General features: G+C 71.4%; 38 protein-coding genes. 10 read left to right on the forward strand and 28 right to left on the reverse strand.

The genetic code is table 11. The features are described 5' to 3' along the window. Positions 1 to 290, reverse strand: a 290-nt coding sequence (locus VFC33_06675) for a hypothetical protein (protein ID HZR12921.1), incomplete at its 3' end; no start/stop codon positions are given. A 91-nt stretch (positions 291 to 381) separates the two neighbouring features. On the opposite strand from VFC33_06675, the gene VFC33_06680 reads away from it, so the two are divergent. Beyond that, a complete protein-coding gene (locus tag VFC33_06680; GenBank protein HZR12922.1) occupies positions 382 to 762 on the forward strand; it encodes an ATP-binding protein in 381 nt (126 codons plus the stop codon). Positions 763 to 907: 145 nt separating this feature from the next. Further along, positions 908 to 1450: a hypothetical protein gene (locus VFC33_06685; protein HZR12923.1), complete on the forward strand. Its 543-nt coding sequence runs from the start codon at positions 908 to 910 to the stop codon at positions 1448 to 1450. A gap of 69 nt (positions 1451 to 1519) precedes the next feature. On the opposite strand, the gene VFC33_06690 is transcribed toward VFC33_06685, so the two are convergent. The 8 genes from VFC33_06690 to VFC33_06725 form a co-directional block, all read right to left on the reverse strand. Continuing rightward, positions 1520 to 2692 (reverse strand): hypothetical protein, encoded by a 1173-nt coding sequence (locus VFC33_06690; protein HZR12924.1) that lies wholly within the window; start codon positions 2690 to 2692, stop codon positions 1520 to 1522. A gap of 172 nt (positions 2693 to 2864) precedes the next feature. Continuing rightward, positions 2865 to 3758 (reverse strand): Rieske 2Fe-2S domain-containing protein, encoded by an 894-nt coding sequence (locus VFC33_06695; protein ID HZR12925.1) that lies wholly within the window; start codon positions 3756 to 3758, stop codon positions 2865 to 2867. Between the two features lie 88 nt (positions 3759 to 3846). Beyond that, positions 3847 to 5487 (reverse strand): GMC family oxidoreductase, encoded by a 1641-nt coding sequence (locus VFC33_06700; protein ID HZR12926.1) that lies wholly within the window; start codon positions 5485 to 5487, stop codon positions 3847 to 3849. Then, on the reverse strand, positions 5487 to 6242 hold the full coding sequence (locus tag VFC33_06705; GenBank protein HZR12927.1) for a gluconate 2-dehydrogenase subunit 3 family protein: 756 nt from the start codon (positions 6240 to 6242) through the stop codon (positions 5487 to 5489). The genes VFC33_06700 and VFC33_06705 overlap by 1 nt, the downstream gene beginning before the upstream one ends. Beyond that, entirely contained in the window at positions 6239 to 6709 is a 471-nt protein-coding gene (locus VFC33_06710; GenBank protein ID HZR12928.1) for a hypothetical protein, read from the reverse strand. The genes VFC33_06705 and VFC33_06710 overlap by 4 nt, the downstream gene beginning before the upstream one ends. Further along, positions 6706 to 9648, reverse strand: a complete 2943-nt coding sequence (locus VFC33_06715) for an FAD-binding and (Fe-S)-binding domain-containing protein (GenBank protein ID HZR12929.1) — start codon at positions 9646 to 9648, stop codon at positions 6706 to 6708. The genes VFC33_06710 and VFC33_06715 overlap by 4 nt, the downstream gene beginning before the upstream one ends. Next, entirely contained in the window at positions 9645 to 10748 is a 1104-nt protein-coding gene (locus VFC33_06720) for an enolase C-terminal domain-like protein (protein HZR12930.1), read from the reverse strand. The genes VFC33_06715 and VFC33_06720 overlap by 4 nt, the downstream gene beginning before the upstream one ends. 14 nt (positions 10749 to 10762) lie before the next feature. Continuing rightward, entirely contained in the window at positions 10763 to 12547 is a 1785-nt protein-coding gene (locus tag VFC33_06725) for a thiamine pyrophosphate-requiring protein (protein HZR12931.1), read from the reverse strand. Positions 12548 to 12927: 380 nt separating this feature from the next. Between VFC33_06725 and VFC33_06730 the strand changes: the two genes are divergently transcribed. After that, positions 12928 to 13581, forward strand: coding sequence for a VC0807 family protein (locus VFC33_06730; protein ID HZR12932.1), 654 nt, complete (start codon positions 12928 to 12930; stop codon positions 13579 to 13581). Between the two features lie 19 nt (positions 13582 to 13600). Further along, positions 13601 to 14371, forward strand: coding sequence for an alpha/beta fold hydrolase (locus VFC33_06735; protein ID HZR12933.1), 771 nt, complete (start codon positions 13601 to 13603; stop codon positions 14369 to 14371). 63 nt (positions 14372 to 14434) lie between these two features. On the opposite strand, the gene VFC33_06740 is transcribed toward VFC33_06735, so the two are convergent. The 6 genes from VFC33_06740 to VFC33_06765 form a co-directional block, all read right to left on the reverse strand. Continuing rightward, the gene (locus tag VFC33_06740) at positions 14435 to 15259 is read right to left on the reverse strand and encodes a DegV family protein (GenBank protein HZR12934.1); all 825 of its coding nucleotides are present in this window, start codon (positions 15257 to 15259) and stop codon (positions 14435 to 14437) included. Then, positions 15256 to 16038 (reverse strand): glycerol-3-phosphate acyltransferase, encoded by a 783-nt coding sequence (locus tag VFC33_06745; GenBank protein ID HZR12935.1) that lies wholly within the window; start codon positions 16036 to 16038, stop codon positions 15256 to 15258. Before VFC33_06745 ends, VFC33_06740 begins: the two co-directional genes overlap by 4 nt. Positions 16039 to 16105: 67 nt before the next feature. Continuing rightward, the gene (locus VFC33_06750) at positions 16106 to 17854 is read right to left on the reverse strand and encodes a hypothetical protein (GenBank protein ID HZR12936.1); all 1749 of its coding nucleotides are present in this window, start codon (positions 17852 to 17854) and stop codon (positions 16106 to 16108) included. Positions 17855 to 17942: 88 nt separating this feature from the next. Then, positions 17943 to 18752, reverse strand: a complete 810-nt coding sequence (locus VFC33_06755) for a family 1 encapsulin nanocompartment shell protein (protein HZR12937.1) — start codon at positions 18750 to 18752, stop codon at positions 17943 to 17945. Continuing rightward, the gene (locus VFC33_06760) at positions 18749 to 19141 is read right to left on the reverse strand and encodes an encapsulin-associated ferritin-like protein (GenBank protein HZR12938.1); all 393 of its coding nucleotides are present in this window, start codon (positions 19139 to 19141) and stop codon (positions 18749 to 18751) included. Before VFC33_06760 ends, VFC33_06755 begins: the two co-directional genes overlap by 4 nt. Before the next feature lie 130 nt (positions 19142 to 19271). After that, a complete protein-coding gene (locus VFC33_06765; protein ID HZR12939.1) occupies positions 19272 to 20759 on the reverse strand; it encodes an MFS transporter in 1488 nt (495 codons plus the stop codon). Between the two features lie 138 nt (positions 20760 to 20897). On the opposite strand from VFC33_06765, the gene VFC33_06770 reads away from it, so the two are divergent. Next, a complete protein-coding gene (locus tag VFC33_06770) occupies positions 20898 to 21134 on the forward strand; it encodes a DUF6457 domain-containing protein (protein ID HZR12940.1) in 237 nt (78 codons plus the stop codon). A 114-nt stretch (positions 21135 to 21248) separates the two neighbouring features. Beyond that, positions 21249 to 22520 (forward strand): MFS transporter, encoded by a 1272-nt coding sequence (locus VFC33_06775; GenBank protein HZR12941.1) that lies wholly within the window; start codon positions 21249 to 21251, stop codon positions 22518 to 22520. A gap of 79 nt (positions 22521 to 22599) precedes the next feature. Here the strand turns inward: VFC33_06775 and VFC33_06780 are convergent, their stop codons facing one another. From VFC33_06780 to VFC33_06820, 9 genes are read right to left on the reverse strand one after another with little or no spacing between them, the layout of a single operon-like run. Beyond that, positions 22600 to 24168: a cytochrome b N-terminal domain-containing protein gene (locus VFC33_06780; protein ID HZR12942.1), complete on the reverse strand. Its 1569-nt coding sequence runs from the start codon at positions 24166 to 24168 to the stop codon at positions 22600 to 22602. A gap of 4 nt (positions 24169 to 24172) precedes the next feature. Next, positions 24173 to 24577, reverse strand: a complete 405-nt coding sequence (locus VFC33_06785; GenBank protein HZR12943.1) for a c-type cytochrome — start codon at positions 24575 to 24577, stop codon at positions 24173 to 24175. Beyond that, complete coding sequence (locus VFC33_06790; protein ID HZR12944.1) at positions 24574 to 25398, reverse strand: cytochrome c oxidase assembly protein; 825 nt, start codon at positions 25396 to 25398, stop codon at positions 24574 to 24576. Before VFC33_06790 ends, VFC33_06785 begins: the two co-directional genes overlap by 4 nt. Next, positions 25398 to 25772, reverse strand: coding sequence for a hypothetical protein (locus VFC33_06795; protein HZR12945.1), 375 nt, complete (start codon positions 25770 to 25772; stop codon positions 25398 to 25400). The genes VFC33_06790 and VFC33_06795 overlap by 1 nt, the downstream gene beginning before the upstream one ends. Positions 25773 to 25786: 14 nt before the next feature. Beyond that, positions 25787 to 26434, reverse strand: coding sequence for a cytochrome c oxidase subunit 3 (locus VFC33_06800; GenBank protein HZR12946.1), 648 nt, complete (start codon positions 26432 to 26434; stop codon positions 25787 to 25789). Continuing rightward, positions 26431 to 28347 carry a cytochrome c oxidase subunit I gene (gene ctaD / locus VFC33_06805; protein HZR12947.1) on the reverse strand — a complete coding sequence of 639 codons (1917 nt, stop codon included), beginning with the start codon at positions 28345 to 28347 and terminating at the stop codon, positions 26431 to 26433. The genes VFC33_06800 and ctaD overlap by 4 nt, the downstream gene beginning before the upstream one ends. A 7-nt stretch (positions 28348 to 28354) precedes the next feature. Beyond that, complete coding sequence (gene coxB / locus VFC33_06810; protein HZR12948.1) at positions 28355 to 29359, reverse strand: cytochrome c oxidase subunit II; 1005 nt, start codon at positions 29357 to 29359, stop codon at positions 28355 to 28357. Beyond that, a complete protein-coding gene (locus VFC33_06815; GenBank protein HZR12949.1) occupies positions 29356 to 30264 on the reverse strand; it encodes a Rieske 2Fe-2S domain-containing protein in 909 nt (302 codons plus the stop codon). The genes coxB and VFC33_06815 overlap by 4 nt, the downstream gene beginning before the upstream one ends. Beyond that, a complete protein-coding gene (locus tag VFC33_06820) occupies positions 30261 to 31031 on the reverse strand; it encodes a c-type cytochrome (GenBank protein ID HZR12950.1) in 771 nt (256 codons plus the stop codon). Before VFC33_06820 ends, VFC33_06815 begins: the two co-directional genes overlap by 4 nt. A gap of 133 nt (positions 31032 to 31164) precedes the next feature. On the opposite strand from VFC33_06820, the gene VFC33_06825 reads away from it, so the two are divergent. Genes VFC33_06825 through VFC33_06835 form a run of 3 tightly spaced genes read left to right on the forward strand, consistent with a single transcriptional unit; the run spans position 31165 to position 35074 of the window. Beyond that, positions 31165 to 31974, forward strand: a complete 810-nt coding sequence (locus tag VFC33_06825) for an enoyl-CoA hydratase-related protein (GenBank protein ID HZR12951.1) — start codon at positions 31165 to 31167, stop codon at positions 31972 to 31974. Then, positions 31971 to 32648 carry an HAD family hydrolase gene (locus VFC33_06830; protein HZR12952.1) on the forward strand — a complete coding sequence of 226 codons (678 nt, stop codon included), beginning with the start codon at positions 31971 to 31973 and terminating at the stop codon, positions 32646 to 32648. Before VFC33_06825 ends, VFC33_06830 begins: the two co-directional genes overlap by 4 nt. A 59-nt stretch (positions 32649 to 32707) precedes the next feature. Continuing rightward, the gene (locus VFC33_06835) at positions 32708 to 35074 is read left to right on the forward strand and encodes a hypothetical protein (protein ID HZR12953.1); all 2367 of its coding nucleotides are present in this window, start codon (positions 32708 to 32710) and stop codon (positions 35072 to 35074) included. Positions 35075 to 35147: 73 nt separating this feature from the next. On the opposite strand, the gene VFC33_06840 is transcribed toward VFC33_06835, so the two are convergent. Together VFC33_06840 and VFC33_06845 are read right to left on the reverse strand one after the other, a co-directional pair. Next, the gene (locus VFC33_06840) at positions 35148 to 36749 is read right to left on the reverse strand and encodes an ABC-F family ATP-binding cassette domain-containing protein (GenBank protein HZR12954.1); all 1602 of its coding nucleotides are present in this window, start codon (positions 36747 to 36749) and stop codon (positions 35148 to 35150) included. 50 nt (positions 36750 to 36799) lie between these two features. Beyond that, on the reverse strand, positions 36800 to 37153 hold the full coding sequence (locus tag VFC33_06845; GenBank protein ID HZR12955.1) for a hypothetical protein: 354 nt from the start codon (positions 37151 to 37153) through the stop codon (positions 36800 to 36802). Between the two features lie 128 nt (positions 37154 to 37281). On the opposite strand from VFC33_06845, the gene VFC33_06850 reads away from it, so the two are divergent. Then, positions 37282 to 38505 (forward strand): acyl-CoA dehydrogenase family protein, encoded by a 1224-nt coding sequence (locus VFC33_06850; GenBank protein ID HZR12956.1) that lies wholly within the window; start codon positions 37282 to 37284, stop codon positions 38503 to 38505. Between the two features lie 150 nt (positions 38506 to 38655). Here VFC33_06850 and VFC33_06855 read toward each other — a convergent pair whose 3' ends face one another. Both VFC33_06855 and VFC33_06860 read right to left on the reverse strand, forming a co-directional pair. Beyond that, complete coding sequence (locus tag VFC33_06855) at positions 38656 to 39897, reverse strand: cytochrome P450 (GenBank protein HZR12957.1); 1242 nt, start codon at positions 39895 to 39897, stop codon at positions 38656 to 38658. A gap of 171 nt (positions 39898 to 40068) precedes the next feature. Continuing rightward, positions 40069 to 41163 (reverse strand): hypothetical protein (locus VFC33_06860; protein ID HZR12958.1); only part of this gene is annotated, 1095 nt, incomplete at its 5' end.

Genomic DNA, 41163 nt, shown 5'->3' on the forward strand with positions numbered 1-41163 from the left:
TCGACGGCGCGTGTCCGACCGATCGAGCGGATCGACTCGCGGGACCCGATCGACAGGACCGAACGCAGCGACCCGATCGACAGGGCCGACGCGCGCGATCCGATCGAGAGCATGGAGCCCGCGGAGCCGATGGCGAGGATCGATCCGGCGGACCCGATCGACAGGATGGACCCCGCGGACCCGATCGACAGGATCGATCCCGCGGACCCGATCGAGCGGATCGAGCCGACCGACGTCGAGGCGGTCACCTCGTCGTCGCGCGGCTCGTGGTCGACGTCGCCTGCTGCCATCGCGCCATGTTGACGCGCGACGTGTGTCACGCGCGGTGGTGACGCACGCGTCGACGTGTCCCCGTACGAGCGGGTGGGTACGTCGTGCGCCGTGGCGATCGTCGCGCACCCTCCATCAGCCGGCGACGCACGGACGTACCGGCCCGACCGGTCGAGTGCCCGGGCCGCGCGGGAGTTCGTGCGTGAGACGTTGGCCGCGCGTGGCGCGCACGACGATCGGGTCGCGGAGATCCTGGTCGCCGAGCTCGTCGGCAACGCGATCCGTCACGCTCGCACCGAGTTCGAGGTGCGCGTCATGACGGCGCCCGACCACGTGCGCGTCGAGGTCGAGGACGCCGACCGCGACTCGGACCCGATCCTCGTCGACGCGCGCGAGCGGCCCGGATTCGGCCTCCGTCTCGTCGACGGCATGGCGCAGCGCTGGGGCGTCGACCGCCACGACCGCAGCAAGGTGGTCTGGTTCGAGCTCTGACGCGCCCGAGCGTCACGTCGTGTCGGGTGTCCTCCCGGCGGGTACAGGTCCGCACGAGAGTGCAAGCGCGGTGCCACGACGGACGAGGGCCGAGATGTACGGGGTTCTCACACGGACATGGTGGTTGGTCCTGCTCCGAGGGGCGGTGGCCGTCGCGCTCGGCGCCGTGCTCCTCACGCAGCGCTCGATGACGGTCGCGCTCGTCGCGGTCGCGTTCGGCGGCTTCGCGGTGCTCGACGGGACGGTCGCCGCCGCGGTGGCCGTGAGCGCGGCGGGGCACGACACCTGGCCGTTGCGGCTCGACGCGGCGACCGGACTCGCGGCCGGGCTGGTCGCCCTCGCGTGGCCCGGGATCGGCGCGTTGTCGCTCCTGGCGCTGGTCGTGGCCTGGGGCGCGGTCCGGGGCGGCGCCGAGGCGTGGGAGGCGTGGGGCCTCCACCGCCAGTGCCCGAACGAGCTGTCGTTGCTCGGCGCCGCCGTCGCCGTGCTGTCGGGTGCTGCCGTCGTCGCCGCGCACTCCGCCCAGGGAACGGTGGTCGTCACGCACGCCATGGGCGCCGCGGTCGTGGCCGCGGGCGGCCTCCTCGTCGTGCTGGCCGGCCGTCTGTGGCACTGGGTCCGGGTCAGCCATCGCATCGAGACGATGGTGCTCGGAACGCAGCCGGCTCGCCGCCAACGCGCCGCCTGATCGGGAACGGCGGCGACGACGCGCGTGGGGACGCGCGCCGACGCGCGCGCGTCCCCCGTCGTGCCGTGCTCAGTGGAGCAGGTTCAGCGTGTTCGTCGCGTCGTCGACGTAGAGCACGCCGCGCTCACCGGGCGTGCGCGTCACACCGAACAGCGCGCCCGCGCCGGGCGGGCTCCCCGACGAGTCGAGCAGCTTCGTCGCGACCTGCCTGCCGTGAGGAGTGGTCTCGACGATGTTCCCGTCGCCGCCGTTCACCGTCAGGATGTGACCGTCGGGTGCGAGCGTCATGCCGAGCGGTGCGTTGAGCGCGCCGCCCTGCGAGACGGTCCGACCGCCGTTCATCGCGGCGGTGTCGCGGTCGGTCGCGTCGGCGACCGCCGCGATCCGGTTGGACGCGGTGTCGGCCACGAACAACGTGCCGCCCTCGCCCAGCGCCACGCCGGTCGGGCCGACGACGAGCGCAGCCGGGTCGGTGTGCTCGGCGAACCCGCGTGCGATGACGCGCTCGGACTCGACGCGCGGCATCCGTCCGTGGTCGACGTCGACGTCGATGCGCACGACCGTCCCGCCGTTCACCGTCGCGCCGTTCGCAGCGACCGTCCCGTTGAGCACGTTCGTGACGAACAGCTGCGCGTTGTCACCCTCGACACGCGACGTCATGTCCCACGGGCCGTTGATCGGCCCGCCCGACCACGTCTCGGCGACGTGACCGAACCGGTCGAGCACGAGCAGGCAACCCGCCTTCGCGGTCGCCGCGGTGCCGTCGGTCGTGGGAAGGCTGCCGACGACGACCCACCCACCGGGCAGCACGGTGAGCGCGGTCGTGAGCCCGACACCGCCCGGGCACGGGCCCGGCAGCTTCGACGCGTCGATCTGCGCGAACAGCTGCTGCGTACCGTGCCGGTCGAGCTCGACGATCGTGGTTCCGGTGCCCTGCTGGTTCGCGCTGTCGTTGAAGTTGCTCACCAGCCCGTCGCCCGCCACGAGACGGCCGGTCGTCTCGGGCACGACGACGAGCCCGTACGGGTTCACGTCACCGTTGGCGGGCACGGTCGAGCCCACCGTGGTCGTGTTCGGGAAGCGGTCGATGAAGGCGTTCGTCGCCGCGCCGGCGGGGGCGACGGTTGCGAGCGCGGTCACCGCGGTCGCGGCGAGCGCGACTGCGCCGCCGAGCAGTCGTCGTCGCGTGCGTGCAGGCGGTGCACCGCGGGCGCGGTCGCGCCGCGTGCGGAAGCTGGTCATCGGCGTTCCTTTCTCGCAGCTGAGCGAGTCGCTCCGGTCCTGGGCTCGGGCAGCACACCGCGCCGGCCGCGCACCCCTCCGCAGATCCGCAGAGCGGTGCCACGAGCGCCACACCGGGGCGTAGTTACGAGCGCGGGCCGGATCGGGATTGGCGCCGCGGAACGCCGTTGCGTCAGACGACGGTCAGGTCGACGCCACGCTCCTCACGCGCGCGCAGCCGTACCTGGACCTTCCCGTCCGTCACACGCGTCTCGTACGCGCACTGCGGCGTCACGGCCGGGCCGCGCGCGATCGACCCGTCACCGAGCCGGAACCGGCTGCCGTGCCACGGACACTGGATGACGTTGCCCTCGACCTTGCCCTCGCCGAGCGGTCCGCCGGCGTGCGAGCACGTCGCCGAGAGCGCGTACACGTTCGTCCCGCGGCGCACGAGCACGACGGACGCTCCGTCGACGGTCGCGGTGTGCGGGTGCTCGTCCACGAGCTCGTCCATCGCGACCGCGTCGTGCCAGTCGCCCGGGTCGAGCGGGCCCTGCTCGACGTCGACACCGGCGCGCATGTTGTAGACGAGGTGGCCGCCGAGGTAGCCGCCCGCGACGACCGCGCCGAGCGCGAGCGCGCTGAACATCCGTCCGCGCAGCCCGTGACCCTTGCCGCGCGCGCGCCACGACAACAGCTGCAGTGTCAGACCGGTCGCGTTGACGAGCGCGTGGGTGGTCGCGATCCGCTGCTCGCCACCGTAGGTGTCCTCCCAGTCGGACAGGCCGGCGGCCGCGGTCGGGAGCGCGGCGAGGATCCCGATGCCGACGAGACGGCGCGCGGCCTTGCTCGAGTGCCGCCCGCCGAAGACGTCGAGGAACGCCGCGCTCGCCCACGCGCCGATCGGGACGTCCGTGAGGAGCGGGTGCAGGCGGTGGCCGAGCCATGTGCCCGAGAGCGCGCTCTTCGTCGTGTCCGAGCGCGTGAGGGGCCCCGCGGCCGCCTGCAGCGCCTTGCCCGCCGAGTCGAGCGCGGGCGTGTTCTCGATCCGGTGCAACGTCTCCCGCAGCGAGTCGGTCACGCTCACGAGGTCTCCCTTCGCAGCCTGTTCCAGAGCCGGACGCGAGCTTCCAGCAGATCGACGCCGCGCGCCATTCCGTCCGCGATCGCCGTGCTCACGGGGCGCGCATCCTGTCGGCCGCGCGCGCGGCGAGCGCCATGATCGTGAGCGCCGGGTTCGCGCTGCCCTGGGTCGGGAAGACGCTGCCGTCGGTGATGTAGAGGTTGGGGATCGCGAACGAGCGAAGGTCGCCGTCGACGACGCCCTCGCGCTCGGTCGCGGCCATCCGGCAGCCGCCGACGAGGTGCGCGTACCGCTGGATCGTGATCGCCTCCGCCGCGCCCGCGCCGTGATGGATGTCCTCCATCACGTGCGTGGCGGCCTCGATCAGCTGGTGGTCGTTCTCGCCCATCGTGTAGTCGAACTTCGCGACGGGCAGGCCGTGGCGGTCGCGCTCGTCCGCGAGCGTGACGCTGTTCTCGTAGCGGGGGAGGAGCTCGCAGAGCGCGCCGAAGACCGACCAGTGCACGTAGTCGCGCATGTACTCCCGCAGGACCTCGCCCCAGTACCCCTGTGCGGCCACGTGCTCGGCCCACACGATCGGCAGCGGCGAGACGCACTGGATCGAGAACCCACGCTTGTACGGCTTGGTCGGGTCGGTCTCGTAGAACTGCTCGGTCGACACCTCGGGCGGCGGCGCCTTGTACTGGCGGATCTCCTCGTCGTAGCGACCGGCGGTCTGCGGCGCGCCCTGCACCATCAGGTACCGCCCGACGTAGCCGTGGTCGTTGCACAACCCGTCGGGGAACAACGAGCACGCGCTGTTGAGCAACAGGCGCGGCGTCTCGATGGAGTAGCCCGCGACCGCGACGACCTTCGCGCGCTGACGGTGCTCCACGCCGTCGTGGAAGTACTCCACGCCCGTGGCGCGGCCGCGCGCGTCGACGAGCACACGCGACACCATGCAGCTGGGGCGGATCTCCGCGCCGTGCGCGAGCGCGTCGGGCACGTGCGTGATGAGCGGCGACGCCTTCGCGTTGACCTTGCAACCCTGGAGGCAGAACCCGCGGTAGATGCAGTGGCCGCGGTGGCCGAAGCGGCCGTTCGAGATCGCGACCGGTCCGACGCGCACCTCGATGCCCGCCTTCCCTGCACCGCGCAGGAACGCCATGCCGTTGCCGCCGATCGTGTGCGGTGACTGCGGGTAGCGGTGCGGCTTGCCCCACGGCCAGTACTCGCCCGCGACGGGGAGCTCGGCCTCGATGTCCTCGTAGTAGGGCTCGACGTCCTCGTAGGCGATCGGCCAGTCCTGTCCGACGCCGTCGAGCGAGTAGGTGCGGAAGTCGGAGGGGTGCAACCGCGGCGTGTAGCCCGCGAAGTGGACCATCGAGCCGCCGACGCCACGCCCCGAGTTGTTGTTGCCGAGCTTGACGGGGTCGCCGCCGCCGATGACGCGCGGCTCGGTCCAGTAGATGTGGTGCGAGCCGTGCTCGTCGCTCACCCAGTCGCGGTCGGGGTCCCACCACGGCCCCGCGTCGAAGACGACGACCTTCCACCCCTTGCGCGCGAGCCGTTGCGCGAGCGTGCCGCCGCCCGCGCCGCACCCGACGATCACGACGTCGACCTCCTCGTCGAGGTCGTACGTACACATGTCACGGCGCAGCGCGTGGTTCGTGTGCACGTCGCCCTCCGCGGGCAGCAACCACGCCGACTCGTTGCGCTCGCGGACGCGTGCCTCGGAGCCGAACCGTCGCATCACGCGTCCTCGTGGACGTCGCGCCCACCGCGGCCTTCGTCGAACTCGTTGTCGGGCAGCGTCCCCGACGGTCCCGGGCTCCCGGACCGGTGCGCGTCCTGCGCGGCCTTCACGCGCTGCGCCCACGGCACCGGGTCGTGCGCGTCGCGCTCGGGGACCTCCCACGGCTCGCGCTTGTCGATCCCGAGGTTCTTGTAGCCCCGCGGGTACGCGGGGCCGCCGAACCCGATCTCGTTCCACGACCACGGGTGTGAGTAGAACGCGGTCAGCGCGTAGCGCACCCACAGCTCGAACACGTGCTTGGCGGGCAGGCCGTGCCAGTCGCCCTTCATGTTCTGGATCGACTCGATGATCGCCTTCTGGTAGTTGGCGTCGAGCTCGCAGAAGCGCTTGCCGTGGACGAGGTCCGACTCCTTGTCGAGCGCCGCGAGCGACTGCTTCCACGCGTCCCAGTCCTCGGGCATGTCCTCGTGACGCCAACCGTCGCCGACGTGGTTCGCGAGGCGCGCGTCCACCATCTCGAGCACCGGGATGCGGGGCTCGGCGTCCTGCGACAGCAGGCGGTCGAGCAGCGCGCGTGCGGCGGCCTCCTCGCGCACGTCGAAGAACGACACCGCGGGCACGGGACCGAGGCGCGCGAGCACGACGCCCTTCGTCTCGTCGTCCCAGCGGTGCACCTCGCGCAGGACGTCGTAGCCGTCGAAGCGGCCGCGCCCGCCGGGCGTGGGACCCGTGTCGCCGCGCTTCGTCGTCACGTTCTGCGGAAGCGCTCGCGGCGGAGGATCGCGGCGACGAGGCCCATCCCCCCGACGAGCGACACGAGCAACGGCGCGAACAGCGGCGGCCCCATCTCCGCGTTGTAGCGCGCGAGACGCCACCCGCCGGGCCGCTGCGCGATCCCGCGGAGGTGGAGGTACTGGCCCTGCAAGCTGTTGGCCAGGACGACCGCCGATGCGATCGGCAACGCCGTCTTCGCCATCCGCTTGCTGAACACGCCGGCGACGCCCGCGGCCGCGGCCGCCGGCGTGATCACGACCGGCCACCACATCATCTTGTTGCCGAAGCTGGCGCGGTCGTGCTCGAGCCAGATCTCGCCCGCGGTGACCAGCGCGCCGACGGCGGTGAGTCCCGACAGCGTGCGCTCGAACCGCCCGTGCTCCACGTTGCGGATGAGCTCCTCGAGCGTGTGCTCGGTCTTCCTCCGTGTGCGCAGCAGCATCATCGTGTCTGGGGTACCCGGCTTCCCGTTGGTCCAACCGACGGCAGACCGGCGCGCAGCAGCTGCGCGAGGTGCAGCGCCTGCCTCCCGGTGCCGTCCGCGATCTGCGTCCGGCAGCTGAAGCCGTCGGCGAGGACGACCGTCTCCGCGCTGGCGTCACGCACCGCCGGGAACAGCGCGCGTTCGCCGCACGCGATCGAGACGTCGTACTTCGCCGCCTCGAACCCGAACGAGCCCGCCAACCCGCAGCACCCGGCGTCGGGTGCGGTCACGGCGGCCTCGGCGCGCGCGAGCACACGCCGTTGCGCGCCCGCGTCCAGCACGGCGTGCTGGTGGCAGTGCGTCTGCACGAGGACCGGACGGTCGACGCGCGGCACGTCCCAACGCGGCGCGTAGCGGTCGAGCAGCTCGTCGAGCGTGACCGTCTGCCGCGCGAGTCGCTGCGCGTCGCGGTCGTGTGGGAACAGCCCCAGCAGCTCGTCGCGGAACGACGCGCAGCAGCTCGGCTCGGGCACGACGACGGGCAGCCCGGCCTCGATCTCGGCCCGCAGCGTGCGCAGGACCTGGCGGAACAGGTGCTTGGCGGTCGTGAGCATCCCGTAGTCGAACAGCGGCCGACCGCAGCAGAGGACCCGGTGTGGGATCGTCACCTCGAAGCCGGCGGCCTCGGCGACGTCGACCGTCGCCCGTCCGACGTCGGGCTCGAGGAAGTTCGTGAACGTGTCGGGGAAGAGGACGACGGGCGGCATGCCCGCGTTGCGGCGCGGTCGTCGCGCGAACCAGTCCCGGAAGGTCTCGCGCGCGAACCGCGGCGCGGGGCGCCGCGTCGTGAGCCCGGCGGCGCGCTTCAGCACCGACGAGATGCCGGGCGCGTGGAGCGCCCCGTTCGCGATGCCGGGCATCTTCGACGCCAGACGCGCGTGGTACATGACGAGACCCATCGCGTACGCAGGCCGCGGCCGGAGCCGGCCCTTGTAGTAGTGCGCGAGGAACTCCGCCTTGTACGTCGCCATGTCGACGTTGACGGGGCAGTCGGCCTTGCAGCCCTTGCACGCGAGGCACAGGTCGAGCGCATCGCGCACCGCGTCGCTCCGCCAGCCGTCGCCGACCACCTCGCCGTCGAGCATCTCGAACAGCAGCCGCGCGCGGCCGCGGGTCGAGTGCTCCTCCTCGCGGGTCACCATGTAGCTGGGGCACATCGTCCCGCCGTCGCCCCGGCGGCACTTGCCGACGCCGACGCAGCGGTTCGCGGCCTGCTCGAACGCGCCCGAGTCGTCGGGGAACCGGAAGATCGTTGCGGGCGTCGCCGGTGCGTACGACGTTCCGAGGCGGAGGTTCTCGGTCGTGCCGAACGCGCGCACGGGGTCGACGACCTTCCCCGGGTTCATGCGGTCGTCGGGGTCCCAGATCGCCTTGAACCGGCGGAACGCGTCGACGAGGTCGCCGCCGAACATCTTCTCGAGCAGCGGTCCGCGCTGCTGCCCGTCGCCGTGCTCACCCGACAGCGACCCGCCCATCGACACGACGAGCTCCGCGGCGTCCTCGAGGAACGCGTCGTAGGCGTCGACCCCGGTCTTGGTCACGAGGTCGAAGTCGATGCGCGTGTGCACGCATCCCTGACCGAAGTGGCCGTAGAGCGCGACGTCGTAGCCGTGCCGCGCGCACAGCGAGCGGAACGAGCGCAGGTACTCGCCGATCCGCTCGGGGGGCACGGCGGCGTCCTCCCATCCCGGCCACGTGCGGGGGTGACCCGGTACGAGCGCCGTCGCGCCGAGCCCCGATTCCCGGACCTCCCACACCTTCTGCTCCTGCGCAGGGTCGTCGAAGAACGCGACGTCGGGCGCGTCCGCGACGCGGCCGATCTCGTCCATGAACGTCTTCGCCTGCGCGTCGGCGTCGTCCTGCGACTCGGCACCGAACTCCACGAGCAGGAACGCGTTGCCTTCGGGGAGCAGCGGGATGTCGTCGGTCCGCAACCCTTTCTGGCGCAGGAACTGGACGAGCCGGTCGTCGAAGCCCTCGAGGCCGATCGGCCCGTGCTCGAGGATCATCGGCACGTGGTCGCCGGCCGCGCCCGCATCCGGGTAGCCGAGCACGACGAGCGCGCGCTTCGCCCGCGCCGGCACGAGGCGCAACGTCGCGCCGAGCACCGTGACGCAGGTGCCCTCGCTGCCGACGAGCGCGCGTGCGACGTTGAAGCCGCGTTCGGGGAGCAGCTCGTCGAGGTTGTAGCCCGACACCCGCCGGGGGATGTCGGGATAGCGGGCCCGGATCGCGTCCGCGTGGCGGTCGCGCAGCGCGCGCAGCGCGCCGTAGATCTCGCCCCGCCGGCCGCCGCCCGCGACGATGCGCTCGATCTCCTCGTCGCTCGTGGGGCCGACGGTCAGGCGCGTGCCGTCGTAGAGCAGGACGTCGAGCGACTCGACGTTGTCGGCGGTGCGGCCGGCCATGAGCGAGTGCGTGCCGCACGAGTCGTTGCCGATCATGCCGCCGAGCGTGCAGCGGTTGTGCGTCGCGGGGTCCGGCCCGAACGTGAGGTCGTGCTCGCCCGCCCGCCGGCGCAGGTTGTCGAGCACGCAACCCGGCTCGACGCGCGCGGTCCCTTCGACGGGGTCGATCTCGACGACGCGATGCAGGTACTTCGACCAGTCGACGATCACCGCGACGTTGGTCGTCTGCCCTGCGAGGCTCGTGCCGCCACCGCGGTGCGTGATCGGCGCGCCGTGCTCGCGACACGTCGCGACGGCCGCGACGGCGTCGTCGACGTCACGCGGCACGACGACACCGATGGGCGGCTGCCGGAAGTTCGACGAGTCCGTCGAGTACGCGCCGCGACTGCCGGCGTCGAAGCGGACCTCGCCGCGCACGCGCTCGGTGAGCGCGCGCGCCAACGACTCGACGTCCACGCCCTCCGCGTTGGGGTGCGCGTTGTACCTGTTCACGCGGCCCACCGCTGCGCATCGGCGTGCTTCAGCTCGAGGCCGAGGCCCGGGCGGCTGCGGTCGGGGCGCAGGAACCCGCCCGGCTCGGGCTCGAGCACACCGTCGAACAGCATCGACTCGATGCGGACGTGGTCGTGGAAGTACTCGAGGTGGCGGAGGTGCCAGATCGCCGTGCACGCGTGCGCGGAGACCTGCGGCGCGCAGTGCGCGGAGAGGTCCATCGTGCGCGCGTCACAGAGCGCGCCGACGCGCAGGAACGGCGTGATGCCGCCGCAACGCGTCACGTCGGCCTGGAGGCAGTCGACGGCGCCGGCGTCGAGCATCTGCTGGAAGTAGGGGAGCGTGTAGCCGTACTCGCCGGCCGCGATGTCGAGGCCGGGCGGTCCCGCGTCGCGCAGGAGGTGCAGGCCCTCGAGGTCGTCCGACGAGACTGGCTCCTCGAACCACGTCACGCCGGCGTCCGCGTAACGGACCGCCCACGCGAGCGCCTGCTTGCGGCTGAGCGCGCCGTTGGCGTCGACGAACAGCTGTGTGCGCGGCCCGATCGCGTCGAGCGCGACGCGGAGGCGCTCGCCGTCGTGGTCGGGATGGCGTCCGACCTTCATCTTCACGCGCGGGATGCCGGCGTCGACCCAGCCGCGCAGCTGATCCGCGAGCTGCTCCATCGAGTAGGACGTGAAGCCGCCGCTGCCGTAGATCGGCGTGACCTCGTGGCACGCGTCGAGCGCGACGACGAGCGGCACGTCGAGCAAGCGGGCCTTGAGATCCCACAGCGCGACGTCGACCGCTGAGATCGCGTTCGCGACGACACCCGAGCCGCCGAGGTTGCGGATCGCCTCGCGCATCGCGGACCAGCAGGCGCCGACGTCCAGCGCGTCGCGGTGCGTGACGACGTCGGCGAGCTTGCCGTGGACGACGTCGCCTGCCGCCGCGGCCGCGTACGTGTAGCCGAGCCCGGTCCTGCCGCCGGCGTGGGCCTCGACGACCACGATCGTCGTCGAGTCCCACGCCAGCGTCCCGTCCGACTCCGGCGAGTCGGTGGGAATCGTGTAGCAGTGGACGTCGAGCCCCTCGATCGGGACCGCGTCCGACGCGCGCACCCCGGCCACGTCCGTCAGTGCGGCAGGAAGTCCTGCGCCTTCTCCATGAAGCCTCGTTTGATGATGTCGCGCGTGTCGGGGTCACCGTTGATGAGCGCGGTGATCATCTTGCGCGACTGCTCCCAGGTCGCGTGGGGCGGGATCGGCGGGATGTTCGGGTCGGTCACGGCGTCGATCACGACGGGCCGGTCGGACGCGAACGCCTCGTCGAGCACCGACGCGATCTGGTTCGGCTCGTCGATCCGCAGCCCGCGCAGCCCGATCTGCTCCGCGAACCTCGAGAAGCTGACGTCCGGCAGCTGCTGTGACGCGTCGTACTTCGGGTCACCCGACTCCGCGCGCATCTCCCAGGTCACCTGGTTGAGGTCACCGTTGCAGAGCACGAGCACGATGAGCCGCGGGTCGGTCCAGTCCCGCCAGTACTTGGCGATCGTCGCGAGCTCGGCCATGCCGTTCATCTGCATCGCGCCGTCACCCACGCAGGCGAGCGCGGGACGCTGTGGGTGAGCGAACTTCGCGCCGATCGCGTACGGGACGCCCGGGCCCATCGTCGCGAGCGTCCCCGACAGCGAGCCGCGCATGTCGCCGCGCAGCTTCAGGTCGCGCGCGTACCAGTTCGCGGACGAGCCCGAGTCCGACGCGATGATGACGTCGTCGGGCAGGCGCGGCGACAGCTCCCAGTAGACGCGTTGCGGGTTGACTGGCTTCGCGTCCACCATGGCGCGCGCCTCGACGACCTCCCACCAACGCGCGATGCCGGACTTGATGTCCTCCTGCCACGAGCGGTCGCTCTTGCGCTCGAGCATCGGCACGAGGCGTCGCAACGTCGCGCGCGCGTCGCCGACGAGGTTGACCTCCATCGGGTAGCGGATCCCGATCATCTTCGGGTCGATGTCGATCTGCACGCCGCGCGCCTGCCCGAAGTCGGGAAGGAACTGGCTGTAGGGGAAGCTCGACCCGACCATCAACAGCGTGTCGCAGCCCATCATCATCTCGTAGCTCGGGCGCGTCCCGAGCAACCCGATCGATCCGGTGACGATCGGGTTGTCGTCGGGCAGCACGTCCTTTCCGAGCAACGCCTTCGCGATGCCCGCGCCCAGCACGTCCGCGACCTCGAGCACCTCTTGCTTCGCGCCGCGCGCGCCCTGGCCGACGAGGATCGCGACCTTCGATCCGGCGTTGAGCACCTCCGCCGCGCGCCGGATCTCGTCCTCGGGCGCGACCACTTCGGGTCGCTTGATGCCCAGACTGCCGGGCACCATCTTGAACTTGTGCTCGGGCGGCGTGTACTCGACCTCCTGCAGGTCGGCGGGCACGATGACGCACGTCGGCGTGTGCTCCGAGTACGCGATGCGCATCGCGCGGTCGATGAGCATCGGGAACTGCTGCGGCGTGGCGGCCTGCTGCACGTACTCGTGGCAGACGTCCTTGAACAACGTCTGCAGGTCGACCTCCTGCTGGTAGCTCCCGCCGAGCGCGGTGCGCGCCGTCTGCCCGACGATCGCGACGACAGGAACGTGGTCGAGCTTCGCGTCGTAGAGGCCGTTGAGGAGATGGATCGCACCGGGCCCCGACGTCGCCATGCACACGCCGATGCGCCCGCTGAACTTCGCGTAGCCGACCGCTTCGAACGCGGCCATCTCTTCGTGACGCGCCTGGATGAAGCGCGGCGTGTTGCCCGCGCGGTTGAGCGCGCCGAGGATGCCGTTGAACCCGTCGCCGGGGTACCCGAAGATCAGCTCGACGCCCCACTCCTGCAGGCGCTCGATGATCGCGTCTCCGACCTTCTGCTTCGCCACGGTGATCCCCTCGCTCTCGTCCAGGTGGCGCGCCGAGCGGCGCGCGGTCGCGTCAGGGGAGTACCCACACGGCCCCTGTCGCATTGCATCGTGAGGCGATACAGTCCGCGAACCGCACGCGAGCGCGCGGTCGTTGAGCGTCGAACCACTTACCGGAAGTTCACGGAGAAGGGACCAAAGTCCTCGCGTTCCGCTGTGAGGAATGCGGCGCGGCGCCGGTACGCTGCACCCGTCCGTCGCCACTCACCACGGCTGCACCCGCTCAAGCAATCGGGCACTCCGCCGATATGACGGGTGCACGGACGGGAACACTCGAGGGCGACGCACCGTCAGGTCCCGAATGTGCGAACATCCCGTTCGGCCACTCGTCTGCAGGAGCCATGTCGCAGCACTTCGAGATCCCTCGACTGCGTGTTCTCGCCCGCCATGCCCTGCCGCACCTGGTCGAGAGCACGATCGTCCCGCTGGTCCTGTTCCTGATCCTCCTGCGCGTGGTCGGCGTGTGGGGCGCGGTGCTCGTCGGCGTCTGCTGGACGTACGGCGCGGTCATCCGGCGCCTGCTGACCGGCAGCCGGGTCCCCGGGATCCTGATGCTGAGCGCGATCACGATGACGGCGCGCACGGCCGTGTCGTTCGCGACGCACAGCGTCGTCATCTACTTCCTGCAGCCGACGCTCGGGCAGGTGCTCATCGCGGGCGCATTCCTGCTGTCGGTCCCGCTGGGCCAGCCGCTCGCCCAGCGCCTCGCCAAGGACTTCTGCCCGCTCCCGGCGTGGCTACTCGCCGAGGACCACGTCGGCCGGTTCTTCAAGCGCGTCTCGCTGCTGTGGGCCTTCATCGGCCTCACCAACGCGGCGATCGCGCTGTGGCTGCTGTTCAGCCAGTCGGTCGGGACGTTCTACGTCGCCAAGACGGGCGCGTCCTGGTTCCTCACCGGCGGGGCGATCGCCCTGTCCACCTGGTGGTTCCACCGCCTCCTGCACGAGCACGGCCACCGTGCGCCCGAGCCCGCGGCGCTGCCGGTGGCCGGATGACGCGTCCCCTGTGCGGCCGATGAGGCTGCGGACATCCGGCGCCCGGCTCCTGACGTCGGACCGCGTGTCCCTCGCGGGCCGGCGCTGGGAGGCCGAGTCGGCGCGGGCCGCGGTCGTCCTCGTGCACGGGTTCGCGGCCACCTGCGAGCACCCGCCCGTCGTCGCGGTCGCCGAGGCGCTGCACGAGCACGGCCTGGACGTCATCGCGTACGACGCCCGCGGGCACGGCCGGTCGGGTGGCTCCTGCACGCTCGGGGACCTCGAGGAGCACGACGTCGCCGCGGCCGTCGAGATCGCCCGGGAGCGGTGCGACCAGGTGCTCGTCGTGGGTGCGTCGATGGGCGCGATCGCCGCGGTGCGCTACGCCGCGAGCGAGCACGCGGAGAACGGGCTCACCGGCGTGGTCGCGGTGAGCTGCCCGGCGCGGTGGCGTCTGCCCCGCAATGCGCGGGCGATCCTCGCGGCCGGCCTGACCCGGACCCGGCTCGGCCGGCTCCTCGCCCGCCGGCACCTGCGCGTGCGGCTGTCGTCGACGTGGGTGACGCCCGAGCCTCCCGTCGAGCTCGTCGAGCACGTCCACGTCCCGATCGCCTTCGTCCACGGCGAGCGCGACCGGTTCATCCCGCCCGGCGACGTGTACGAGCTCTTCGCGGCGTCGAACGACGCCCGCCACGTCGAGATGGTCCCCGCCATGGGCCATGCCTACGACGTGGCCGCGGTACCCGCGATCGTCCGCGCCGTCGACTGGGTGCTCGAGGAGCAGCTCGCGCTGGAGCAGCTGCCCGCGTAGCGTCCCTCACTCGTGAGGATGTGAGGATCCGTCACCTCCTGGGAGGCAGATCCACACAAGGTGTCAGCGCTCCCACCACCAGGCGAGGCCCGCGAGCCCCGGGCCGGTGTGGGCGACCATCACGGAGCCGAACCGCCCGACGAACGACGTCGCCGGTGACTGCTCCGCCTCGACCCGGCCGAGCAGCTCGCGTGCCTCCTCGGGCGCCTGCGCGTGCAGCGCGGCGACGTGGAGCTTGGCGTCGGGCACGGCGGAGCGACGGAGCAGCGCGACCATGCGGTCCTTGGCGGCGTCGACGCTGAACGCGGGGCGCAGCCGGTGCGGCTTGCCGTCGCGGAACTCGAACAGCGGCCGGATCCCGAGCCGCCGCCCCGCCCAGCCCGCCACCTCGGGGACGCGGCCGCTACGGACGAGATGGTCGAGGTCCGAGACCATGGCGACGAGCCGGACGCCCTCGATCGCCTTCGCCGCGGCGCGCTCCACGTCGTCGAGCGTCCCGCCCGCGTCCGCCGCCCGGGCCGCGGCCAGCACGACGAGCCCCTGCGCGCCGGCGGCGGTCGACGTGTCGAGGACCGCGACCCGCCCGTCGACCGTCTCCGCGCCCGTCTGCGCGGCGCCGAACGTCGAGCTCATCGTGGCCGCGATCGTGAGCACGAGCACGCCGTCGTCGGACATGCGGCCCCGAATCGCCTCCGCGAACTCGCCCGGCGTCGGGCCCGACGTCGAGACCTCGTCGTAGCGGAGGACCTCCTCGATCGACAGCTCGTCGTCGTGGACGTGACGCTCGCCGAGGTCGAGCCACATCGGGACGACCGTGATGCGGTACTGGTCGACGAGCTCGGGAGGCAGCGCCGCCGCGCTGTCGGTCACGATCGAGACGGGACTCACGCCGAAGGCTCCCTCCGCCCCGCGTGTCCGCCGCCACCGGGCCGGGGCGGGTCGACCGGGGCGCTCGCAGCACGGTACCCGCCCGCGACGGGGTCACCGGCGCACGGCTGCGTCGTCCCGCCGGCCCCGCCACGGGGGGACGACGCCGGCGGCGGTTGCGTCGTCGGCTCCGCGCTCGACTCGGGGCCGTCGTGGTCGAACAGCAGCCGGCGCCCGTACGTGCGCGCGTCCCGGTGCTCGGGGGGACGGTTGCCCGCGAGCCGCTTGGCGTACATCGGGACGGCGAGCGCGAGACCCGTCCACACCCCGTGAACGCCGTACAGACCGCCGAGCAACGGCGTGAGCGCGGCCATCGCGAGGAACACCATCAGGCCGGTCTTGCGCAACGTGGTGCCGACGATCAGCGCGACGAGCAGCAGCACCGCGCCCGGCCACCCCAGGACGCAGAGCGCGCCGAGCGACGGCGCGAAGCCACGGCCGCCCGCGCCGCGGAGGAACGGCGACCAGTTGTGACCGACGAGGGCCATGCCGCCCGCGACCGCGGCAAGCTCGGGACGGCCGTGGCCCGCGAGGGCCGGACCGAGCGCGCCCTTCCCGACGTCCAGGATCCCGGCGACCACGAGCGGCCCGGCGCCCGCGACCTTGAACAACCCGGTGCCGGACACGGTGCCGGTGCCGTAGTCGCGAAGATCGACACGCTTCGTGCCCCACGCCACGATCGCCGAGAAGGGGATCGCGCCGGCGAGCAACGCGATCACGAGGACGAGCGCGGCGTTCATGGACCCCGATCCTTCCCGGCGCGGTCCCCGGCCGACACCGGCGCAGTCGTCACACGTCCCGTGCGCGTCACGGGGCTCCGACCATCGCGCGCAGCTCCGACCGGACGGCGTCGCAACGCGCGGATCGCACCGGGCTCGCCAGGCCCGGGTGCTCGGTCGACTGCCAGACCGGGTTCAGCTGGACCGGCAGGTCGGGGACCTGCCACGCGGCGGCCGCGCCGCGGATCATCGCGCCCGCCGTCGTCCAGCTCGTCTCCGTGCGCGGCGCGTTGCCCTCGAGGTCCTGGCGCACCATCCGCTCGACGGTCTTGTCGCCGAGCAGGCCGCCGTGGAACGCGGGCACGACGCGCACGCGCACGCTGCCCAGACCGGCCGGGTCCTCGACGTCCTGCTCGTCCTCGAGCGGCGCGGACACCGCGTCCGCGAGCGGGACGTACGCGAACTGGGTGATCCCCGGCGCGCTGCACGCGAGCGCGTCGCGCAACGCCGCGCCGTGCTGGTCGACGTCGCGGACGAAAGGCGAGTCGGGTGAGAGCTCCAGTGGCGACAGGCCGGACAGCAGCTGCGACACGCCGCGCAGACCCCAACCGGTGAGCGTGCCCCAACCGTCGGTGTCCTCGGCCGGGTAGTACACGCGCCCCGGACGGACGAGCGGGCTGAGCATCACGAGCGACCGCACGGGCGCGTCGCGGTACGCGAGCACGTACGTCTTCGCGACGAGCGACCCCTCGCTCTCGGCGACGATCGCGACGCGCTCACCCGTCGCGCGCGAGATCGCGTCGACCTGCTGCGCCATGAGACGGTCGAGCGCGGCGAGCGACTGCTGCGTGTCGTTCGACCCGTACGCGAGAGGCTCGCCGTCCGCGCCGAGACCGCGGTACGAGAAGCGCCACTCCCGGAAGCCCGGCCCGAGGAAGTCGACCGGCGACCCGTCCCAGTGGCTCGCGAAGCCGCTCACGACGAGCACCGGGGCACCGTGGCCGGACGGCGCCAGCGCGGCGACCGCCTTCGGCTCGGCGGGCTGGTGCGCGGCGAACCCGATCGCGCTGCCGCCGACGACGATCGCGAAGATCGACGCGAGCGCGATGGGCGCGACGGGAACCCACCGCCGCACGCGGCCGAGCCCGGCGCGCTCACCGGGACGCGCGTGCTCGAGGCCGCGGACGATCGAGGTCCACGCCCATGCGTTGAACAGTCCGGTCGCCGCCGCGGACAAGAGCGCGAGCGGCCACACCGGGCTGAGCGAGATCGCGAGCGAGCCCAGCGTGAGGACGGCGAACGTCGCGAGCATCCATGCGCTCGTCCGCAGCGGTGGGAGCGCGCGCCACCAACCGACGCGCGCAGCCCCGTGGTGCACGAGCACGACCGTCGCGATCGCGGGCGGGATCGACGCGAAGAACAGCCACGAGATCGGGATGATCGCGAGCGCGAACAGGAGCAACGTCCACGGCGCGAGCGCGACCAGCGCGACGGCCGTGAAGCCGACGCAGTGCGCGAACGACGTGCGGAACGGTACGGACTCGGCGTCCGGCGGGCGCGCGAGACGGAGCAGCAACGCGTCGAGCGCGCCGCGGAACGCCAGCAGCGCGGCGAGCTCGAACCCGAGCGTCGACCACGACCGGTGGTACACGAGCAGCCAGCGCAGGTCGTGGAACGCGCCGAACGGAGACGGCGCGGTCACCTGCGGCGCGAGCCCCCGCGACGCGTGCGGCCCGACGAGGACGAGGATGCCGCACTCGAGGACCGAGAGCCCGACGGCGAGGGCGATCAGGCCGCGGTGGCGGAACAGTCCGTCACCGGGGCCAGAGACGCGCATCGCCTCAGCCCGCGCGCGACCGGACGCTCTGCTCGACGCGGCCGTCGCGGATGCTCACGTCATCGAGGCTACCGGGCCGACCGCGCGATCAGGACGGGTAGTGCAGCCGTATGGCCGCCTCGGGGCCGGCGATGCGCAACGTCATGCTCTCCTCGACGTAGAGCTGCACCGAGGTCGCGTCGTGCGACAGGTAGCCGATCGAGAAGTCCTCGCCGCACACGATCTCGAAGTCGCCGCCCCGCTGGCTGACGACGACCGCGCCGTCGACCGCCGGTGCCCAGACGATCGGGCCCGAGAGGATCAGCCGGATGTGGTCGAGCACCGGGTAGCCCCCGTGGTGCGTCGTCTCGAGGATCCCGGTGTAGCAGCGCGGCCCGAGCGCGATCGCGAAGGGGCCCTCCACGCCGGCGTCGCGAAGCCGCGCGATCGCGCGCGCCACGGTCCCCGGATAGTCGTCGTACTCGTCGCTGATCGGGAGCGGCTCGTGCGGCGACGCCTCGACGATCCCCTCGATCCCGCCGGCCGCCCAACCGTGGAACACGGCCTTGTCCTCCGCGAGCGCGGACCGGCGCGCCGCGTCCGTCACCGCGTCGAGGTCGGGCCCGAGCGCGCCGCGGTCGATCGCGTCGAGCTCGTCACGGCTCAGCGTGAACGGCGTGCGCAACTCGACGAGGGGCCGGACGAGACGCGCGCGCGCCTCGACGCCCTCTCCCGGCGCGTCGGCCACGCGCTCGACGCGCCCCAGGCTCGTGGCGGAGTGCTCCCAGCCGTGCGGGCCCGAGAAGTCGATCAGGCGGCGCGCGCTCAGGTAGTGCTTCAGCGCGCGCGACGCCTCCTCGTCGATCGCGTCCCAGGCCGGATCCGAGATCGGCGCGAGCTCGCGCATCAGGTGGTTCATCGCATTGCCTCCTCGCGCAGGCTGCCGATACCGAGGTCGCCGCGGCTCGACCCGCCCCGTCCGTCGCCGCCGCCGGCGACGCTCTCCGCCTCGGCCTCCCGCTCGACCGCGACGATGTCGCCCTCCGTGAACAGGTACGTGCGCAGCGCCGCATCGAGCACGGGGTCGCGGCGTCGCCACCACTCGAGACCCATCGCGGCGTGCTCCTTCTCCTCGTCGCGGTTGTGGGCGAGGATTCGCTTCAGCGGCTCGTCGTCGGTCGCCTTGACGCGCTGGTCGTACCAGTCGACCGCCTGCAGCTCCTCGACGACCGACTGCACCGCACGGTGCTGCTCGATCGTCCGCTGGTCGAGCCACTCGATCGGCTCGTGGTAGCCCTCGCTGGCCACGGTGCCTCCCTGTCGTCGACGTGACGGGCGCGCGCCGTCCGCGCGCGCATCGGTTCCGTGCTGGGAGTCTTCCCCACATCCGGGCCGGATTTCCCCTCGGCTCGCGGCCGGACGCGTCGCGACGACGCGACTAGGAGGTGCGGGAGCGTTCGCGCCGCTTCCGAGTCAGCTCCGCCGAAGCCTGGGCGGACGCGACGTCGCGCGGGTACGTCCGCAGCGCGAAGAACAGGATGCAGCCGTTCGCGAGCAGCGTCGGCGTCATGAGGAGGAACGCGAGCTGCAGCCCGTCGGCGCGCCCGCCGGCGAGCGTGTCGGACAGCACGCCGAACACGAGCGGGGAGATCGCCTGCGCCGCGATGCGGAACAGCGTCCGCACACCCTCCGCCCGTCCCCACAGCTCGGGGTCGATCACGTCGAGGCGGGCCGCGTCCAGCGGCGGGTTCGGCGCGGCGAGGCACGCGCCGCCGATCACGAACAGCGGCATCGCGACCAGCAGCGAGTGGCTGAGGAACCCGGGCACGAGGACGATCGCGCCGATGATGAAGCTCCACGCGCTGACGAAGATGCGCGCCGTGAGACGGCGGTCGGCGAGCAGCCGGTCGGTGACGCGGCCGGACGCGAGCATGCCGGCGAGCGCGCCGATCCCGACGACCGGCACGAGCGCGGTCGCGCTGTACTTCCCGATGCCGTACTGGTGCACCGCGAACTCGACCGCGAACAGCTGCAGCCCCGAGAAGAAGAAGTCACCGACGGAGCTCGCGAGGATGACGATCACGTTCGTGCGCACGCGCAGCACGTACTTGATCGCCCACCACAGCGACCGCTGCGCCTTGTCGTCGCCGGCGACGACGTTCTGCTCGTCGGGCTCGATGTGCTCCTCGTGGACGAGCTGGCCGGTGATGTCGCCGCGCTGGCCCTCCTCCGCCGGTTCGTCCGCCGCCGCGGCACCTCCCTGCGCGCCGCGCTCGGGCTCGGGCAGCCGGTACGCGCCGCGCGCGATGAGGAGCCCGATGACGGCGAGGACGATGAAGACGCCCCGCCATCCGAACAGGGCCGCCGCGCCACCCGCGAGGAGGAACCCGACACCCGCGCCGATCAGCTCACCGCTGCGGATCCACGACAGGATCCGGCCGCGCTCGTTGGGTCGGTACAGGTCGCCCGTCAGCGACGCGATCGTCGGCCCGCCGGTCGCGGTGACGACACCGAGGAACAGCCGCGCGACGAAGAGCATCAGGAACGTGACGGAGAGACCCGTCGCGACCATGGCGATGCTCCAGATCATGATGCTGCCCGCCAGCAGTCGCACGCGATGGACGCGGTCGGTGAGGACGCCGACGGGCACGGTCGCGACACCGCCGACGACGCTGAACGCCGACGCGAGGATGCCGATGTCCGTGTTCGAGATGTGGAACGCCGACTTGATGCTCGGCGCCAGCGCGCCGAGTGACGCGCGGTCGGCGCTGTCGAGCGCGAGGACGAGCGCGAGCACGAGCACGGTCTCGGCACGCAGCCGGCCACCGAGCACGCGGGTCGCGTACCGTACGCCGCGGCGTACGCGTCCCGGCATGTGCTGCAGCACGAAACCGGGCGCGCGCTCGGGCGCGGCCCGCTCGAGCACCTGTGCCCCGGGTCGTCCGTCGTCTCGTTGCGGGTCGCTCTGCGGGTTCGTCTGACGTCCCCCCGGGTACCACTGCTGCCGCCGTCGGGGATGTGCCCACCATCGCCGTGCGGCGGAACACGAGCTGCAGGAGACGGCATGGACGACCGTGAGTGGATCGACCGCTTCGCCGCCGCGCTCGGCGTCGAGCCGCCCACGTCCGAGGAGGTCGACGGGCTGCTCGCGCTCGCGGGCGTCGCCGCGCACGCGTCGGCGAGGACGGCGGCACCGATCTCGTGCTGGGTCGCCGCGCGCGCCGGTGTCCCGGTCGCGGAGGCCCGCCGCGTCGCGGCGTCAATCGCGGGCGAGCACGACGACGCGCCCGGGGGCGCGTGACACGGTCGGCGAGGTTCGAGCCGCCCCCGTCCGGGTACCGAGCGGTCATGACCGACCTGCCCGCGCCACCGCCCGGCGCGAGCGGCGCGCCAGGCGCGCCCGGCGGTTGACGTCATGAAGCGCTTGTGGAACCGGCCCGGGTTCCGTGCGCTGCTGATCGGGCAGACGGTCTCGGGCGTCGGCGACTGGCTCGCGACGATCGCGTTGATGGCGCTGGTGCTCGACATCAGCGGCTCGTCCACCGCCGTCGGTGCCGTGCTGGTCCTCCGGCTTCTCCCGGTGATGGTCGCGGGACCGTTGACGACGCGCGTCGTGAAGCGCTGGCACCGCAAGCGGACGATGATGGCGATGGACGCGTCGCGGGTCGTCATCGTCGCGCTCATCCCGCTGCTGCACGCGCTGTGGTGGGTCTACGTCTGGGCGTTCGTCCTCGAAGCCGCCGGTCTCGTGTTCCTCCCCGCGCGCGACTCGGCGATTCCCGACCTCGCGGGGGACGAGGACCTCGAGCTCGCGAACGGGCTCGCGCTCGCGTCGTCGTACGGGACGATCCCGATCGGCGCCGGGATCTTCGGGATCGTGTCGATGTTCCTCGGCAAGGGCCGGACGGGCACGTCCGTCGCGTTCTTCATCGACGCCGCGACGTTCGTCGTGTCGTTCCTCGCCATCCGCAGCATCAAGCTCCTCGACGAGCGCGACCGCAAGATCGCCCGCGCGGAGGAGCGCGGCGAGCAGGAGGTGTCGTTCGTCGGCGCGTTCAAGCTGCCGCTCATCCGCCGCTTGATCGTCCCGGCGGGCGTCGCCGCGATCGGCCTCGGCACGCTGTTCTCCACGGGCATCGTCTTCGTACGGAAGGTCATGCACGCCGGCGATTCCGGGTTCGCGGTCCTCATCCTGCTGTTCGGCATCGGCGCCGCGGCCGGTCTGGTGCTGCTGCGGATCGTCGCACCCGACGCGGTCGCGGCCGTGCGCTGGGCGGTGCTCGGGCAGGGTGTCGTGATCGCGGGGATGAGTCTCGCCCCCAGCCTCGGCATCGCGTTCGCCGGCGCGTTGCTGTTCGGCGCGGCGACGAGCATCACCTTGACGTCCGCGATGAGCGCGTTGCAGGAGCGGCTCGCTGACGACGAGCGCATCATGGCCTTCGCCGCGTTCCACACCGTCATACGCGGGGGCCTGAGCGTGGCGGCGATCCTCGCCGGTCTCGCGACGGATGCCCTGCACGGCGTGCGCTGGCCCGTCATCGGCCACCTCCCGGGCGCGCGCGTCGTGCTCCTCGGCGCGGGCCTCATCACGGTCCTCGCGTCCGTCCTCATCAAGACGCAGGCGCCGGGCCCCGCCCAACGCGACGGCACCGCGCGCCGCGACCGCCCGAGCCACGCCGCCGCCTGACGCCGCGTTGGTACACAAGTCGCGGTCCCAGGCGCGAGTTGTGTACCAACCGGGGTGTGATCGCGGCGCGCGCCGACGGTCAGCGGCCGGCGGGTTCCTTGGGGCGCGCGGGCGGGGTGTCGCTCGGCGGTGCGGGGCGCCGGCGGTTCCCGACCCGGGCGAGCACGACGGCGAGGATCGCGCCGAACAGCGTGCGCAGCGCGGACGCGATGCCGTGCACGATCCCGCCACCCGCGGCCGACACCGCGCGCCCCACCGCGCGCCCGGCCTTGACACCGCGCGGCGGCTGCTGCTCGGTCGGCGTCTGGTACGGCCCGATCGGGATCGCGGTCTCGGCCTCCTCCTCGGCGACATGGCCGCTCGCCTTGACGTCGCGGCACAGCTTCCACGTGAACAGGCCGACCGCGATCGGCAACACGATCACGAGGATCCGCAGCGCGTAGACCATCGTGATGATGTCGACGTGCATCACCTGCGCGATCACGTCGTCGGCTCCCGACGCGAGCAGCACGAAGTAGAACGCGAGCATCCCGGCGCCGATCGCGGTGCGCACAGGGCGGTCGGTCGGGCGGTCGAGCAGATGGTGCTCCGCGTGGTCGCGCGTGAAGAACGCCTCGACGAACGGCCACAGGTACAGCAGCAGGAACGTGACGCCGGGGATCGCGACCGCCGGCCAGAACACCTCGGGAACGTTGTACGGGCCGAGGTGGACGTAGAACGGCGGCGTGATGCGAAGTGCGCCCTCGATCCATCCGAGGTACCAGTCGGGCTGCGCGGCAGTGCTGACCGCGGGCGCGTGGAACGGCCCGTACAGCCAGATCGGGTTGATCTGCGCGACGCCGCCGAGCGCGGCGAGCACGCCGAAGATGATCGCGAACAGGCCGAGGCTCTTGAACGTGTACGTCGGCCACAGTCGCGACCCGACGACGTTGTCCTCGCGTCGCGCGCGCCCGGGGAACTGGCTGTGCTTCTGGCGCCAGAGGATCGCGAGGTGCGCGCCGATCAGACCGGCGATCAATGCCGGCAGGATCAGCACGTGGATGATGAACAGCCGCGAGACGATCGACGTCGCCGGGAACTCGCCCCCGAAGACGAGGAACGCGATCCACGTCCCGATGACGGGGATCGACAGCGCGATCGAGTACGCGATGCGCAGCCCCGTGCCTGACAGCAGGTCGTCGGGCATCGAGTAGCCGGCGAAGCCGTTCGCGATGACGAGGATCAGCAACGTCACGCCGATGATCCAGTTGATCTCCCGCGGACGGCGGAACGCGCCGGTGAAGAAGATGCGACACAGGTGGCACACGATCGCGGCGACGAACAGCAGCGCCGCCCAGTGGTGCATCTGGCGGAACACCATGCCCGCGCGCACGTCGAAGCTGATGCGGATCGTCGACCGGTACGCCTCGGACATCCGGACGCCGTTCAACGGCTTGTAGTGCCCGTGGTACACGACCTCGTGGAGGCTCGTGTTGAAGAAGAACGTGAGGTAGATCCCGGTCAGGACGAGGATCACGAAGCAGTAGAGCGCGATCTCGCCCAACATGAACGACCACTGGTCGGGGAACACCTTGTTGAGCGTGTGCCGCATGAACTTCGACGCGCCGAGGCGGTCGTCGAACCAGCGGGCGATGCGCTTCGTGATCACCGCGTCAGCCCAGTGTGTAGAGGTACGCGGTGATGTCGCGCGCCTGGCTCGCGGACACACCGAGGTTCGGCATGTCGTTGCCCCGCACCACGCTCTGCGGATCCTGGATCCAGTGCTCCAGGTTGTTCGCGGTGTTCGGCAGCATCCCTGCGATGTAGCCGCGACGGCTGAACTTGATCAGCGGCGGGCCGACGAGCCCGTTGGCGCCCTTGACCCCCGGGATGGTGTGGCAGCTCCCGCAGCCGAAGTGCTCGATCGCGCGCTTGCCCTGGTCCGCGCTGCCGCCCGGGACGGTGCGGACCTGCGGGTTGCGGCCCGAGTGGCAACCGCCGAGCAGCAGGCCGAGACCCAACGCGACGGCCGCGACTGTCGTGATGCCCGCCCGCGCGCGTCCCCTCCTCGCGGTCACCGCATCACCTCCATCGTCGGGACGACGACCGGCTCGCCCGAGGGGTGCCTGCGGTCGACGGCCTGCAGCCACGACGCGAACAGGACGATGCCCGCGACGATGCTCGCGAACCCGCCGAACGCCCACATGACGACGCCCGCCATCTGCTGGTCGGCGAGCGCGGCGGACGCCGACCCGTGGATGTACGCGTGGTACCAGGGCGCTTTGGCGCTGATCATCGCGACGCCGAGCAGCGTCCCGGGGAACCACGCTGCGGCGACGGCGAAGATGCCGGCACCGTGGCGCGACCTCCATCCGGTGCACGCGACGACCCACCAGAACGCGAACGCCGTCAGCAGGAAGCTGAGGTGCTCGAGCCCGTGCAGCAGCGGATGACGCAGCGCGCCGTCGTACGCGGCGGGGAGGTGCCACGCGAACAGCGCGGTCGTCTGCAGGACGAGCGTGACTGCGATCCACACGAACCAGCCCGCGCCGTATTGCGTCCGCAGCACGCGGCGCCACCAACGGGAGACCCGCGCGCGCGTCGGGTCGTCGAGCGCCCAGAGGAGGGCCGTGAACGGCTCGCCCGCCGCGAGCAGCGGCGCCGCGACGCTCAGTAGCACGACGTGCTGGATCATGTGCATCGTGAGGCTGTGGTCCGCACGCGCGTCGATCGGGCCGACGAGCACCGCGGCCGTCGCCACGAGCCCGAGCGCGAACAGCGCGACCTGCTGGACGTGGACGAGCCGCCCCCGGCCCGCGCGGCTCCACGCGCGCGACACGCCCGCGCCGTAGGCCGCGGCGAGCGCGGCGACGAGCGCGAGCGGACCGAGCTCGGTCATCAGTACCGCACTCCGTGCAGCACGTTGACGTACACCTCTTCGAGCACGATCAGCGCGAGGTTGGCGATCCCGATGATCATGCCGAGCTCGCCGAGGAAGCGGACCCGCCCCGCGAGGTCCGGACGGTCCTCACCCCGCCCGCCCCAGCGCATCATCAGGAAGGACAGGTACATCGCGGACAGGGTCACGAGACCGGTGACGATCGTGATGATGTGCAGCCACCAGATCGCGCCGGGAACGTTGTCCGAGTACTTCGTCAGCGCGGTGAGCCCGACGAGGTGCACGGTCCACGCGCCGATCGGCGCGGTGAGCGCGTACCAGACCAGCACGCCCCGTTCGGGGAACTCGCGCACGCGCAGGCTCGGGATGCTCACGACCGCCCGACCTCCTATCTCCCGAAGTGCGGCGAGACGATCAGGGACAGGAACACGAAGATCCACACGCCGTCGACGAAGTGCCAGTACAAGCTGAAGATCTCGACCGTCTTGTGGTGCTCCTCGTTGACCCTCCCGAGCCAGACCTTCAGCTGGACGACCGAGCTGATCGCGAGACCGACGAGCACGTGCAGCGCGTGCAGGCCGACGGTCACGTAGAAGATCGAGCCGTACGCGTTGTCACGCCACCCGAAGTGCAGCTTCAGGAAGTCGTCGACCGTGTGGTACAGGAACGCCGCGCCCATCACCCACGCCAGCGCGAGCCCGATCTTCAGCCTCGTCACGTCGCCGCGCTCGATCGCGCGCTCGCCCCAGATGACAGGGACGCTCGAGCCGATCAGGACGACGGAGTAGATCGACGACTGCTTCAGCTCGGGCAGCTCGATCCCGCCCAGCGGCCACTCCTTCGACGCGGCGCGCAGGAAGAAGTACGTCGCGAGGAGGCAGAGGAAGATCATCGCCTCGGTCGCGATCACGGTGGCGACGCCCCACCACGCGGTCGAGTAGCCGCGCACGCGGTCGCGTCCCGTCACCCGCCGGACGGGGTGCGGCGGCGCAGAGCCGGAGACCGGGACGACGGCGCCGGCATCCGCGGCGGTCATTCGCCGACTCTCCAGGTCCACCACATGGCGGCGATCACGCCGACCACGACACCCGTCACGCCCACGACCGCGGCTCGCACGAGGAGGCCGCAGAAGAACACGGCGATGCCGAGCGCGACGACGAACGGGAGGTACGTCTCGTGCGGGATCTCGAACGTCGCCTCCGGCTCGGCGGTCAGCCCGTCACTGAAGGCGGTCTCGCGTTCGGTGGTGCCGACGGTCCCGAGGCTCCGCGTCGACTCCGTCGCACCCGACGCCGCGACGGGCAGCGGTTGCTCCTCCCACAGCGGGTGCCGGCTGTTCACCACCGGGATCGCCGCGAAGTTGTACTCGGGCGGCGGCGAGCTCGTCGCCCACTCGAGCGAGTCCGCGCCCCACGGGTTGTCGATCGCCTTCTCCCCGCGCTTCATCGACCAGACGAAGTTGATCAGCGAGAGCAGCACGCCGACCGCGAACACGAAGGAGAAGATGCTGACGATCATGTTCAGCGCGTCCCACCCGAGCCCGGAGTGGTACGTGTACACACGCCGCGGCATGCCGAGGAAGCCGAGGATGTGCATCGGGAAGAACGTCATGTTGAACCCGATGAACATGATCCAGAAGCTGATCTTGCCGAGCCGCTCGGACATCATGCGGCCGGTGATCTTCGGTATCCACAGGTACATCGCGCCGAAGATCGGGAAGACGACCGCGCCGTTCAGCACGTAGTGGAAGTGCGCGACGACGAAGTAGCTGTCCGTCACCTGCCAGTCGAACGGCAGCACCGCGACCATGACGCCCGAGATGCCGCCGGCCAGGAAGATGAGCAGGAAGCCCATCGCGAACAGCATTGGCGTCGTGAATCTCACGACGCCGTGCCACATCGTGGATATCCACGCGAAGAACTGCACCCCGCTCGGGATCGTGATGAGGAAGCTCACCCCCGAGAAGAACGACATCGCGAGCGCGGGCATCCCCGTCGCGAACATGTGGTGAACCCACACGCCGAAGCTCATGAACGCGACGAGCACGAGCGCGCTGACGATCCAGATGTATCCCGTCAACGCGTGACGGCTGAAGATCGGGATGATCATCGAGATCATCCCGGTCGCGGGGACGAAGAGGATGTACACCTCCGGATGCCCCCAGAACCAGAACAGGTGCTGGTACAGCAGCGTGCTGCCACCGAGCGCGGGGTTGAAGAACTGGGTGCCGAACAGCCGGTCGAACTCGAGCAGCGCGGCCGCGACGGTCACGGCCGGCACGGCGAAGATCACCATGAACGAGAAGACGACCATCGACCACACGAACACCGGGATCCGGTTGAGCGTCATCCCCGGACATCGCATCTTGAACGTCGTGACGATGAAGTTCACCGCGCCGACCGTCGTCGAGATGCCGATGAACACGACCCCCAGCCCCCAGAAGTCCATGTTGATCCCGGGCGAGAACGGTCGTGTCGTGAGCGGCGTGTACGCGAACCAGCCGCCGTCCGGCGCGCTGCCGATGATGTAGCTCGCGTACATGAAGATCCCCGACATGACGAAGATCCAGTACGAGAAGGCGTTCAGCCGCGGGAACGCCATGTCGCGCGTCCCGAGCATCAGCGGCACGAGGTAGTTCCCGAACCCCGCCAGGATCGGCGTGTTGAACAGGAAGATCATCGTCGTGCCGTGCATCGTGAAGAACTCGTTGTACGTGCTCGGGGAGAGCACGTGGTTCTCCGGCTCGGCGAGCTGCACGCGCATGATCAGCGCGGTGATGCCGGCCATGAAGAAGAAGATGAAGGCCGTGTAGATGTAGCGCTTGCCGATGCGCTTGTGATCGACCGTCGCGAAGAACCCCGGGATGCCGGGTGCCTCCTCGCCCCACCCCTTCTCGAGCTCCTCGGGCGGGATCGGCGGCGCGATGATCGGCGTGTCCGTGGTCGCCATGCGGCTCCTACTTCAAGCTCTGGAGATACGCGACGACGGCATGCAGGTCGCTCGACGACAGCGACTGCGGTGGCATCTGGTTGCCCGGCTTCACGGTCTGCGGGTTCGCGATCCAGCCCGACAGGTATCCCGCGTTGTTCGGGATCGTCGCCGCGCCGAGCGTCGTCCGCTGACCGACGTCGGTCAGGTCCGGGCCGACGTCGCCCTGCGCCTGGGTGTCCTTGATCGTGTGACACCCGGCGCACGCGGAGTTCATGAAGACGAACTGGCCGCGCGCCTGCTCCTCGGTCAGGTCGCGTGGCGGGAGGATGCTCTCGCGCTCGGCCCAGCGTCCGAAGTCGCCGGGCGTCTGCGCGATCACGAGGAACTGCATGTTGGCGTGCTGCGTGCCGCAGTACTCCGCGCAGAGCCCGCGGTAGGTGCCCGGCTTCCGCACCGTGACGTTGAGGTAGTTGTTCTGCCCCGGGATCGTGTCGACCTTGCCGGCGATCTGCGGGACCCAGAAGCTGTGGATCACGTTGTCGGAGGTCAGCTTGAACGAGAGCGGCTGGCCGACCGGCACGTGGATCTCGTTCGCCGTCGTGATGCCGAGGCTCGGGTAGCTGACGGCCCACCACCACCGCTTGCCGACGACGTCGATGCGCAGCGCGTTCGACGACGGCTTCCGCACGGCCGCGGTCGTGTGCACCGTGAAGCCCGCGATCGTCATGAGGATGAGCGTCGGGACGACGATCCCGCCGACCCAGATGAACGCGTCGGGCGTGATGCGCGTGGGGCGTCCGTGACGGGTGCCGCGCCCGCGGAACGCGGCGATGAGGATGAACGACCCGACGACCGCGTACACGCCGGCCGCGAGGCCGAACATGACCCACCACAGCCCCGAGACCGTGTGCGACTCGGACCCGTTCCCGCCGAGGATCGCGGGCGACTTCTTCTCGCTGCACGCGCCGAGCAGGACGGTCGCGACGACGACCGCGCCGACGAGCAGCGCGCGCTGCCTGCGGCGCGTCACTGCTTCCCGCTCGTGTGTCGTGGACGGTTCCAGAACGACGGCCCGATCGGCTCGTGGAAGTCGCTCTGCGCGACGAGATATCCGTCCTGGATCGCGAGTGGGAGCTGGGGGAGCGCGCGGAACGCGGGACCGAACACGACCTTCGCGCCGTTCAGCACGTCGAAGGCCGACTGGTGGCACGGGCACAGCAGCTGGTGCGACTGCGCCTGGTAGAGCCCGACGGGACATCCCGCGTGCGTGCACACCTTCGAGTACGCGATGAAGCCGTCCGGCGACCAGGTCCCGCGCCCGGGACGCGGTCGGATCAGCCCGGACTCGATGTGCATCAGGACGATCTGACCGTCCGCGGAGTCCGTGTGACCTTCGGGGAACGCGGTCACGAGCCCCTCGATGGGCACGTCCTCGGGGCGGATCGGTGTGCCGTCCTCCGTCACGAGGCGCTTGCCCCGCCGCCAGGGCGTCGTCAGCAGCGCGTCGCCGGGAGCGGGCCCGAGCGACGCGATCGGGAACAGCGCCGCGATGCCGAGCGACCCGGCCGCCGCGACGAGCCCACCGATGATGAGCCGCCGGCGCGTGACGAGCCCCTCGCGCTGGAAGTCCTGCGTGAACAGCGTGAGCTCCTGCTCGCCGCTCGGCAACGGCTCGCGCGGCTCCTCGTACGGGCCGTGCGGCATGAGACGGTGCGCCCACGTCACGAAGCTGAACCCGAGGCCGCACAGCGCGACGCCGAGCAGGATCCCCTCGGCCTGCGGTTGCCCGCCGATCACGTAGACCCAGGTGAGCCCGACGCCGCCGAGGAAGCACAGCACGAACCCGAACAGGATCGCGGCCTCACCGCCGCGGTCGCGTCGCTGCGTGGCCGCGCGCGTGCTGCTCGGCTCGTGCGCTTCGCGCTCGGTCGTCATGTCTTCGTCCCGATCCAGCGGACCGCGACGAGGAGCAGGCCCATCGCGATCACCCAGGCGACGAGGCCCTCGGCGAGCGGGCCGAGGAACCACAGGGGCAGACCACCGCGGTCGTGGGGCTGGCGCAGGTACCGCACGTACGCGACGACGTCGTTCATCTGGTCCTGGCTGAGCGCCGCGGTCCCGAACGCGGGCATCGTGCCGGGACCCGACCGGATCGCCTCCGCGATCTGCAGGTCGGTCGCGGGATGTGTCGTCGGCGCGGCGCGGTAGAGGAGCGCGCCGCCGCGTCCGGACCACTCGTGGCACGCCGCGCAGTTCAGCCGGAACAGCTCACCGCCTCGGCCGAGGTCGGCGTTGCTCGTGTCGACCGAGGGGATGTCCGGGCCGCCGTTGCCCGCGAGGCCGTACACGTAGTCGACGAGCGCCTCCTGCACCGACCGGGGGTACTTCGGCGTGTGGCGATCGGTCTTCGCGGTCGGCGACGACAGCGGCATCCGACCCGTCGACAGCTCGTAGTCGATCGACGCCCGTCCGAAGCCGCGCAGGTCGGGACCGTTGTTCGTGCCGCGCGCGTCGTTGCCGTGGCAGACCGCGCAGTCGCGCAGGAAGATCGCCTTGGGGTCGGTGGTCGGATCGGCCGCCGTACGCCGGGACGCCGACGAATCCGCGCGCGCGGTGCCGCCGAGGAGCATCGGGACCATGGCCGCGGCGACGGCGACGGGAACGGCGAGCAACGCGGCCTCGATCGCCCGCCGAAGGCTCACGCGGCCCGCTCCGTCGCCTGCCTCCCCTCCCGACGCACGAGGGCCGTAGTGCCCGCCTCCCGGGAAGCCCAAACGCGCGACTTACGTGAGAATGTCGGGGGTCGAGAGGTTCGGGACGCCCGGGGAGGCCGCCATGGGGACGACGGCGAGGGATCGCGGCTACGAGTGCATCCTCGTCGAGCGCGACGCCGACTTCGTCACGATCACGATGAACCTGCCCGCGCGCCGCAACGCGCTGTCGCTCGAGCACCTGCAGGAGCTGCTCGACGCGTTCGCGTGTGCAGGGCGGAGCGACGCGCGCGGCGTCGTCCTCGCCGGGAACGGGCCCGTCTTCTCCGCCGGTCACGACTTCGCCGACATGGCCGGCAACGACCTCGCCGCGATGCGCGCCCTCCTCCAGACCTGCACCGACGTCATGACGACGATGCAGCGCATCCCGCAACCCGTCGTCGCCCGCGTGCACGGGCTGGCGACCGCCGCGGGCTGCCAGCTCGTCGCGTCCGCAGACCTCGCGGTCGCGTCGACCGACGCCGGGTTCGCGGTGCCGGGCGGGCGGGGTGGATGGTTCTGCACGACGCCGCTGGTCGCGCTGGGCCGGAACGTCGGCCGCAAGCGCGCGCTCGAGATGGCGATGACGGGCGACGTGATCGACGCCGCGACCGCGGCCGACTGGGGTCTCGTCAACCACGTCGTGCCTCCGGACGAGCTCGACCGCGCGACGCGCGACCTGCTCGCGCGCGCGACTCGGGGCAGCGCGCTGTCGAAGGGCATCGGCAAGCAGGCGTTCTACGCGCAGATCGACCTCGACCAGCCGAAGGCGTATGCGTACGCGATCGAGGTCATGGCGGCCGCGAGCCAGACCGACGACGCGCGCGAAGGCGTCGCCGCGTTCCTCGAGAAGCGCCCGCCACGCTTCCACGGCGATGACCGCGGGTTCGGGTGACGGGCATCCGCGCCGTGCTGTTCGACATCGGCGACACGCTGTTCGGCCGGGCCGGTGGTCACCGCAGCATCGTCGAGGAAGCCGCAGCACTCGGCGTCGACGTCACCGACGAGGACGCGCGGCGTCTCTGGGCCGAGATCCAGGCGCTCGCGCGGACTCCGCAGGAGCTCGCCAAGGGACGTGACCTCTCGGCTGACGCGCACCGTGAGGCGTGGACCGCGCTGTACAGCGCGGCCGATGTGCTGGTGGACGGGCTCGGCCGCGCGCTCTACGAGCGCGAGATCGATCCGGCACGGTGGGTCCCGTACACCGACACGGGCGCGACGCTGCACACGCTCGCACGCTCCGGGCTGCGGCTCGGCGTCGTGAGCGACACGGGGTGGGACTACCGCCGCGTGCTCGCGCGGCACGGCTGGCTCGACCTGTTCGACTCGATCGTCTTCTCGTGCGACCACGGCGCGCAGAAGCCCGAACCGGCCCTGTTCCGCACCGCGTGCGACGAGCTCGGCGTGCACCCGGCCGAGACGGTCATGGTCGGCGACAACGCGCTCACGGACGGCGGTGCCGTGCTGGCCGGTCTCAGCGTGCTGCTCCTGCCCGTCGTCGAACCGGGGACGCGCCGGGGGCTCGATGCCGTCGTTCGCCTCGCGGTCGGCGGTGACGGCACGCGTTGACCGCGCCGCGCGGCGCTTCGTAACGTCGCCGTCGGCCGGCGACACCGGGGGGATGAGCCATGGACGGTCCGACGCACACCGGACGTGTGCAGGCACGGCGCTGCTTCGCTGCGCTCGTCGCGGTGTTCACGCTCGCCGTCTCGGGATGCGCGTTCGTCGTCGGAGGTCGCATCCCGCACACGGGTCCCGCGAGCCGCGTCCACGTCCTCGCGCCGTTCGACCGGACGCAGGCCGACCGCAGCGGCACGGTCGGCGTCACGATCCGGGTCGACGCCCCGCTCGACCCCGCGACCCTGCGCGTCCTGCTGACGACCGGCGCGCCGACCACACCGACCGTCGTCGACGTCACGAGCCGGTTCGCGCACAACGGGTCGCTGGCGACCGCGACGTTGCATGCGTCCGACCTGCGCCCCGGCCTGACGACGATCCTCGCGACCGCGTCGCGCGCCGGCCACCGGCCCGAAGGGCGCGACCGCGCGTACGCGACGTTCTCGTGGGAGCCCGGCCTCGACCTCTCGACGGCGACGCGCTGCGACGTCATCGACCCCGCGAAGTGTCTGCTGCCGTTCCCGAACAACTGGTTCACGGTCGCGGACCCCCACACTGACACCGGCCGCCGCGTGAACCTCGCGGCGGACTCCATGCCCGCGAACAACCATGGTGTGCACGTCGACCCGACCCAGTGGAACCGCAACGACGGGTTCAGCCCGGGCGCGATGATCCTGACGTACGTACCGCACGTCGACCTCGCGAAGACCGGCGCCGCGCCCATCACGGACATCGGGCGCTCGCTCGATCCGAACCAGCCGATCGTCCTGCTCGACGCCGACACCGGTCAGCGCTGGCCGTTCTTCGCGGAGCTCGACGCACAGGCGGATCCGCTCGAGGGCGCGATCCTCGTCATCCGTCCCGCGAAGAACCTCACCGAGGGGCATCGCTACGTCGTCGCGCTCCGCGACATGCGCGACGCGAGCGGGTCGATCATCCCCGCGAGCCGTGGCTTCCAGCTCTACCGCGACGGCATCCCGACGTTCGACCCGACGATCGAGCAGCGCCGCCCCCAGATGGAGTCGATCTTCCGCTCGCTGCGGCGTGTCGGTGTCGGGCGTTCGAGCCTGTACCTGGCGTGGGACTTCACCGTCGCGAGCGAGCGCAGCCTGTCCGAGCCGGTGCTGCACATGCGTGACGACGCGTTCTCGACGCTCCACGGCAACGCGCCCGCGTTCACCGTCACGAACGTCCAGGACAACGTCGACGCCCAGATCTTCCGCCGCGTGACCGGCACGTTCACCGTCCCGAGCTACCTCACCGGCACGGGCGCTGCCGGATCCACGTTCGTGTACGGCCCGGACGGGCTCCCGCAGCGCAACGGCACGCTGCAGGCGTCGTTCATCTGCAACATCCCGCGCGCGGCGACGGCGGACGGGAACGACCCCGTGCACCCGGCGCGCGCCGGCGTGTACGGGCACGGTCTCCTCGGCAGCAACGACGAGGTGAACGCCGGCAACGTCGAGGCGATGGGCAACGAGCACGACTTCGTCTTCTGCGCGACGAAGTGGATCGGCTTCTCGGACGAGGACATCGGCACCGCGGTGAGCGCGTTGCAGGACTTCTCGAACTTCCCGAAGCTCGCCGACCGCACGCAGCAGAGCTTCGTGAACTTCCTGTTCCTCGCCGAGCTCATGCGCTCGCCGAAGGGCTTCGTCACGAACGCCGCCTTCCAGGCCGGCGCGTCGCACACGCCCGTCATCCAGACGGGCGCGGTGTACTACGACGGCAACAGCCAGGGCGGGATCCTCGGCGGCGCGGTGACCGCGATCTCGAACGAGTGGACTCGCGCGGTGCTCGGCGTGCCGGGCATGAACTACAGCACGCTGCTGCAGCGCAGCGTCGACTTCGACACGTACAAGGTCATCCTGAACCCGTCGTATCCCGACGAGATGGACCGCATGCTCGACTTCTCGATCGTCCAGATGCTGTGGGACCGCGCGGAGGCCGACGGCTACGCGGAGCACATGACGACGAACCCGTACCCGAACACGCCGGCGCACACCGTCCTGCTTCACATGGCGTTCGGTGACCACCAGGTCGCGAACATCGCGACGGAGACGGAAGCGCGCACGATCGGCGCGTCGATCCGGGAACCCGCGCTCGCACCCGGTCGTGACACTGCTGTCGTCCCGTTCTGGGGCATCCCGCCGATCACGCACTTCCCGTTCGGTGGGTCGGCGCTCGTCGTGTGGGACAGCGGGAACAAGGCACCCCCAGACGCCAACGTCCCGCCGGAGCCCGACTCGGTGTACGGACCCGATCCGCACGAGAAGCCGCGCAGCCAGGTGAGCGCACGCGTGCAGAAGTCGGACTTCCTGCAGCCGAACGGCGCCGTCGTCGACGTCTGCGGCACGACCCCCTGCCTCGCGCCATGAGCGCAACGCCCGGTTGGTACACAAGTCGCGGTCAGGGGCGCGACTTGTGTACCAACGCGGCGCGAGCGGTGGGCTACGCCAGGGCGACGAGCTCGAGCAGGTCGTCCGACCAGTAGTCGAGGTCGCCGTCGGGCATGAGCAGCACGCGTTGCGGCGCGAGCCGCGCCACGAACTCGACGTCGTGACTCACGACGACCATCGCGCCGGGCCACTGCGAGAGCGCGTCGCCGATCGCGTCGCGCGACGGGGGATCGAGGTTGTTCGTCGGCTCGTCGAGCAGCAGCACGTTGTGCGCACCGACGACGAGCTGCGCGAGCGCGAGCTTCGTCTTCTCACCGCCGGACAGCGTCGCGGCGTCCTGGAACGCGACGTCGCCGCTGAGGCCGAACGTGCCGAGCAGGCCGCGCAGGACGACGTCACCCGCGCGTGACAGCTCGCGCAGGTGCGAGAGCACGTCGCGCCCGCCCACGATGCCCTCGTGCTCCTGCGCGTAGTAGCCGATCGACGCGCCATGGCCTGCGGCGACCGTTCCCGCGTCCGGTTCGTCGCGGCCCGCGAGGATCCGCATGAGCGTCGTCTTGCCCGCGCCGTTCAGGCCCATGACGAGCAGGCGCTCACCCCGCCCGACGTCGAACGTCAGGCCGTCGAACACGGGCGGCCCGCCGTATCCCTTCCGCAGACCGACGACGTCGAGCACGACCTTCCCGGCGTGCGGCGGCTTCGGGAACGCGACGCTCGGGCCGTGCGCGCGGCGACGCGCGTGGCTGCCGTCGTCGCCCGCCTCGGCGCGCAGACGCTCCACACGCTTGTCGATCGCCTTCGCCGTGCGGGCGCGCTTCGCGGTCTGCCCGCGCATGCGGTCGGCGACGCGACGGAGCCGTTCGATCTCGCTCTCACGCCGCGCCGCGATGCGGGCCTGCCGCTCCTCGTCGGCGGCACGCGCCTCCAGGTACTGCGAGTACGTCCCCCGGTACTCGACGAGCGTGCCCTCGTCGAGGTGGAGGACACGCGTGATCGACTCGTCGAGCAGGTCCAGGTCGTGGCTCACGACGAGCAGCGCGCCTCGATAGGTGCGGAGGAAGCCCATGAGCCAGCGCTTCGCGTCGACGTCGAGGTGGTTGGTGGGCTCGTCGAGGAGGAGCAGCTCGCTTCCCGCGAACAGGATCCGCGCGAGCTCGACGCGACGGCGCTCGCCGCCCGACAGCGCGCCGAGCGGGAGATCCAAGCGCTCGGGCGGCAGCCCGAGCCCGTGCGCGAGACGGCGGGCCTCCGCTTCGGCCGCGTAGCCGCCCGCGAGCCGGAACTCCTCCTCCGCGCGCGTGTAGCGCGTGATGTTTCGGTCGGATGGGTCGTCGTCCATGCGCGCGTGCAAGCGCTCGAGACGGCGCGCCGCTTCGTCGAGACCGCGGCCCGACATGACGTGCGCGAGCGCGACGGTCTCGGGTCCGACGCCGCGCGGACGCGGGTCCTGCGGCAGGTAGCCGAGAGCGTCGCTGTGCAGGACGACGCCCGCGGCGGGGCTGGACTCGCCGGCGAGCACGCGCAGCAATGTCGTCTTCCCCGCGCCGTTCCGGCCGACGAGGCCGACCTTGTCGCCCGCGCGCAGGCCGAACGACGCGTCGCGCAGCGTGACGCGACCGCCGACCTCGACCTCGAGACCACGGGCTTGGAGCACGGGTCATGGTCGCGCGCGGCACGCGCGTGACCGGACCCATTTCCGGCTGCTCAGGAGTCGTCGAGGTCGAGCCGACCAGCGACGACGTCGCGCGCGTCGTCCGTCTCGAACACGAGCACGAACCCGCGGCCGTGCGGGGTCCACCGGTACTGCACCGCGTGCGTCGCGCCGGCGGCGTCGTGGAGGACGAGGGCCGCGCTGCCGCGCCAGCACCCGCGCTCGTCGTACCCTTCGGCCGTGAGGTCGGTGTGCTCGCCGTTCGGGAGCGCGAACCGCACGTCCAGCCGGTCGTCCGTGACGACGGTGGAGACGGGGACGCGCTCGCCCTGGAGATGGGGCGCGGCGCTGAGGTGAGCGGCCTCCTCCGACGCCACGAACCACCCGTTCCGTGGGACGCCCGTCACGGGCGCACGGTATCCGTGCCGGCGGCCGTCGCCCGACGGAGCCCATGGGTACACTGCTGTTACCGCTGAGTAACTTCCGCGCCGGCCCGCGTCGTGGCCCGGCCGCGAAACGCAGGGAGACACGAGACATGGCCGACTTCTCGCTCGAGCTCAACGAGGACCAGCTCCAGATCCAGAAGTGGGTCCACGACTTCGCCGAGCAGACGATCCGTCCCCAGGCGCACGAGTGGGACGAGCGGGAGGAGACGCCGTGGCCGATCATCGAGGAGGCGGCGAAGATCGGCCTGTACTCGCCGGAGTTCGTCGCGAACGCGTTCGCCGACCCGGCCGGCCTCACGCTCCCGGTGGTGATGGAGGAGATGTGCTGGGGTGACGCGGGCATCACGCTCGCCATCTTCGGCACCGTCCTCGGCGTGTCCGGGATCGTCGGCAACGGGACGCCGGAGCAGATCGCCGAGTGGGTCCCGCAGTGCTTCGGCACGCCCGACGACATCCACGTCGCCGCGTTCGCCGTGAGCGAGCCCGATGCCGGCAGCGACGTGAGCTCGTTGCGGACGCGCGCCGTCTACGACGAGGCGAAGGACGAGTGGGTGCTCAACGGCACCAAGACGTGGATCACGAACGGCGGCATCGACAAGGTCCCGAACGTGCACGTGATCGTCGCGTCGGTCGACCCCGCGCTGAAGGCGCGCGGGCACGCGAGCTTCGTCGTCCCGCCGGGGACGCCGGGGCTGCGCATGGGTCAGAAGTTCAAGAAGATGGGGATTCGCGCGAGCCACACCGCCGAGGTCGTCCTCGACGACGTGCGTGTGCCCGGTAGCTGTCTCCTCGGCGGGAAGGAGAAGCTCGACGACCGCCTCGCGCGTGCGCGCGAGGGGAAGAGCTCGCGCGTGCAGGCGGCAATGAGCACGTTCGAGGCGAGCCGGCCGCTCGTCGGTGCCCAGGCGCTCGGCATCGCGCGCGCCGCGTACGAGTACGCGCTCGACTACGCGAAGGAGCGTGTCGCGTTCGGCACGCCGATCATCGAGAAGCAGGGGATCGCGTTCAAGCTCGCCGACATGCGGATGGAGATCGACGCCGCGCGCCTGCTCGTGTGGCGCGCGTGCTGGATGGCGCGCAACGGCAAGCGCTTCGAGGCCGGTGAGGGCTCGATGAGCAAGCTCAAGGCCGGCGAGGTCGCGGTCTGGGCGACCGAGCAGGCGATCCAGATCCTCGGCGGCTACGGCTACGTGCGGGAGTACCCGGTGGAGCGCTGGCACCGCGACTCCAAGATCTACACGATCTTCGAGGGCACGTCCGAGATCCAGCGGCTCGTGGTCGCGCGCGCCATCTCTGGCGTGCACATTCCCTGATCTCGCGATCGGCTCGACCGCCGGGTCGACGGGTCGCATCCCGAGCGGATCCACATCGACGGCAGCGCTGAGGAGCACCGGTACGGCGACGGTCCAAAGGACGTCGTTGACGGGCTCGTTGTGTCCGCGTCGCGACCTTCGTCCTCGAGATCATGGGCGCGTCTCGATGACGAGGGGGAGCTCGACGAGCCGGCGCACCATCAGGCTGAGGTGGTGGCGCAACGGTTGGCTCGACGGGTCGACTGCGAACGACGCGGTCCGGGCGAGCAGCTGTTCGAACGCGACCTTCGCTTCGACGCGGGCGAGTGGCGCGCCGAGACACAGGTGGATGCCCCAGCCGAACCCGACGTGGTGGCGCGGGTTCGGTCGTTGGAGATCGATGTCATCGGCGTTCACGAACGCGTCGGCGTCGCGGTTCGCCGCGGTCCACGTGAGCACCACCGTCGAACCGGCGGGGAGCGGTACTCCGCCGAGCACGGTGTCGGCCATCACACGCCGGTAGTGGCCCCGGAACGGCGGGTCGATCCGGCACGCCTCCTCGACGAACGCAGGGATCAGCTCGGGCGCACGACGCAGTCGGTCCTGCAGGGCCGGGTGCTCCGCCAGGATCCGCACGCCCGTGCCGGTCAGGCTGGTCGTCGACTCGCCACCGGCCGAGATCAGCAGGAACAGGATCATGAGTGCTTCGTCGTCGGTGAGCTCGCCGTCTTCGACCGCCTGCCCGCACACTCCGATCAGCGTCGACGGGTCGTACCGTCGTGCGGCTCGCGCCGCGAGGTACGCGTCGGCGACCGGACCGACGTCCATCATCGGCTCGCCGAGCTCGGCAAGACGTTCCGGGGTGACGAACCCGTTGATGGCTTCGACCGACGCGTAGCCCTGCCGCTTCAAGCGCGGCGCGTCGTCATCCGCGACGCCGAGGATGCGCGCCACCATGATCATCGGCAGCGGCTCCGCGACGTCGCTCATCCACTCGATGCGGCCCGTGTGCAGCGGCGTGTCGAGTGCGCGGTCGACGAGCGCTCGGAACTCGGGCTCGATCGCCTGCATCGCGGTGGTCGAGAGCCGCCGAGCGACGACGCGACGTTGACGCGTGTGGTCGGGCGGATCCGCTGTGGCGAGGACTGCGCCAGGGCCGCCGCTGTCGATGTCGAGTCCGGGCGCGGCGCTCTGGAGTCCGGGCATGCCGTCGCGGGCGCTGCGATGCAGGAACTGCGCGGAGACGCTCGAGAAGACCGACGGGTTCGCGACGATCTCGTGGATGAGGTCCATGCGCGTCACGAGGAATGTGCCCGTACCGGGAACCTCGTGCACGGGATCAGCCGTGCGCAGCGCCGCGAAGTACGAGTGCGGGTCTTCGACGACCGCAGGGTCGAACAGCGGATCCACCACGCCGTCGATCCTTGTACGTACCTCCGGTCTGGTGCGAATGCCGAACCACCGCTCAGCGCAGGTGGTCCGCGATCTCCTCGGCGGTCTGGACGACGAGTGGCGCGACCCGGGCGATCAGCGGGGTCCACATCCCGTAGCTCTGTCGGCACGTCGCGCGTCGGCCGCCCGTCGTCAGCGCGAGATTGCCGCAGCCCGTCGGAGGGCCCGGAGGTCGACGCCGCGCGCATCCCGCCGGTACCACGTCATCCCGCCGACGTGCTCGTAGCCCCACGTGCGCAACGCGGCGAGGTCGGCCGGCGTCGCGCCGAACAGCTCGGCGATCACGTCCGGCCGCAATCTGCCGATGCTGTAGCGCAGGTCGCGTTTGCTGTGCCCGGGCAGGAAGTACCCGTTCACGTAGACGGGGCGGTCGCGTGCGATGACGCGGTCGCTCTTGCCGAGAAGGTCGACACCGGGCCGGTGATCGAAGTATGCGATGTTCCCTGCCGAGCTCATCGCGATCGTCACGTCCGGGCTCGTCGCCCGTCGCAACGCCATGCCGTAGCGGGCCCATGCCACGTCCTGGGCACGACCCACGGCATTGTGCCGCCACCAGGCGGTGACCGATGGACCGGACACGACGAGCACGAGACCGATGACCAGTGCCGGACCTGTCCATGTGACGCGCGCGCGTCGCGCGAGCAAGGCGAGCGCGACCGCCGCGATGACGGGGAGCAGCCACAGTGCGCGGGAGAAGGCCGCCGTACCCGTCGGTACCTGCAGCTCGGCGATCCGCGTGTCGGGCACTGATGCGGTCGCGACGACGGCGAACAGGACCGCGAGCGCGCCGAGCACCAGGGCGACGAGCAAGTCGGGGCCTGGTGCGCTGCGCGCTCGTTGGACGAGCGACTGCACGCCGAGGACGGCGAGGACGAGGAGGAACGGGACGACCGGCACGAGGTACCGATCGCTGTACAGCGTCCACTCCCATGCGTCAGCGCCGACGGCGACCATGTACGCGGTCGCGGCGACGACGCACGACGCGAGCAACCACGCGCCCGCCGGCACGCGTCGTCGATGGGTCACGAAGTACGCGGCAGCGAAGAGGGCAGGGACACCGAGATGCAGGGCGAGCATGATCACCAACGTCACGGCACCGCGGTGCACGCGGACGGTCGCCGGTACGCCCGAGACCTTCAGGTAGTAGGTGTTCGGCAGCAGGGCGCCGTAGTACGCCGCTCGGAACACGGTCTGCGCCGCAGCCATCACGGCAACCGGGACCGCGGT

The organism is Acidimicrobiia bacterium, from assembly GCA_035651955.1.
GTDB lineage: Bacteria > Actinomycetota > Acidimicrobiia > IMCC26256 > JAMXLJ01 > JAMXLJ01.

Coding starts and splice junctions, on each gene's coding strand:
- VFC33_06790 (HZR12944.1), bottom strand. CDS start 25,398: ATGACCGAGCTCGGTCCGCTCGCGCTCGTCGCCGCGCTCGCCGCGGCC.
- VFC33_06825 (HZR12951.1), top strand. CDS start 31,165: ATGGGGACGACGGCGAGGGATCGCGGCTACGAGTGCATCCTCGTCGAG.
- VFC33_06745 (HZR12935.1), bottom strand. CDS start 16,038: ATGAACGCCGCGCTCGTCCTCGTGATCGCGTTGCTCGCCGGCGCGATC.
- VFC33_06710 (HZR12928.1), bottom strand. CDS start 6,709: ATGATGCTGCTGCGCACACGGAGGAAGACCGAGCACACGCTCGAGGAG.
- VFC33_06800 (HZR12946.1), bottom strand. CDS start 26,434: ATGACCGCCGCGGATGCCGGCGCCGTCGTCCCGGTCTCCGGCTCTGCG.
- VFC33_06755 (HZR12937.1), bottom strand. CDS start 18,752: ATGAACCACCTGATGCGCGAGCTCGCGCCGATCTCGGATCCGGCCTGG.
- VFC33_06730 (HZR12932.1), top strand. CDS start 12,928: ATGTCGCAGCACTTCGAGATCCCTCGACTGCGTGTTCTCGCCCGCCAT.
- VFC33_06775 (HZR12941.1), top strand. CDS start 21,249: ATGAAGCGCTTGTGGAACCGGCCCGGGTTCCGTGCGCTGCTGATCGGG.
- VFC33_06835 (HZR12953.1), top strand. CDS start 32,708: ATGGACGGTCCGACGCACACCGGACGTGTGCAGGCACGGCGCTGCTTC.
- VFC33_06735 (HZR12933.1), top strand. CDS start 13,601: ATGAGGCTGCGGACATCCGGCGCCCGGCTCCTGACGTCGGACCGCGTG.
- VFC33_06690 (HZR12924.1), bottom strand. CDS start 2,692: ATGACCAGCTTCCGCACGCGGCGCGACCGCGCCCGCGGTGCACCGCCT.
- VFC33_06815 (HZR12949.1), bottom strand. CDS start 30,264: ATGACGACCGAGCGCGAAGCGCACGAGCCGAGCAGCACGCGCGCGGCC.
- ctaD (HZR12947.1), bottom strand. CDS start 28,347: ATGGCGACCACGGACACGCCGATCATCGCGCCGCCGATCCCGCCCGAG.
- VFC33_06770 (HZR12940.1), top strand. CDS start 20,898: ATGGACGACCGTGAGTGGATCGACCGCTTCGCCGCCGCGCTCGGCGTC.
- VFC33_06750 (HZR12936.1), bottom strand. CDS start 17,854: ATGCGCGTCTCTGGCCCCGGTGACGGACTGTTCCGCCACCGCGGCCTG.
- VFC33_06700 (HZR12926.1), bottom strand. CDS start 5,487: ATGCGACGGTTCGGCTCCGAGGCACGCGTCCGCGAGCGCAACGAGTCG.
- VFC33_06850 (HZR12956.1), top strand. CDS start 37,282: ATGGCCGACTTCTCGCTCGAGCTCAACGAGGACCAGCTCCAGATCCAG.